The organism is Bartonella sp. AP20NXHL (assembly GCF_042196165.1).
In the GTDB taxonomy this organism is placed as follows: Bacteria; Pseudomonadota; Alphaproteobacteria; order Rhizobiales; family Rhizobiaceae; genus Bartonella.
This window is the reverse complement of record NZ_JBHIPV010000004.1, coordinates 1-57,671: the sequence shown is the minus strand read 5'-3', so window position 1 is coordinate 57,671 and position 57,671 is coordinate 1. Positions and strand designations below refer to the sequence as shown.

Here is a 57,671-nt window from a genome sequence, read left to right as displayed (position 1 = left end):
GGTTTCTTGTGGCTTATTTATAGCAAATTGTACTCAACAATATTTCTGTACTTGATTTTATTCCCTCTCAAAGAGGGGGCTGTCATTCAAAGTTTCTATAGATAAGTTTATTATCTGGATAAGAGTATTTTCTAACATCAGAAAATACAAAGCTAACGCCACAACCAAAGAGAAAATACTCAAAAATGAGCTATAATGAGAATGAAAAATGTAAGAAAATATCTCAACAAGATGATTGATATTTTAAAGGAGGCAATGGTAAAATCCGCTAAATATACCAACAATAAAATAGATCATCAAAATATCAAAATCGATCATAAGGGAATTCTTATGAGGACAGGCTATAAATTGTCCGACTGTTTAAATTAGCTCTAATGAGATAAAGTGTTACCAGCAAGTAACCAATGAAAATGGGGAAAACTGCTCCATCACCATTCCTTAATAAGCATATAATCCAGCACAATCATTTTCTTTATCAGCGTCCAATCTTATCAGCAACTCTTGGCGCAATATTCATGAGCAGCATTTTTATTTCCTTTTTAACGATTATTATGCCACGCCCACTTATAACGACAAGCGGATGACTTTGATTACTTCAACATACATAGATTTTAAATAAGAGTAACTGACACTATTCAGCTTTCTCATTCAACATGCAAAAACAACGATGTGCCTTAATAAATAAAAGCATTGCCCCACTATGAAACCCTATAAAACACGTATCGTAATAAGTTAATATTTTCACTGAACTTTTTTGAGAGTTCCTTCTAAAAAAAATACCGCCAACAAGTAAATCAATAAATAAATAGCAAAAATATAAACGAGTGAGAAAAAGCCAAATATATTGACCATATACGCACTCATGTAAAAAAATACCAATAAGCTAAATCTCCCAACGGTTGACAAGAAAGATTCATATGTAGCCCTGAAATGATCACTAATACTATCATGCAAAACAACTTCTACACGAAGATATGTATACTTAATGAGATAAAAAATCATACAGACTAAAATGACAGCCATTTCTTTTCTTGGTTCAAAGAAAGCAACGGTAAAAATCAGTGAAGCTGAAAGAAACAACAGTAAAATAAAATTCACTCTTTCACTTAGTTTTGTAAAGAGAAAACTAGCCAAGAGCTGAGAGAACAATATCAGTGAAAATGTCACACCAAGATCAAAATAAGTGACATTAATATTATGATCTTTAAATATCCACTGCCAATACTGCGAGAATATATTGAAAAAGATCAATGAAAAATAAAAGCATGAAGAGATATAAGGAACTTTAATAAAAATAGATAACATCTCCTTAGCTTCACAAATGAGAGAATTCGCTTTATTTGGTTTTTTCTCCCCCTTCAAGTCATCAAGAAAAAACAAACCAAATAGTGTTGTCATCAACATTAAAAACGCCGCGATATACCATATATATTGGCTAGAATAATCAGCAAAATATGCCCCGATTAAACTGAATATAAACATGCCGATGTAATTATATTGAGAGCTGGAACCAAGCACTTTTTTAGTGGATGTCACTTTTGCTTTTGCATATTGAACAAGTAAAGCATTATAAGCCCCAGCAATTAATGTTAGCGATAAGGCATTAAAAGTTTCTGCCAAAAGAAAACCATAAAAGCTTGTAGAAAATCCCATGAGAAAGAGCCATGTAGCAGCAAAAGCAGCTGCCAAAACGATCGATATTTTATAACTTTTTCGATCAGCAAAATATCCCAGAGGAATATCGGTAACCATCATAATAAAAGCCTGAAACGACTTAATGACACCTATATCAATAAGCGTTAAGCCTTTTTCAAGCATATAAAAGACAATAAAGGCGCCAGTTAAAATCCTTATACCATTAAATAAAAAGCCAAACGCTAATATACTTGTCATGCATTCCCCCAATAACGCCCAAAAAGGCACCCGTATACATCATTTTATATCAATATAAAAGCTTACATTTTACGACAAATAGGACTATAATCGCTATAAGGATTTCCAATCCTATCAATTTGATACCCCAAAAAATGCTGGGAAAATGCCTGAAAAATCAATAAACAATGTTCTTTCTATAATTTGATATTTGAAGAATCCGTTAAATATTTTACTGTCTCAAGAGCAGCCAAAAAACCAGCAACAACATTTACGGATCTATTAAAGTATTCATATCGTTTTGCTTAATAGTCTTAACACACTCAAACTCATTAATATCCTTCATAAGCTTCTGATTCTAAAACAGGCATATCATCTGGTTTTACCTAAAATAATAAGCAACCAACGACAGTATTGACCATAGCTAAAGCAGCATACAACAGCACCCTCTTCACATTGAAGACAGCTTGTTTTTAAAAAATGACACACCATTTTTACTTCAACCTTATGCGATTTTTACCTCAACCTTGCCCAAAGCGTGTATGAATATAATCACTCAAAAGCGCTTCAAATTCTTCAGCAATGTGATCACCCCGCAAAGTTTTTACCTTTTGTCCCTCAATGAAAACAGGTGCCGCAGGACTTTCCCCCACTCCAGGCAAAGAGATTCCAATATCCGCATGCTTTGACTCCCCCGGTCCATTGACGATACATCCCATCACAGCAACCTTCAAGCTTTCAACGCCAGGGTATTTTTCACGCCAAATAGGCATATTTTTGTATAAATCTGCTTCAATTTTTTGCGCCAATTGTTGAAAGACCGTTGAGGTTGTGCGCCCACAACCAGGACAAGCCGCAACAACAGGCAAAAATTGCCGAAACCCCATCACTTGCAAAAGTTCTTGCCCCACCTTTACTTCTCGTGTCCGATCACCACCAGGTTTTGGCGTTAAGGAAATTCGTATCGTATCGCCAATCCCTTGCTGTAATAAAATGCCCAAAGCCACCGAAGAAGCAACAACGCCCTTTGTTCCCATCCCAGCTTCCGTTAATCCCAAATGAAGAGCATAATCACAACGCGCCGCTAAGGTGGTATAAACAGCAATAAGATCTTGGACGTCACTCACTTTAGCAGAAAGAATAATTTTATCACGTCCCAACCCCATCTCTTCAGCGCAAAGAGCCGATTGCAGAGCAGACTGCACAACAGTTTCCCGCATCACTTCAGCAACCGATAAAGGATTTTCTTGCTGTGCATTTTCATCCATAAGCCGTGTTAACAATGCATTATCAAGAGAGCCCCAATTCACGCCAATGCGAATAGGTTTATGATACCGACAAGCAATCTCAATAATTTCTGCAAATTGACGATCTTTTTTTGCGCCAAAACCAACATTTCCAGGATTGATGCGATATTTTGCAAGCGCCTCAGCACACGCAGGATGCTCAGATAAAAGCTTATGACCAATATAATGAAAATCCCCAACCAATGGTACAAAAAATCCTAACCTCTCCAATCGCTCCCGTATTTTTGGTACAGCAGCCGCCGCTTCATCGCGATCAACAGTAATTCGAACCAATTGTGAACCAGCTTGCCAAAGAGCAGCCACTTGAGCAACAGTTGCATCAACATCAGCGGTATCTGTATTGGTCATTGACTGTACAACTATCGGGCTCTGCCCCCCAATGATCACATCACCAACAGCAACACCAACAGATCGACGACGCTCAAGTGGTTTAGATAAAAAATAGGTCGTATTCATCAAGTCCTCAAATTTTTAAAACCTGCGCTATCAATCATTACTTACATTGACTTCCTCCGCGCTTCAAAGGACGAAAATTACACCGCCCACCAATCTTAACAGATTGCTCTCAAAAGGTTCTACCTACTAACACTGATGCAATTCAACTCATAGGTGGATTCATTCTATAGACGCACCGGATAAGTTCTACTACTTCTGTTCAAGTTTATACTTCTACACTTGGTTGATTCAAAAAGAAACTGAAACCAAACAGAGACAATACTGTATTTTTAAGTTGCATGCCGATACCTTACATCAACGTCATCACAAAACAGTGTTTTACAACACAACAGATAACGCCTAACAAAACACCATTTTTAAAATGCATGAAAGACATCGCCAAATTAATCCAACATATTGATTTATAATAATCTATTTTTTACAAATTTGAATGCTAAACCCAAATATCGTAAGATTTCCTCATTTTAAATCTTCTTAATTGAATCAATCAATACCACTCCCTACAGCCACAAGAGAATATGTAGATAAAAACTCCTTATAAACTATTTCAAGTGCCAAAAGATATCCCAACACTTTAAACAAACAAAAAAATGAAGACATCGCCCACCATCTTTATGATGAATCTTACACCATCTTGTAAAAATTTTTACCTTACATCCTTAACAAAAACCATCATGAAAAGAACTCGGACACATTAAAAAATGCCTCATTAAACTCAAACTCTTAATTTTCATCTCACCCACGCGCGGCATTATCAATGCAACTTTTCAATTTTCAAGCCGTTATAGCAAAACCCCAAACACAATTCCAACTGTCACGCAACAATTTAACACATGAAGGAGTCAATAAATGTGTCTATTTTCACCCCATAGAAAAAATGCTAAAATTAAAAAACGTATAGCACAATTAAAAAGAGAGCTGGTCCCCGTAAATCATTGGAGTTTTCAAAATGATAGCTTTGAAAACATTTCTGAGCTGTTTAACACATGGAAACAAAAAGGCCGTCACGCACTTTATCACCTCAACGAACATGCTACAGAATTAAAGAAAAAAGCGAAAGAAAATCCTAAAAAAACCCTCGCATTAGCAGCAGGAATTGTTTTAGTAAGCTTCTTGCTAATCCGTAAACATTAATAACGCAATCAATAACCTTCCCTTTTAATGCCCGATTCAAAGCGGGCATTTTTATGGTTTACAAAATATAAACTTTACGTCTTTCTCCTAACTTTACGCCCTCTCCCAAAAGGATAAGTTTTCCAGCCATCCAGCCAGTCTATAATCCAGCTTTTGTCTATCGGAAACCTATCAACGCATGCGATTCACATCACCACCCCTCAAAGGAAAACATTTCTAAAGGCAACAAACAAGCCCTACAACGAATGTGCTCCCCACACAAACACTTAACGCATCAAAAAGATGCCTGATACCACACCTAAAATGAGGATATTCACGGGACAATAAGATAACAACTCAAATATTCAATCCAAAACTTCCCCCAATTTCCCAGCCTTCCCAAAACTTCATTGTGTATATAGACTAAAAATAAAGAATTAATACTGGAAAAGCTTACACTTTTACTCTATACGCCCCCGATTGTCATTTTAATTGGGGAAAGGGGAGGATATTTTGATATTGAAAACCCACACTCCTCTCACTACCAGGTATTTTTTATAAAAAATACCTTTAGACAAAAGAAATGTTTCTCAACAACAATCATTGCATTTTCCTTTGAATTTCACACGAGCGTATTTGCAATAATTCTTCTATTTTTTTCCAACTCATTTTGCCAAAATATAGAACAGATTAAACAAGAAAAACAACAGCTTGCACATTTTAAAAATCCACTCGATGAAATAAAAAAACGACATGGTTTCTTAAATAAAACATCCGCAGCTCTTCAAAGAACATTCAAAAAGCAAAAGAGTCATGGCCTCCATCGCTCTAATTTTAGTCACTTTCAAAAATTGACAGGTATCAGCAGCAGCAAAAATACTGAAAAGAGGAAAGAAAAATTCTTATACTAAAGAGCCATTAAAAAACGCAAAATCAAAAGCCGCAGTTGATATTTTTGATGAACAAAAAGCCAAAACACAACATAGAACAAGCTATTTACGAAAAAGCGCGTGAAAAACAAAAAAACCATAAAACAGCTTATTGATCAACTTAAAAGTCCTAAAGATACTGATCAAATTCAGCCCATTCAAACACTCTACGCAGCCCTACAGATTCACGAATACGAGTTCTACAAATGAAAGCCTCGGCAATAACCCAACAAAGAAAATTAGAAAACGACACAAAGATTATACCCAACCACTCTATAGTCATTAAACTAAAAAAAATTGTGAAAACGTACGAGTAGCTGATCATGAACTTGCCATAGAACGTCAGAAAAAAGCTGAAGAGGAAGCTAAACGAAAAGCCGAATATGAAAATGGGAAGCTGAAGCTGAAAAACGGAGAGCTGAAAGTGAAGTTAGAGGACGAGCTAAACTTTAAGAATTACAGTGAACATAACAAGAGAATATTCGTAAAATGTTTGGAACTGAAAAACAAAAAGAAAACGAAGGCATATTGACCTAGATAGATAACGATTTAGTCCCTTACAAAGACAAATAGACAACACCATTACACATCTTTCATCGGCTATATCTGCTCCGGTAACTACATTTTATACGCTCTATAGTGTGTCCCCATAAAGTACAATATTATGTATAAGCGTTTTTTAGCTAGATTATTGCGACAGTTTTCAAACTTAGCATCATTGTTATACACACAATACAGATTGATAATAACAACACATCTATCAGAGATAGATTTTTCAATGATCTGCCTCACATCATGCAAATATCACATAAAGAGTACACTCAGATAAAAAGAAGAGCCTCCTTTCCACACCTCAAAAGATGATGTTGCTAGAAACGACAGGCAAAGCTTCCAATACTCCATCCCCCCCTACTGAGTTATTTCAAAAGAAATGGAAGTGAGTAAAGATGCATGCGCTTTAATATTCTAAGGCACATTATTTTACATCATGAAATAGAATAATAAGAAGCTTAAGAGCTTTAAAAGATGTAGTATAGCAAACCAAACGAAATCTTCTAACGTGAATATCCATTTGCTATAAGTAAATGACGCAAAAATTAAACTGAAAAAACCCAAAATTTTATCCTCCAGAATCGACTCGCTGCGAAGTATCTACATAGGTAACCACGGACATGCCAGGAATGAGTTTTTCAATCCCTTCCTGTCCAGGATCTAAAGCAATCCGTACTGAAATACGTTGCGCAATTTTGATAAAATTACCAATTGTCGTATCCGTTTTTAACAATGAAAACTCTGAGCCTGTAGCAGGTGCAAAACGAACCACACGCCCTGTTAACTTTTTGTTGTTCAATGCATCAACAGAAAAAACAACCGGTTGTCCCACACGCATCTGAGAAAGTTGCGTTTCCTTATAATTAGCAATAATCCAAATATCATCAGAAATAACAGAGACCAATTGTGTCCCCGGCATAACATATTGCCCTACCCGCGCTCCAACTAATCCAATATAGCCTGTTCGAGGAGATAAAATCTTTGTATGATCGAGATTAAGTTTTGCCAACTCAACACTCACCTTCGCTCCAGAAATTTCTGACTGTAAACTTTGCCGTTCAAGATCCAATTGTTTTTGCAATTGGCGTTTTGTTTCGAGAGCTGTCAAGAGTTGTGAAAGAGGACGAGAAACAGAACTTGCCGCATCACCAAAACCTAACTTTTTACTATCTGGAACAACATTTGAAAATGCTCGTGAACGCGCCAACTCCACCTCTGCTGTATTAATCTCGCCCTGCAAAAGCTGTGCTTGTAATTCAATACTTGCCAGTTTTGCATTTTTTGAATCGAGAACAGCCTGTGCCCGTGCAAGCTGCTGGCGAAAAAGAGAATCATCGAGCTCAAAGAGCAGCATTCCCTTTTCAACGCGTTGATAATCTTGCACATAAATCCGTGCAATCACCCCAGAGATCTGTGAACTAACCAGAGTAACATTGCCCTTAATGGAAGCATTATCGGTTATTTGAATGTTACTCACAAAAGGAGGAAGTCTCCAAGCCCACAAAATCAGCAAAACACCCGTAATACCCGATAGGAATGCAACAATCGTAGCTTTTGACCGTAATTTTTTTATCATTTTTTTGCACCCCTCTTTCTATGACATTACTCTACTTTTCTAATGTGCGCAAAGAGCATGACTTAACAATCATTGTGACAAGAAAAATAACGAATACAACCATTGAAATATAAAAATAAAGCCGAAAAACGTCATCATAAGCAAAAATATTTGCTGTTAACTTAAACTTCTCTATCAACATAGAAGTACCTTGCTCACTTCTCAAGCCATTGGGAACAGAAATACCATAAGAAGGCGAAAATAAAGTATTCATCTCACCAGAAATAAGTGGATCAGTAATAATAATATTTTGTGTTAAGGACTCAAAGTTTTTATGGGCAAAATAAAACTGTAGGCTGCCAAAAAAAGCCGACCCCATCAATCCCCCTGTCACTTGCGTTAACAAAAAAACAGCAATAAAACTTAAAACGTAACGCGGTCCTCGCTCACCAGCGATCACAAACCCTTTGAAAAGAGCAGGAGGCAAAAAAAGTGCATAACTAAAACTCACCAACCCTTGGCTCAACATCATATCTTTCGGACGCGTTAAATAGTTTACATGACTGTCTAAATAAGCTCCCAACGCCAAACAACCTAAAGATAACAAATAAAAATAATCCTCACGCCCCGCCCGTAAAAAAAAGACACAAACAGCCCCCCCTAACAGAATCCCTAATGTCACCGCAAGATACATGGGCGCCATCTCACGATTGAGCAAACCAAAAAGATTAAAAAACCCTACGGGCAAATTTGACCGCTCCAATAAAAAAACATGAAAGATCAATAAAATAAAAACAGATTGGATCATTTCTTTACTGAAAATCCAACGTAAATCAATCAACGGTTTTTCTCTATTAAGCTCAATAATAATAGCAATAGCCAACGAGAAAATAGCAAGTGCGAGCCCCCAACCAATCCATGGTGCTTCATACCACCAATACAATATGCCAACAGACATGATCACAGCATTTAATCCAAGACCAAGAGCAATCAAACCATAGCTTATCCAATCTAATTTTTGAATAACCTTACTACGCACAACAGGAGTAAGAGGCAAAGTATAGATACAGACCAAGCTGATAAGAACCAACCCCATTTCCAGAGCGGAAAGACTGGAAAAACCACCATTTTCCAGCAAATCAGGAGAAATCAAACGTGATAAAGGTGCCGCTAAAGCCGCATTCATATAATTCAAACTAAGACCAATAGTAAACTTCTTTGCTGGAGCAAAAGCCTCCATCATATAAAGCAGCGCAAGCGAAGCCAAAGGAGCAGCAGCAATCCCAGCAAAAAAGCGAATAATCAATGCAGAACGCAAATCCGTAACAAAGAGCTGCAACACGCAAACCAAAACAAAGCCAAGAATTGATAATTCAGCAAAAGCGCGTAGCCCAAATTGATAGCGGATTTTGATCAACATAATCGCTACACTCACATTTGGCGCCATATAGGCCGCTACCAGCCATGTCGTCTCGGCCAAAGTTGCATGAAAATCACCCGTAAGATGGACAATATTAGACTGAACAATATTAGCCCCTAAACCATAAGCCCATTGCAAAATAAGAGAAGCCAAAATATAAACAAAGCACTTTGGCAAAGGTCCCGCAAAGACACGACCAGGACGAGGAAAGGGTTTTGCGCTCCTTTTAGCAGACACAACCGTACTCTTTTTTCCGCTCATGTCACCTTTTCCTGTATACTCTGCTACGCTTCTATCAATACAGCACCATCAGCTGACAACTGCTGGAAAAAAGACTCTATTTTATGATTGTCCTCATCACTTGTCCCTCCTTCTAACGTCGCTTGAATCTGCAAAATCTGCTGTTCTAATGCATCAAAAGAAAGATTCTCTACAGCCACAACGTGCTCTACCAATAAAGAGCAGCCCGAAAAGGTAATATTTGCAACGCCCCCGCATACAGCAAATAATTTTTCACCCAAAGAGGTGCGAACACGAACACTACCCAACACAATACTTGCCACCAATGGCGCATGATGCGCCATAACTGTCAAATAACCTGAGGCTGAAGGAAGAACAACAGACACTACCTGCTCTGAAAACACAATTTTTTCAGGCGATACAAGCTCAAATAAAAAATGCTCTTCTCTATTGTTTTCCACAAAAATCTCCACAATACCCGATATAAGGACTCTCTGTTTTCTTCAACGATGCGTCCTTTTTAACGAAAAATACCCATGACAGTTTTTTCTTGAATAAGAAGCTTCTTACTAAGAAGCCTCTGCCATGAGACGCTTTCCTTTTTCAAGTGCTTCATCAATCGAACCAACCATATAAAAAGCAGCTTCTGGCAAATCATCATAATCGCCAGCACAAAGACCTTTAAAGCCTTTGATTGTCTCTTCTAAAGGAACGAGTTTCCCCGGCGAACCAGTAAAGGCTTCCGCAACATGGAAAGGTTGTGAAAGGAAACGTTCAATTTTACGCGCCCGCCCCACCAGCAACTTGTCATCTTCAGAAAGTTCATCCATTCCAAGAATAGCAATAATATCCTGAAGCGCTCTATAACGTTGTAAAATGGTTTGTACTTGACAAGCAACTGTGTAATGCTCTTCCCCCACAATCAATGGATCCAACATACGTGAAAAAGAGTCAAGCGGATCAACCGCCGGATAAATTCCCTTTTCCGCAATAGAGCGCGAAAGCACAGTTGTTGCATCCAAATGAGCAAAAGACGCTGCAGGCGCCGGATCCGTCAAGTCATCTGCCGGAACATAAATTGCCTGAACGGAAGTAATAGAGCCTGTTTTTGTACTGGTAATACGTTCTTGCAACGCCCCCATATCCGTTGCCAAGGTAGGCTGATACCCAACAGCAGAAGGAATACGCCCTAAAAGAGCAGATACCTCAGCTCCTGCTTGCGTGAAACGGAAAATATTATCCACAAAGAAGAGAACATCTTGTCCTTCATCACGGAAACTTTCTGCAATTGTCAATCCTGAAAGAGCCACACGCGCACGTGCTCCTGGTGGTTCATTCATTTGCCCGTAAACAAGGGCACACTTTGACCCTTCCGTTGAACCATTATTCTCTTTTGGATTCACATTCACGCGGCTTTCGATCATTTCATAATAAAGATCATTTCCTTCACGTGTACGTTCTCCCACACCAGCAAATACAGAATAGCCACCATGTGCTTTTGCAATATTGTTTATAAGCTCCATAATGAGAACGGTTTTTCCAACACCAGCACCACCAAACAAGCCAATTTTACCCCCTTTAGAATAAGGGGCTAACAAATCCACGACTTTAATACCGGTGACGAGAATTTCCGAAACAGTCGATTGCTCAACATATTCAGGTGCCTCTTGGTGAATAGAACGTGTTTTGGTTGAAGCGATTGGTCCCACATTATCCACCGGCTCCCCAATCACATTCATAATACGTCCCAACGTTGCTTCTCCTACAGGAACGCTAATTTGTGTGCCTGTATCCACAACCTTTTGGCCCCGCATCAAACCATCAGTCGTATCCATAGCAATCGTACGCACGGTATTTTCACCCAAATGCTGCGCAACTTCTAATACCAAGCGATTACCTAAATTCTCTGTTTCCAAAGCGTTGAGAATATTTGGCAATTCACCTTCAAATTGCACATCAACGACAGCACCAATAATCTGCTTGATTTCACCAACAGCGCCTTTTGCACGCTCTTCTTTTTTTGCGGATGTATCTTTTTTTACAGGTGTATCTTTAGCTGCATCACGCGCAGGTACAGAGGAAGCCTTTACATCCACTTGAGATTTCGAAGCGGCTTTTTTCACGCTAGAACGAGCAGCTGGTTTCTTTTTTTCACCTTTTTCTGTTCCTTTGCTTGAGGTTACTGCTTTTACCATCAATCCTTACCTTCTCCATTTAAAGCGCTTCAGCGCCCGCAATAATTTCGATCAATTCTGTCGTAATCTGTGCTTGACGTTGACGATTATAAGCCACCGTCAATTTACTAATCATTTCACCCGCATTGCGCGATGCATTATCCATAGCTGTCATCTTGGCGCCCATCTCACCAGCAACATTTTCCAGCAAAGCCCGAAAGATTTGCACCGAAAGATTACGTGGTACAAGGGCCTCTAAAAGAGACGCAGCATCAGGCTCATATTCATAAACAATCGATTGTGAACCTGTGTTATGATCGGTTTGCTCCACAACATCTATTGCCCCAACAGCTGCTTTTGGAGCAACCATTGGAATCAAATCCAAAGCTGTTGGACGCTGATTAATTACGGAAACAAATTCAGAATAAAACAGCGTACAGACATCGAAAGCGCCTTCATTGAATAAATCAACAATCCGTTGACTAATCATCACTGCCTCTGCAAAACCAATTCGCTTTACAGCATGCAAATCGATATGGTCAATTATCAAGCCTTTGTAATCACGCGATAAAATATCCGCGCCCTTTTTACCCACAGTGATAATTTTTACTATTTTATCAGCCGCCAACAATGCCTTAATCTGTTCACGTGCACGACGAGCAATTTGCACATTAAAAGCACCACACAAACCGCGCTCAGCAGTACACACCACCAAAAGATGCACATCATCGCGCCCCGTACCACGCATAAGAGCAGGCGCATCAACACCATCTACATCAGCAGCAACACTGGTCAAAATATCAGCCATTTTCTTCGCATAAGGGCGTGCAGACTGCGCTGCCTCTTGAGCACGATGCAACCTTGCCGCTGCAACCATTTGCATAGCTTTGGTAATCTTTTGTGTTGCTTTAACCGAAGCGATACGGTCTCTAAGATCTTTTAGTGAAGCCATTCAAGCATTCCATCAATTCATCACGAGAAATTTTTCGCATAAGTATCAAGAACAGTTATCAACTTATCTTTCAGCTCATCTGTTATTTGCTTTTGCTCAGCAATTGCCTTTAAGAGATCTTGATAATCACTACGCAAAAGCACCAAAAGTCCCTGCTCAAACCGAGCAACATCAGAAACCGCCAAAGCATCAAGATAGCCATTCACACCCGCGAAAATAACCACCACCTGTTCTTCTGTTTTGAGTGGAGAAAATTGTGGCTGCTTCAACAACTCTGTCAAGCGCGCACCCCGATTTAACAAACGCTGGGTTGACGCATCCAAATCAGAGCCAAACTGCGCAAAAGCTGCCATTTCACGATATTGCGCCAATTCACCTTTAATCGAGCCAGCAACTTGCTTCATCGCCTTAATTTGTGCGGCAGAACCAACACGCGATACAGAAAGACCAACATTTACAGCAGGACGAATTCCTTGATAAAACAAATTAGTCTCTAGAAAAATTTGCCCATCAGTAATCGAAATCACATTTGTAGGAATATAGGCAGAAACATCATTTGCTTGCGTTTCAATAACTGGCAAAGCTGTCAACGACCCAGATCCATTTTCCGCATTCAACTTTGCAGCCCGCTCTAAAAGACGCGAATGCAGATAGAAAACATCTCCCGGATAAGCTTCACGACCTGGAGGACGACGCAATAAAAGAGACATTTGACGATACGCTACCGCCTGTTTTGACAAGTCATCATAACCGATCAAAGCATGTTGCCCATTATCACGGAAATACTCACCCATAGCACATCCAGCAAGAGGTGCAATAAATTGCAATGGTGCTGGATCAGAAGCGGTCGCTGCAACAATAATAGAATATTCCAGCGCTCCACGTTCTTCTAAAACTTTAACGAATTGTGCCACAGTCGAACGTTTTTGACCGATAGCCACATAAATACAATAAACTTTATCTTGCTCTCGTCCAGCCCCTTTTTCATGAAAAGGTTTTTGGTTTAAAAATGTATCGAGCAAAATTGCTGTTTTTCCTGTTTGGCGATCACCAATCACCAATTCACGCTGCCCCCGTCCAATAGGGATGAGTGCGTCAATCGCTTTCAATCCGGTCGACATCGGTTCATGGACAGACTGACGCGGAATAATTCCAGGAGCCTTAACATCGACACGACGACGCTCTGTTGCTTTAATGGGCCCCTTACCATCTATAGGGTTTCCCAACGCATCAACCACACGCCCAAGCAAAGCGGGGCCCACAGGAACATCGACGATAGCGCCTAACCGCTTTACACAATCACCTTCACGAATATCACGATCTGAGCCAAAAATGACCACACCAACATTATCAACTTCCAAATTGAGTGCCATACCGCGCACACCGTTTGGAAAGGCGACCATTTCCCCTGCTTGGACATTATCCAAACCATAAACGCGAGCAATACCATCTCCCACAGAGAGAACCCAACCAATTTCTGAAACCTCAGCCTTTTGGTCAAAGTTTTTGATTTGCTCTTTTAGAATTTTTGAAATTTCAGATGGTCTAATATCCATCAGCTGACCTCTTTTTTCAATGCAAGCTTAAGCGAAGACAATTTTGTGAGAAGAGACGTATCAATTTGAGACGACCCCACACGAACGATTAATCCACCAAGAATTGTTGGATCCACAATGATGTGCAGCAAGACTTTTCCTCCAACAACACCTTCCAAAGCCTCACACAACTCTTGTCTTTGTTGAGAACTTAAGGGGCGCGCAGAAACAATTTGCGCAGTAACCTGCCTACGAGCGCGTGCAACACAACGCTGGAAAGCATGTAAAATACCAAATACGGCACTAAGCCTACGGTTTATTACAATAACGCGTAAAAAATTACCAATGACCTGCCCTGCGTTTTTATCAGCAAATTTGATGTTTGCACAAACAGATTGCATCACCTTAATTTGCTCTTTAACTGAAAAGAATGGACTGAGCACAAAGAATTTTAAATCCTTATTCTCCAAAACAAGCAAAAGATCCTCTACTGCCTTTTCAACCTTTTCGACATTTCCGGCTTCTTGAACGCAATCAAAAAGCGCTTGCGCATAGCGTTGATCTACCAACGGCAGCGGTATGAGAGAAAATGAATCCGACACGAAATACCGCCTCTTTCCCTTGAGCGACTCTCTGATAGTTATCAGATGAAATGAAACAGACATTCTCAATCTTAAGAATCTTCTTCTTAAAACCTAGAACAAAAATCACTTGGTTTCTAGCATAGACATAGCCGACTCGCAACACCACAAATCGCTGCTTTTCAAAAATTTTAATAAAATATTCAAAATATTTTTGAAAAGCATTTTTTTAGATATACAGGATGGCATCACAGTTTTTTTATGCCTCTTTTTGACATTCTCTGAGCGATTTTTTCACTCTCTTTGATTTTTCTTCAAACGCTCTTGTCACCAAACGCTCTTGTCACCATAACAAAACATTCCCTTTATCACTACAAAACCTTTAACGAAAGACGACGGCGACTGAAAAAGTCTATTATTTCAAACTGATAAGAAAGAAAAAACAATGAATATCCTCCTAAAAATTAAAGAAAAAATTGATCTTTTTTCTTCAAACACCCACTCCTTTTAAAAAATTTTACCAAGTAATATTTTCTTGTAAGCACACTCTTTTAATATACAAAACATTGATTTATAATGATAATATATCATTTTTCATACCGGATGAGCTTCAAATATCGAAAGATTCTCTCTTTTCAAATTTTTTTATCAAAATCACTCCCTTGCTTCATCACAAACAAAAAAGGAAATGATTAAAGAAAACAACACCTCTTATAAACGCTCTCAAGTACCAAGAGTTTTCGTAATACTCAAAGCTAAATAATAAATGGCGCCATTTTATACCTTTATGAAATAAAGATGGGGAGCCTTAACGTGGTTTTTTCATTCATGAAAGCTTTGATATTCTACACTCGAAAAACATCGTAAAATGAATTCGAGTATGCTGAGAAACATTTGCTTAAACAAGCATATGAATGTAGTAATACAATAGATGTTCTGTAATATTCCGCTTTGGGCGTTCTGCTTTACATGAAAAATGTGCCCCCATTAGAGAACGAAAGTAATAAAAGCATGAAACAATGGATAATCTCCATTTCACGACAACGCCTATGAATGCTATAATGGTAACCCCATTGAGCAGCCCCATCTTTACACTTATGAAAGAACAAGCCGGCACCATCACACACTTTGCCATCTCCCAATTTTACGACAGCCCTTAATTCTTGAGATGATTAGGTATTTTGGTCCTCTCTTGTATAGTTTTACGCGACACATGCTCCCCCATCTGTAACATGCAAACGAATGGTTTTGATTGATCAATATAAATAGATTTTAAATAAGAGAATCCTACGATAGTTGAGGCTATAATATGAATAACGGCATATTATCACTATAAATCAATATTTATTATTTATAAAAATTATTATTATGGATGCTTTTGAAAATTCTAGAGCCGAATGAATAAGGATGACAACGATGAATGCTCATTTTGACCTTCACGCTCCAAAATGAGTCCGTGTTCTCGTCAAAGATAAATAAAATAGATATATGCAATATTCTCGCCCTAATCTAGCATATAAACGCAGGTACGACTCGTACAGCGCTGATACATCTTATGAACGCTGCTTCATAAGGCTTTAAGGTCAAATAATATCAAAAACACGTCCCTCATTAAGCCCACATAGCGTCACTTTATATGGCACTATATTGCACTGATTTAGAAAAAGCATAGATCAATATCAATTTGAACGCGAACGGAACTGGGCATTTTGGGTGTACAGCTAAGCATTTTAAGCCCTTATAAAAAGAATCCGCCTATCAAAAGAATACTGTCCCTCATACAAAAAAGGAGTAAAAGCCGAAATGATAGTGCCCTCGAAGAAGAGAGGCGCTTCTGCTGGTTCTATAACAAAGATATTTTTTCCCGTAGCTCTACTTAATACAATGTACATGTATCATATTTTGCTGCTTGGATGCTTATTCTGAATAATATAAGAGTTCAAGTAAAGCACCTTAAGCAAAGAGACCTTCACTTTATGCGATACTGGTTTTAGAAAAAACTTTGCGGATCAATATCAATTTGAACCCGAACGGAACTGGGCATTTTGGGTGTACCGCTAAGCATTGCACGTATAAACCCTTGTATATCAAAAGAACGCTGTCCTTGCAGCAAAAGCCGAAAACGATAACGCCCCCGAACCAAAGCCAAAGGCGCTTCTGCTGGTCCCATAACCGAGATATTTTTTTCCCGTGGCGCTGCTTGACGCAATGCGCGCGCATAATGTTCTGCTGCTTGGCGCTGTTGTGCAGACACGATCAAAGAGGCAAGCCGCCCATAGGGAGGCAAATGATAATGCTGACGCGCTGCAATCTCACGTGTGTAAAAATCTTCTGGCTGGCATGCAAGTAAGGCTTTGATAACCGGATGATCTGGTTGATAAGTTTGCAATAATCCTAAACTTTTCAATCCCACACGCCCTGCTCTTCCGGTAACTTGAGAAAGCAGCTGATAGGTACGTTCACTTGCACGTAAATCGCCATTGGCAAGACCAAGATCAGCATCAATAACACCAACCAGAGAGAGCTTGGGAAAATGATGTCCTTTAGCGACTAACTGTGTTCCAATAATAATGTCCACATCGCCATTTGCAATGGCTTGTAATTCGCTTCGCAACTTCCCAATCCCTCCTTTGAGATCTGTTGAAAGGATCAATGATCGCGCTTGAGGAAAAAGCATTTGTGTTTCTTCGGCAATTCTTTCCACACCCGGTCCACAAGCCACGAGATGATCTAATGTCCCGCATTCAGGACAGGCTTGAGGAAGTGGTTCATGATATCCACAATGATGACATTTCAGTTGCCCGTGCGCACGATGTTCGACCAACCAACTTGAACAATCGGTACAATGAAAACGATGTCCGCAAATTCGGCATAAAGTTAAAGGTGCATAACCACGACGATTAAGAAAAAGAAGAGCTTGTTCGCCCTTATCAAGCGTTTGCTTTAAAGCCCTTTCAAGAGCAAAGGAAATAAAGCGCCCCTTTTGCACCCCTCCTTGGCGCATATCAACCACCCGCAACTGTGGAAGTGCAGCTTCTTTAAAACGGGAAGGTAAATGCACCTTTTGATAACGCCCTTTTAAAACATTGGCTTGGCTTTCAATCGACGGTGTGGCTGAAGATAAAATAACAGGAAAATGCTCAAAAGAGCCCCGTGCAACAGCCATATCACGCGCATGATAAAAAATGCGCTCTTCTTGTTTATAAGCGCTATCGTGCTCTTCATCGACAACAATCAAGCCAAGCTCATGAAAGGGAAGAAAAAGCGCCGAACGAGCCCCCGCAACGACACGCACCCGCCCTTCTGCAACTTGTCGCCAGACGCGTTCTCTACGACGTGGCGTCAAATCAGAATGCCATTCTGCTGCCGCAGCGCCAAAACGTGCATAAAAACGATCTAAAAACTGCTGTGTTAAAGCAATTTCCGGCAATAAAATTAAAACCTGCTTGCCCTCTTTAAAGGCTTGAGAAACCGCTTCAAAATAAACCTCTGTCTTTCCTGAACCCGTAACACCATCAAGCAAAAAAACTTGAAACTGAGAAGATAAAACACCTTCCCGCAATAATGTTGCTGCTTCACTTTGCGCTCCCTGCAACTGAGGGGGACAAAAATCAGGATCAGGCATTGCCACAAGATCAGGAGCAGGAACCTTAACATCTTCAAAAATTCCTAGCGCTTTTAAACCTTCAACAACAGAAACCGAAGTTCCAGCTGCATGTGCCAGACCAGAACGTGTCCATATCTTCTCATTACGCACCAATTCCAAAACCCGTGACCGCGCTGGTGTGAGACGTTCTACATTTCCACCACAATATCGCAAACCCAGCATCTGCGCTTCCGGCTCTAAAGCAGCCGGTACCGACAAAACCAATCGTGCGACAAGACCAAAAGGTGCCATTGTATAGCGACTAACAAAACGCAAAAATGTGATCATTTCTGCTTTTAATGGGGGGCAATCAAAAACATGAAGCAGAAAGCGTAATTTTTCACGCGCCACCGAAGCAGACTTGTGCCCATCGGCTGTCCGCTCTCCAACATCTACAACAAAACCGCAAAGCTCACGCCCCATCAACGGAACCCGAACAAAGGAACCAACGTTCACCTCCATAGAAGATGGAACTTTATAACTATAAGCGTGAGCAACAGGAAGAGGAACCAATACGGATACAATCTTTTCCTCTATCATGCTTGAATTCATCTTGTAAACCAATCTACGACCTATTGAGCATCAACAAGTCTACACCTTATCTTTAAACACTCTTATAAAATTCATTGCAGGATTCAATCCCCCCGATCACAACACTTTTCTAACAAAAATTCTTTTTAACACGCATTCCCTCACCAAAGTGCCAATATAAAGAACCAATCTCATCGTCTATAACAAAAAACTCTATAGCAAAAAAACAGCACTATTCTTCTGTGTAAATAAAACGCATCACTATTAAGCATTCAACATGCTATCGGTTAAGTGCATCCTTCAACAAGGCGATCCCATAGTGTGACCTCTTCCCAACGCACACGTTTATTTTTTTACCGCCTCATATCTCAATTTATCTTCAACAAACTGATTTATAAAGATATAATCATTATTTTACCTATTGTAATAAAAACCCTCAATACGATGATTTTTTTTCATTTCAAACCCATCGAGGAACATTTGTAAATCCTTATTGATAAAAAAGTATCCCATGATTTTAATTATAAGGAGAATAATATTGCAAATGGAGCCGTTACAATATTCACCTTGGCTTTGTGCCAAAAAGTGAAAACACGTGTATACATCTTTCAGCTTGATTGAAAATCAAGCAACAATACAAGCAGCACAAAAGCGTATTTTTGAAGAATGGGGAAAACAGAATAAATCAATGTAATTGACCATAAAAAAACCCTTCATGCGTAAAATTTTACAGGCGTTCTTCAACAGTGTTTTACGACAAAATAAATCCATCCGCTTTCATCAAAAACAAAGTTAAACATACCCCCTAAAAAAGGAAGGTATCTTATGATGCACTCTCAAATATCAAGAGCAATCGCAAATAGGAAATGAGCAAAGTGTTTGATAATGCTAGCTTATTTCCATAAATATAAAAACACCGCTACGCAAAGATGCCAATACGCAAAAATGTTGGTACGCAATGAATTCTATGCCTTATCACGAGCAACACTATGAAATGGGTGTGGAAACGATAAATCATATTTCTTTACCGAAAACGGATACATGATTAACACCATAGCATTCTTGTTCTTTACACAGATATTAATTCTTTCTCTTGCTTTTGCAGTCAACAATAGCGCATAACAAAAAATAGGATAAAGCTAAAAAAAGAGGTTAGAGATGAAATTTTTTGTGGATAGCGCCAATATTGAAGAAATTCAAGAGTTACAGAATTTAAGCCTTGTTGATGGTGTTACCACCAATCCCTCTCTTATCCTAAAATCAGGACGCAATATTCTTGATGTTACAAAAGAAATTTGTGCTCTCGTTAGCGGACCTGTTTCTGCTGAAGTTGCAGCAACGGAATTTGAAAGCATCATGAAAGAAGCAGCTGTTTTAGCAAAGGTTGCCGACAATATTTGTATCAAGCTTCCTTTAACACTCGATGGATTAAAAGCCTGTAAAGCCCTCACAGCAGCAGGACTAAAAACAAATCTCACACTTTGTTTTTCTGCCAATCAAGCCTTATTAGCCGCCAAAGCAGGCGCAACATTCGTTTCACCTTTTATTGGTAGACTTGATGATTGTGGAAATGATGGAAGTGAACTGCTTCATGAAATTCGCACAATTTATGATAACTATAACTTTGAAACACAAATCTTGGCCGCTTCAATCCGCACCGTTAATCATGTCAAAGAAGCAGCACTAAGCGGTGCTGACGTTGCAACAGTTCCACCAGCAATCTTAAAAGCACTAGTCAAACATCCTCTCACCGACAAAGGGTTGCAAATATTCCTCGACGACTGGAAAAAAACAGGACAAAATATTGCTTAATGTCTAGAAATTTTATTGAACAGATCTTTTGAAAGTAACAAAAAGATCTGTTCAGCCAACTCTTCCGCAACACGTTTTTTTGCATCTTCTTCTGCTTGCAGCGTTGCATATTCTTGACGAAGTTGCTCAAAAGATGCATTCATCATTGCTGTTCCTTTTGCAACAAGAGTATTTTTCATATCCTGCAAAGTATAAGAAGCTCTGCTCATAACAGTTCCAACAGAAGGTCGTCCCTTTCTCTTTTTCTCGAAATCAACCTCTATCTGCATAGATTCTCTTGTAAAGACGGATATCTGCAATGCCAATTTATAAGCAGGTAGAGAAGGTTTAGCACCATTTCCATACAAAAGAAAAAGCAGATGATTGCGCACCATTTGACCAAAACGATCCGAAGGTTCTTCCACAACAATAGAAGCAAGCTTTTGCGCTAACCCCAAAGAAGCTTGTCCAGAAGGGTATCCAGAAGCAGGATTCCCATAAGAAGCAGAATCCATTGTCATTGCACTCTGCAACTCTTGACGGTAAAGCGGTTCAACTTTGCATCCACACAACAGTGTGAATACACCAGCTAAAATGACAAGAATAGAACTTCTAAAAAACGACATTCACAATCCTTTGTGGAACAACAATGATTTTTTTCACAGGCTTTTCAACCAGTTGCGCCTTTACAAAATCTAACGCCAAAACCGCTTCTTTAATCATCACCTCATCAGCAGTTGCTGCAACGCTCACCTCACCGCGTTTTTTACCATTAATTTGTACTGGCAAAGTATAGCATTCCGCAACGGTTAACGCACGATCATAAACAGGCCAAGCAAGCGCAGACATTAAAGTTTTTCCTCCTAAAGCAGCATGACATTCTTCTGCTAAATGGGGCATCATGGGTGCAATCATGGCAAGAAAAAAATCCATAGCTTGACGTAAAGAAGCTTTCATTTCATCGTCAACACTTGCTATCCTATTTAACAACGGTGCCATAATATTCAAGAATTCATAAAGGCGTGCAATAGCCCGATTAAAAGCGAAATTTTCCAAATCATCTTCTACAGCGCAAAGCGTGCGATGTGCGACCTTTGAGAGTTCCAAAGCCGCCCCCTGATGCCCTGCACAAGGCGCCACATCCTTTAAAATAGAAGCACTCACAGCCACATGGCGCCAAACACGCTGTACAAAGCGATGTGCACCTTCAACACCAGATTCTGTCCAAATGACATCCCGCTCGGGAGGAGAATCTGACAACACAAACCAACGCACAGTATCAGCGCCATAAGATGCAATAATATCATCAGGATCAACAACATTCTTTTTTGATTTAGACATTTTTTCAATCAAACCAATCGTCACTTCACTTTGATCGGTTAATTTATAAGCACACCGCTTTCCATCTTTTTCAACAATCGAAATTTCTGCTGGAGAAACCCACCCTTGATCATCCCGATAGGTTTCATGCACCACCATCCCTTGGGTAAAAAGCCCCTTAAAAGGCTCATCTACCGTCACATGACCGACCAATTTCATAGCACGCATAAAAAAGCGCGCATAAAGAAGATGCAAAATGGCATGCTCAATTCCACCAATATATTGTTGCACAGGCAACCATTCAGCTGTTGCTTGTTTGTCAACAGGTCCCTGCGCAAAAGGAGCCGTAAAGCGTGCATAATACCAAGAAGAGTCAACAAATGTGTCCATGGTATCGGTTTCGCGTTTGGCAGGTTGACCACAGGAAGGACAAGTAACATTCTGCCACCTTTCATGTCGTGCAAGAGGATTTCCTGGTTGATCAAAAGTAACATCATCAGGCAACACAACCGGTAAATTGGCACGTGGAACAGGAACAACCCCACAAGTTGTACAATGGATCATCGGAATGGGACACCCCCAATAACGTTGACGTGAAATCCCCCAATCACGCAAACGAAATTGCACTGTTTTCTTCCCTTGCGGTTGCCCATTGAGCATTTGTTTTTCAAGCTTTTTAGCAGCTTCTTCAAAAGCTTGTTGGGGTGTTAAACCATCCAAAAAACTGGAATTGATCATCACCCCATCACCCGTATAAGCTGTTTCAGTAATAACAAAATCTTCTGCTTGCTCTCCTTTTGGTAAAACCACCGGTTTTATTGGAAGATCATATTTACGCGCAAAATCGAAATCTCTCTGATCATGAGCCGGACAACCAAAAACAACCCCTGTTCCATAGTCCATAAGCACAAAATTCGCGATATAAACGGGAATATGTACTGTTGAATCGAAAGGATGAACAGCCAAAAGGGGCGTGAGAAACCCTTGTTTTTCAGCTGTTTCAAGTGCTGCTGTTGTCGTTCCACCACACCGACAATTTTCAATAAAAGCACTCAACGCTTTGTCTTTTTTTGCCAAAGCTTGTGCAATAGGATGATCAACAGACAGAGCCAAAAAGGAAGCGCCAAACAGTGTATCAGGACGCGTTGAATAACAAACAACCTCATCAAATTTATCACAAACATCATCAGCATCACCCGCCGACTTTAAAGCCCAACGAATCAGCAAACCTTGTGATTTTCCAATCCAGTTTTTTTGCATGGTGCGAACTTTTTCCGGCCATTGGTTCAGCTCTTCAAGCCCTGCCAAGAGATCTTCACTAAAGTCGCTAATTTTGAAAAACCACTGCGTCAATTCACGCTGTTCTACCAACGCACCAGAACGCCATCCCCGCCCATCAACAACCTGTTCATTGGCCAAAACAGTATGATCAACAGGGTCCCAATTCACCTTAGCCACTTTACGTGCTACCAACCCCTTTTGATAGAAATCAAGGAACAACATTTGTTGGCGGTGGTAATATTCCACATCACAAGTTGCAAATTCACGCGCCCAATCGAGTGAGAGTCCTAATTGTTTTAATTGCCCGCGCATGACCGCAATATTTTGATAGGTCCAAGTTTTAGGATGCACTTTACTTTGCAGAGCAGCATTTTCAGCTGGCATACCAAAAGCATCCCACCCCATGGGATGAAGTACATTAAAACCCTTTGCCCTTTTATAGCGTGCCACCACATCCCCCATGGCATAATTGCGCACATGCCCCATGTGAATACGGCCAGAAGGATAAGGAAACATTTCTAAAACATAATATTTTTCACGAGCATCTTCTTGAAGAGTCTGAAAAATTTTCTTTTCATCCCAAATTTCTTGCCATTTTTTTTCTCTCGCACGTGGATTATAGCGTTCGCCTATATTATAATGTCCAATTGTCATTCCCATTATACTCTTTTAATAAAACAGAACCAAAAACTTGTTTTATTATGCTTGACCATGGATTAACCTCATCGTCAACATTTTCGTGAAATATTTCCCTAAGTATTTTATAAAACTTTAAAAAAAACGACCAACTCTTGAACAAAAAAGGTAAAGCACAAAAATATGAATACACAAACGCCCCTCGATGCCCCTTCCGTTGAAGCATGGCAAAACCTTCAAAAAGACATTGCAGCAATATGCCAAGAGCTACAACGCCCCGTAGAAGAAATTGAACTTATCGCTGTTTCAAAAACTGTTTCTGCTATTGATATACGACCCCTTTTGCAAGCAGGCCAATCTTTGTTTGCAGAAAACCGCGTACAAGAAGCAGCACAAAAATGGCCTGCTTTACGTCAACAATTTGAAAATATTAAACTTCATCTCATCGGTCCCCTACAATCAAATAAAACAGCAGAGGCGGTAAAAATTTTTGATGTTATTCAAACGGTTGACCGTGAAAAAATAGCCAAAAGCTTAGCTGAAGAAATGGAAAAACAAAAAAGGCATCTTCCTTGCTATGTTCAGGTTAACATTGGCTTAGAACCGCAAAAAAGTGGTATCGCACCACAAGAAGCTACATCTTTTGTCAACCAATGCAAAAACAACTATGGACTTGATATCATCGGACTTATGGGCATTCCCCCTGTCGATGAAAACCCCGGCCCCTATTTCGCACTGTTAGCAAAATTAGCAAAACAAGCAGGTCTTCCAAAGCTTTCCATGGGCATGTCCAGTGACTTCAAAACCGCTCTACAGTTTGGCTCTAACGTCCTTCGCATTGGCTCTGCTTTATTTGGAAAACGCCCTGTGTAAAGCAATTCCCCCTTCATATAAATTCATTCCCCCTTCATATAATCTCCCTTGAAAATTCTACGAACAAGCCAAAAACAGCAGAAATGAGAAAAAATATTTCCTTCAATATCAATAAAAGAGCAATTCTAGCAAAAAAGATTCCAGTCCCTCTTTCATCCTGTTAGCAAAAAAGCTGGTCTTCTCAAATTTCTCATCGGCACATCCACAACACGTACAATAGCTTCAAGATAGCATTGCAATTTGGCTCTCATATTCTCGCACATTAGCTCTACTTTACTCCCCTCTGACCGCCTCTCCAGCAAAAGCAACGTAAAAAATAAATCCTTATATAAAGGCAAAATGATAAGAGAGGCGTTGCGCATGAATGAAAAAACTGTCGCGAAATAAATAATTACAAAAGAATATTGAATAAGATCATCGCAATGATTTCCATTGAAAATCATGAATTCTCTTAACTTCTCCAACACGCGTAAACAATTTCCCCACATGCCAATGGCATAAAGCAGACAAAAAGAGGCTTATGGTTACATAATACAGTAACAAAACTCTTTCATGTAAGTCACTTGAGCAAAATAAACATCTCAAATACCCAATAGAGCGCCAAGAACCGCGCTAAACAACATGAATAGCAATCTATAAGGTCAACGATAGTATAGAGGCTTTCCATGCTCTACAAAGCGTAAAATACAGTCAATATTCGCCTGAAAAATAAAAGAACAAATCCCGTGCATATGCGCACAATACATACCCGCAAAACAATGGAAATGAGAACGATTTCAATAACGATATTCCTTTATATTTCTCGTAAACAAAGAGAAAAACTTCAACTTTTCATATGCCTAATTTTTCTAATTTTAAACTTTAATTAAGGAAAAACAGGGGATATTTCTTATATTCTAAAATATTGCAAATAATATTATTATCTTCTTAAGAAGAAGATTTCATGTATACATAGTATAGATATTATTTATACAGTATTTTTATTGTTATTTTTAAAATTTATCTTTGACATTTTTCTAAAAATACATGATAGACATTTGAAATGTATCATTATGATACTACTTTTAATGTAGATAATTAAGGAGAATTAATATTTTTGGTTCATGCAGCACATTCGGTCATATAGCGACAAAGATATCTCTCTGAAGTTAAATAATTTTGTAAGTATATTTGTAAGAATATACCAAATTAAATATCTACATCTGTGGATAAAATAATTTTCAGAGATATCTATTGTGGATCACATCTTATAATCAGAATTTTTTTATAATGAATATTTGTTATGAAATCGTAAGAATGTTTTGTATTCTCATTGTCTTTATCCCTATATATGCTATTGGTTTTTAAAAATGGTAGTTACATTTGGAAAGTAACTATAAAATAAACTTTATATACAGTAATTCTTTTCATTATTTTTGATATTTTGGTTTAATTAATTATTAATGAACTTATTCTTATTTGAATAAGGGAATACAAAATAAAAAACATTTAAAGCGATAATCAATAAAGCACCTTCATCTCCCTTTTTATATGATATTTTTTAATGCCTTTGTGCGTTTATAAAAGGCTCTATACCGCAATAGACTTTGCCACATTTAAATATCCTAAAAGCATAAAATACCTTTTTAAGAAAAACGTATCAGATTTAAAAATTGACTATTCTAATCTTTGTCATTTAGTCTAACCTCACAATGAAAAGCTTTTGGGAAAACTCTGCCACAAATATAACCATACAAAAATACAGAGGCAGATTTTCAAAACAATAAAAAGAGGGAAACATGACTGAAAAAATCTATCCAGTATCAGAAGAGATCAAAAAAAATACTTTACTCGATGAGGAAACTTATCAACAGTGGTATCGAGAAAGCATCGATGATCCAGAAAGCTTCTGGGCAAAACATGGTCAACGCATTGAATGGTTTAAACCTTTTACAAAAGTAAAAAACACTTCTTTTAACGGAGATGTCTCCATTCAATGGTACGAAGATGGGATAACAAATGTTGCCTATAATTGCATTGATCGCCACCTGAAAACCCATGGAGACAAAATCGCACTCATTTGGGAAGGAGATAATCCTTACCATGATAAAAAAATAACCTATAACGAGCTTTATGAACATGTTTGTCGTTTTGCTAATCTTTTGAAAAGTCGTGGCATTAAGAAAGGCGATAAAGTAACCATTTATCTCCCCATGGTACCCGAAGCAGCCTATGCTATGCTCGCCTGCGCCCGCATTGGTGCTATTCATTCGGTTATTTTTGCTGGCTTTTCTGCTGAGGCAATAGCAGGACGCCTTGTCGATTGTGAATCAACCTTCATTATTACCGCTGATCAAGGCTTGCGTGGCAGCAAACGGATCAACTTAAAAGACAATGTTGATCATGCTATTGAGATAGCCGCGCGCCAAAACGTGCATGTGGACCAAGTCATGGTTATACGGCGAACTTGTGGACCCATTCAATGGGTAGAGGGGCGTGATTTTTGGTACCACGAAGAGATAGCTCATGCCAAAACAGCTTGTCCACCAGAACCAATGAATGCTGAAGATCCACTTTTTATTCTTTATACTTCAGGCTCAACAGGCAAACCTAAAGGTGTTTTGCATACCACAGCGGGCTATCTTATTTTTGCCTCGATGACTCACCAATATGTTTTTGATTACCACCCCAATGAAGTTTACTGGTGCACGGCTGACATTGGGTGGATAACCGGTCATTCTTACTTGGTTTATGGACCTTTATGCAATGGTGCGACCACTTTAATGTTTGAAGGCACACCAACCTTTCCTGACAAAGGCAGATTCTGGGAAATTGTCGACAAACACCAAGTCAATACGCTCTATACAGCACCAACAGCTATCCGCGCCTTAATGGGAGCAGGAAATTCGTTTGTTGAACACTCAAACAGAACATCGTTGCGTCTCTTAGGCACGGTAGGAGAACCGATTAATCCAGAAGCATGGGAATGGTTTTATCATATAATTGGAAATGACCGTTGTCCGATTCTCGATACATGGTGGCAAACGGAAACAGGAGGGCATATGATCACGCCCTTGCCCGGTGCAACACCCCTCAAAGCAGGATCGGCCACACGTCCTTTTTTTGGTGTTCAACCCCAAATTGTTGATGCCCAAGGCAATGTTTTAGAAGGTGAAGCAGAAGGCAATCTTTGTATCAGTGATTCATGGCCCGGACAAATGCGCACACTTTATAAGGATCATGAACGCTTTATTCAAACTTATTTTTCCTCCTATAAAGGAAAATATTTTTCAGGCGATAGCTGTAGGCGCGATAGCGACGGTTATTATTGGATCACAGGACGAGTTGATGACATTCTCAATGTCTCGGGGCACAGGTTAGGAACTGCTGAAATTGAATCAGCTCTTGTTTCTCATCCCGCTGTATCAGAAGCAGCTATTGTGGGTTACCCGCATCCCATTAAAGGACAAGGAATTTATAGTTTTGTGACTCTCATGGAAGGAACAGAGCCAAGTGAAGAATTGCAAAAAGACCTTATCAAGCATGTGAGACAAGAAATAGGCTCTATTGCCATATTGGATAAAATTCAGTTTGCTCCGCAGCTTCCCAAAACACGATCAGGGAAAATTATGAGACGTATTTTACGAAAAATCGCTGAAAACGATTTTGATACTCTCGGAGATATTTCAACCCTTGCCGAACCACAAGTTGTTGAAGATCTGATTGCCAACCGACAAAACTAAAAAACACGACGCAATACAACATACGGTGGTTTTTGTTTTTTTGCTAAAATTATCTCAGCATTATTACGAAAACCACCAAGGAGAATAAAAAACAAAACAATGCATGAGAAGCTCAATCATTCTAACAACAAACGCTTTTTTTCATAACAGGTAAGAAATAATTTAAGCAAAAACCTCAAGATTGGGATGCGAACAAGAATAAGAAAGTAAGATAAAAAGAGCAACATAGCTTTTTAAAATCACCCAATGTCCACTCAATGCAAAAAAAGCCTCTGAGTAAGAAGGAAAAATAGTTCTGATGTTTATGCTAGAATCCCTTTGAAATTCCTGCTAAAATCATAAATAAAGCTAAAAAAAGAAAGTATAAGTGATAATATTCTTGAGCAAAAATATTTATCTATAACGAGGGTGTATAAAAAATATTGAAAACCATGAAATCTAAAATAAACAAGCTTACAACAAAAATCTAAAGCAATGAAAGTAAGAGTTTTTAGAATAAATGATGCAATATAAAATCAGGAGTAATAATAAAAAGTGATTCATTTTGAAAATGTCGGCCTACGCTATGGAATGGGCCCTGAGGTCCTTCGTGATATTAGCTTTCATATTCCTCCTGGATCATTTCAATTTCTCACAGGTGCCTCTGGAGCAGGGAAAACGTCGCTGATGCGTCTTATGTTTTTGGCACTCAAACCCACCCGCGGTCATATTGATCTCTTTGGAACAGACACAGCATTACTCAAACGACAAGAGCTCCCTGCGCTGCGACAACGTATCGGTGTGGTTTTTCAAGATTTTCGTTTACTCGACCACATGACCACTTATGAAAATGTCTCCTTACCTTTACGCATTAAAGGACAAGAAGAAGCAACCTATCGCAGTGAAGTGGAAGATCTTCTCTGTTGGGTAGGTCTTGGAGATCATATTCATGTTTTACCACCTGTTCTTTCCGGTGGGGAAAAACAAAGGGTAGCCATTGCACGCGCACTCATTGATCAACCTGAAATTCTACTTGCCGATGAACCGACTGGAAATGTCGATCCGCCCTTGGCAAAACGCCTCCTCCGTTTGTTTATTGAATTAAACCGTTTTGGAACGGCTGTTATCATTGCCACCCATGATATTGCCTTAATGGAACAAGTTGCAGCACGGCGTATGCTTCTCCATAACGGACGGATGACGATTCATGAATAAGTCTTTCCCCATTTTTACAAGCAATAAAAAAAATACAACAGCGATTATTCCCAGTGGTAATATTTCTGGAAAAGCATTGGTTGCCGTAATTGCTATTATGACATTTCTTTCAAGCCTCACCTTAATCGGTGTTGATTTAGTCCAACATGCTGCCCAAAATTGGAGTAATCAGATTAGCTATGAAGCAACAATACAAATACGTCCCATTGACAATGTTGATATCAACAAAGCACTCCGTGATGCCGTACAATTGGTTAAAACATTTTCTGGTGTACAAGATGCAAAAATTGTTGACCAAAAAGCTACAGAAAAGTTACTGGAGCCATGGCTTGGAACAGGCTTCAATGTCAATGAACTACCCCTTCCCCGCCTCATCATTGTGACCCTGAATGGGGATGAAAAAATCAATTTTGCAGCCATTAATCACGCCATTAAAACCCAAATTCCAGGAGGTCAATTTGATGATCACCGTGTTTGGGTTCATCGTTTTGCGACCATGGCACACACCACTGTTTTCATTGGTTTTTCAATTTTAGCATTGGTTCTAGGTTCTCTTATCCTCACCATCATTTTTGCCACCCGCAATGCATTGGCAGAAAATACACATATTATCAATGTCTTATATTTCCTTGGTACTGAAACTCTTTTCATTGCCCGCCAATTTGACTGGCATTTTTTTAAAACCGCGCTGCGTGGTGCTTTATATGGTGGTCTTACAAGCATATTTCTGTTTTCAGCCTTTTGTCTCTGGACGAATTATAACTTGGGAAGAGTGGAAGCTAGCCAAATAACAGCTTTGTTTGGACATCTTTCCATAAGTTCCATCCCCTACGGAAAAATCATTTTTCTTATTATTTTCGTTTCTTTTCTTACCACCCTTACAAACCGCATGACTATTTTAACACAACTGAAAAAAATCGATCAATGTGAAAACGGTTTATTTTAATTTTATGACTCACAACACTTCCAACTCATTGACGCAAAACAATTTAGAACGTCCTCTTCCAAAACGGCTCCACTATAGTTGGTCTCCCCGCTTTTTATTTCGCTATTTTCCACCGACAACCCTTACTCTTTCAATCATTGTTTTCATTTTCTGGAGCGGTTTTATTATTTTTTCTGAAAAAACTGAACGACTTTCTCCCCCACAGCCTCTCCCCAAAGCTGATGCCATCATTGTGCTGACAGGCGGAGAAAACCGAATAGAGACAGGACTTAATCTCTTACAAAGGGGGCTTGGTTCACGTCTCCTCATCAGTGGTGTAAATACCACAACCAACCTGAAAAGTCTCATGCATAACATGCATATTACCCGACGGCTTATCTCCTGTTGTATTGACATCGGGCATCAAGCGATTAACACCAGAGGAAATGCTAAAGAAAGCGCCGATTGGATCAAAAAACACCACTATAAAACCCTTTATATCGTCACCCATGATTACCATGTGTGGCGCTCGATGCGAGAACTTAAATATTTAATGCCTGATATCCATTTCATTGCCTATCCTGTTAAAAAGAACAATGCTGAAAGCGCAATACAACAGATCAATCAAATCCGCATTCTCATATTCCAATATATTAAAACGCTCCAAGTCTATATCAGAACCGCATTCTAATCTTTATCCTTCTGACTTTTTAAAAATCTTGCCATCTTCTGACCTCTTCATACCTTTCTCTCATACTCTTCCACAAGAGGTTGCTTCTATAAAAGCTCGACAGAGCTACCTTCATACAACACAGAACACCCCACAATACATGTATCACTGTATTGCACATTCACCCAAAACATCTCTTACATCCCAAACATATCTCACAGCACGGGATCTGTACATGCCATCTCAATATATAAGCTCTTGTAAATAGAGCCCCCAGACAACTATAAGATCTTCAGACTTGTTATAGAGATCTATTTATACCACCGTCTTTACGCTTCATAAAAATGCAAACCACCCCACCCTATATTTTGCCGCCCCCAAGTATTACGATAGCTCAAGCCTCTTGGGATGATTGGTAAGAGGCATGCATTACGCCTTTCTTAAACACAAACATACCAACCTCGTATGACATGCAAAGAAATAATTTTAATAGATTTAAAATGAGAAAATTTATAATACTTAGATTTCTCATTCAACAGAGAGAATGTTAAACTATCATTATAAGTCAATATATTAGTAAATATTTCTTCATTCTAAAAAGCATCTTCTTAAGAGCATTTTAGATCACAGATAGGAATAAGCTCAAAACGCACACCGCTACAAATACCCCACGTTTTTTATCGCAATCTTTTTTGAAATCATTTCGCTCTCTAAGATCACTTTTTGTCTGGTTTCCTCCCAGAAAAAGAACGAAAATTTTTAAACTCTATTGATCTGTAAACAATAATAACTCAGCTTCTTGTCTAACGCGTTCCACCTGCTCACTTCAATATCAGAACACCTCAAAAGACAGATTTCATAAGAATTGTGATTTCCTCTCAACATCTCAAAGGACGATGATTCCTATCAGCAACGATTTGTAAACAGTTCACTTTCTCTGGACAGGTTCCTCTCAGCTTCCCCATTTATATGGTTTACTCACATAAAGCTCGACAAGAAAACCCCTCTGCCTGAGAATATTCATCACTGCCGCTAAAGCTCATGCGTCATAATTTTAGTGACCTCACTGCCTAAGGTGCTTTATTACATACAACATATTGATTTATAATGAAATTTTATTACGCTACAACTTGAATGAGAGCTCTCAATATCATCAGATTCTCTCATTTCAAATCTGTTCTCTATTGAATCAATCAAAACCACCCGCTTGCACATCACAAGCGGGATGAGTGTGTGGATAAAAACTGTACAAGAAATGACTAAAAATGGCTCTTATGAACCGTCTTAATGCAAGGTCTATCGCAACACCCACGAGCTGGCAAATATAATGATGGTGCCGGCTTGTTACTTCATAAGCGTAAAGATGGAGGTGCTCAATGGATTTACCGTTGTACCATTCACGAGCGCCGTCGTGAAATGGGATTGGGTGCCTTAAGAGATGTCTCTTTAAAACAAGCCCGTGAATGTGCAAACCAATGGCGCTCTGTATCGGACTTGTAGCAGGAGGGAGAATAACCACCATACCAACTAGACATACCATTGCTCATCACTAGCGCCATTATGTTCTTTAGCAGCATAACTGCAGCTTGGTATTACGATGTTCTCTTACTTCATCTCACACCTGCTGAATATGAGCTTATTCTTTTTCAATAAATGAAAGCCCTTTTCATTGATACATCATTCAAAATAAGAAGCTATCCGCCTCTCAAACTTTTTGTCTTCCTCACCAAAACCATTAAATCAAACCCGCATTTCACGGTATTAGTTCTTAAGATCACGCCCCCCTACCGAGTATCTGACGGCATCCTTACCCTAGAAACTCAAATGGCTTGTTTATCCTTCAGCTCCAAAATCATGAGATAAGGCAGAAAAAAGCGATGCCTTAAACAAAATATTCTAAAGAAAGCTAAGTTACTCGCATAAAGGAACAGAAAATGGCTGTGTCTTAGGTCACATTTTAAAACTTGAGCACAATCATAATTTATTTGCATAAACCTAAACACCTATAATTTGCACCACCCTCTGCAAAACCAAAAGTGAGAAATACTCATAACCTCTTTTCCGAAAATCTTAAAAATACTAAACGAAACCTCTTAAACTTCTCAGCTATCTCGATACCAGTTCATTTTTTTGGAAGAATGGAGGTTTAAGCTGTTTTTGGCATCAACCTTCTTTTTTGTTCTTTTGTTTGTTAGCAGATACACTATTCACTTCCCCGCCTCTTTTTAAATTAAATCTTAAGAACCGTCGCGCAATCTATTTCATTTGTTCTCCTCTTCATATCTCAGAAGACGAAGATTTTTAACAAAATTCAGTCTGCAAGCAATCTCATTCTAACGGGTTCCATTTAACTTCTCCTTAATAGGATTTACTTCCATAAGACTCGACAAGAAAGATTTAAAAATATTCATTATGCATTCTCAAAACATTCAATGCCTCAAGAAGGCTTATATGCCTATCATATCTCACATGATGTGGTGTGCTATAAGAAACGTTCACCTCTAGTGGTATGCTCCACTTAATAAACAAAGCGTTTTCTAAAATAGAGCAGCAAATAATGCCAAACTTTTCCCATTCATGTTTCGCTTCATAAACGCTTCATCCAAGTGGAAAGCATCACGAACAAACATGACCCAATTGATAAAGCTTAATCGCGTGAAAGAGCGACAACAGGGTCAAGCCGTGAAGCTTGCCGCGCTGGAGAAAAGCCAAAACATATTCCAATGAGTGTTGAAAAAGTAAGAGACATAATGATCGATTCAATAGTATAAACCAAATGGATAGGCGCCTTAAACAGAAGAAATAAGCCACCGATAGAAAGCCCAAGCAAGATCCCCAAACCACCACCAATCACACAAACCAAAATCGCTTCAATGAGAAATTGCTGTAAAATATCACTTTGCCGTGCACCAACTGCCATACGCACGCCGATTTCATTGATCCGCTCAGAAACAGTGACCAACATAATATTCATCACCCCAATACCCCCCACAATCAGGGAAATAGCTGCAATTGAAGAAATTAAAAGTGTTAAAATATTTGTACTCTCCATAACACGTTCACGGAAGAATTCAGAATTTCTAATGAAAAAGTCCTCCCCACCATGCCGCATAATGAGAAAACGTTTTATCATGGTCTCCGCTAAATGTGAATCAATATCATCAGCAATTCTAACAGTAATTGCACGAACTTCTGTTGTGCCAAGAAAACGTGTCTGCACTGTTGTATAGGGCAAATAAAGCTGTAACGTATTTGATGTATCTCCACTTGCATTATTTTGCGAATCAACAACACCAATAATACGCGCTGGAACATTCCCCACATGCACCACCTTTCCAAGGGGGCTTTCATAGCTATGGGGGAAAAGAACAGACAATGCTTCTTTCTCGATCACGAGATCAACCGCCCGATCATGGACACTTTTTTGATCAAAAAACTGTCCTTTGAAAACTTTGAGCCCCTGTGTCTGAAAAAATTGTTCTCCCACCCCCGCAATGACGGCATTGACTTCAACTGCACCAAAACGCACTTTCGAGCTTGCTGAAATCTGTGGTGTTACACCAGAAACATAAGGTAATCCAGACAAGGCTTCTGCATCAGCTTCAACCAAACTGGTTATTTTTTCTGCTTGTGGATCAGAAAAACTTTTACCAGGAAAAATGGTTAATGTATTAGTACCCAAACTTTTAAAATTTTCCAGAATTTTCTCTCGTGTACCATTCCCTAAAGCCACCATAGCAATAATCGCCCCAATACCGATAATCACCCCAAGCATTGTTAGAAAAGTCCGCATACGATGTGCATTCATTGCCAACAGAGCCATCACAAACGCCTCACGGAATCGCTCAAAAAAAGAACGAAAAAAGCCCAGTTTTTGTTGGCCTTTTAGATTTTGTTGTTCCTGAAGAGATTTTCTACCAACTTTTGTTTTTGCAACCCTTGACCGCTTATCAGCAATAATTTCCCCATCACTGATTTCGATAATACGCTCTGCTCTTTCAGCCACCTGCATATCATGGGTTACAATGATAATAGTACGCCCTTCTTGATGAAGTTCATCCAAAATATGCAATACTTCTTGCCCACTCTTTTTGTCCAATGCACCAGTTGGTTCATCTGCAAGAATGACCTCCGCATTATTCATGAGCGCCCGAGCAATAGAAACACGTTGTTGCTGACCACCGGAAAGCTGATTTGGACGATGATTTATCCGATCACCCATGCCCAAACGCGTTAAAAGATCCTGTGCACGCTTTTTTCTTGCTTCCACGGCACATCCCGCATAAATAGCCGGAATTTCAACATTACCAAGAGCTGTCAATTCATTCAACAAATGGTAGCGCTGAAAAATAAAACCAAAATGATTACGTCGTAAAGCCGACAATTCATCCGCAGAAAGAGAAGCTGTTTCTTTACCAGAGATCCAATAACGGCCAGAAGTTGGACGATCAAGACAGCCTAAAATATTCATCAAGGTAGATTTACCTGAACCGGAAGCACCTACAATTGCCACCATTTCACCACGTTTAATGGTAAGATTGATGTTTTTCAAAACGGTAACAAACGTTTCGCCCGCAGGAAATTTGCGCACAATATTTTCCAAGACGAAGACAGCATCTGCTTGATTTGTGCTCATGCTTTAACTCTCGTCTTCGCTATGCATGTTAGAAGACTCTGGCATCACTCCATCAGACGAACTGGTGATGACGACATCACCCTCGTTAAGTCCTGAAATAATCTCTGCCATAACCTTATTATTCAACCCAACACTCACCTGTTTAGTAACCACCTTATTTTCCCCCACCAAAACAGAAACCCATGCTTTACGCTCTCTTGTCTCATCGCGTAAAGCATCACTTGGAACCAACAAGACATTCTGCGCGCGCCCTAAGATAATATGAACTTGAGCAGTCATATAGGTTCGCAAAAAATTGTCCGCATTATCAACATGTAGAATTCCATTGTAATAGATAGCCGATGATATTAAAGCACTAGAACCACTCACCATACCAGGATTAATACTCACATCAGCACGAATTGCTTCAGGAGCCGGCTCTACTTTTTCTAAAACGCCTTCATAACGACGCTGTGAATTACCTAAAACTGTAAAATAAAGTGGTTGTCCAGCTCGGACTTTAAGAATATCTGCTTCTGAGATTTGCGCCTTGATCGTCATCTTTGATAAATCACCCAAAATAACAATTGTTGGCGCCGACTGAACCGCATTCACATTCTGCCCTTCTTCCACAACTGTTGCCAAAACCGTTCCCGCTGAAGGGGCAGTGATGCGTGTATAACCTAAATTAACCTCTGCACTCTCCACATCAATTTGTGCTTGCACAATCTGCTGACGAAGTTGTTCAATTTGCGCCTCGCGTATTTTCACCTGTGTCGCAGCCTCATCGAGGTTCGCCCGTGAAATCGCACGTGTTTCGATCATTTTTTTCTGACGCTCTAAATTTTTCTGTGCAAGAGAAAGATAGGCTTCTTGTTCTACCAAATTCGCATAATAATGCGATAATGCCGCTTTTTTTCTTTTTAAATCATTTTCCTGATCTGTAGGATCAATTTCTGCCAAGAGATCGCCTTCTTTCACAACACTCCCAGGGGAAACACGCATTGACACCACACGCCCTGTTGCACGCGCACCAACAGCCACCAACCGGTAAGGACGTACAAGACCAGAAGCTAAAACACTTTCCTCAATATCCCCACGCTTCACCACCGCTGTTATATAAGTTGGAGTAGATGTTCCAAAAAAAACAGAACGTAACCATAACAACAAGAGAATGAGAAATATAGCAGTTAAAAAGAAGGAAAGTTTTTTATGTTTTGTAATGAAATTTTTGAGTAAGTTTTTTTTCATTTCCCTACCTTTGCACGCGAACGAGGTGCATTATCAACGACTTCTGGACGCGATACATCAACAACGCCATCCCAGCCTCCCCCCAATGCTTTCATCAACGTGATATATTGCGTAACCAAAGAAACACGGCTATCTTTAAGCGCCATTTGTGCAGAATAATAAGAGCGATCAGCATTTAACAATTCAAGAAAACTAGTATTTCCATTCTCAAAAAGGCTCCGTGAAAGTTTTAAGGAATGAAGAGAAGCTTTATTCGCAACGATTAGCTTTTCTAAGCGTTGATGTTCCTTCGTTAATCTTACAAGCGCATTTTCTACATCTTCTAAAGCTTCCAACACAGCAGCTCGATAAGTAATAAAAGCTTGATCACGCTGCGCGCGCGCTACCGCAATAGAAGCCTCGACCTGACCTCCATTAAAAAGAGGAAAACGAAGACCAGGTCCAAAAGACCAGCCAATCGTTGAATTTTTCCATAATTGATCAATTGCCGTTGCTGCTGTTGAAATATTACCTGTTAAAGTAAGTGATGGATAACGATCTGCTTCACGTTGACCAATCCGTGCTGTCGCTTGCGCATATTGACGCTCTGCCCGTCGTAAATCCGGACGTGTTAACAAAATATCAGCTGGAATTCCTGCTGGTATCGGCCAGCGTGGTTGTGGAATCTTTGCATGCTTAGCATTTTTTTGTAAAAGATCCTTCAATGCCGTAGGCACACGACCAGTTAAGACAGAGAGGCGATGAACGCTCATTGCTACATTCGCTTCCATCTGTGATATATCTGCCTCTGTATTTGCCATTTGCGCTTGCGCATTTGAAACATCAAGCTCAGAGACATCACCAGCTGTTAATCTAGCGCGCATCAGTTCATAAGTTTTACGTTGTGAGACAGCAATTTGCCGCACAATAAACAACTTTTGTTGCCAACCACGCATTTGCACATAATTTGTTGCCACATCTCCTAGTAATGTCACCATGGTAGCACGCATATCTTCCACAGCCGCATCAAGGCCATAACGCGCTGCTTCAACCGCACGTTTATGCCCACCAAAAAAATCCAGCTCCCAGCTTGCATCAAAACCACTACTATACTGGTTTAACAATGCATCAGACTGTCCAGAACGACTACGGGTTCCTGAAATTGAATTGGACACATTTGGCAAAAGAGTTCCCACAACCTGCCCTAAACCTGCACGCGCCTCACGTACCCGAGCTTTGGCAACAGCAACATTATTATTTCCAGAAATAGCATAATCCATTAACGCATCTAGAACAGGGTCATTCAAATGCCGCCACCATCCGGCAAGCGCAACGGACTGCCCTGCAGTCTGTGCAGATTTTTCTCCCCAAACTGCTGGAACACGAAAAGATGTTTTCTGGTAATTAGGACCAACCATACATCCTGACAAAAGCAAACACAACAAGACACTAGAAAATAATCCACGAGAAGCGCCCCATTTGAGATTTCTGATATACATCCAGTCTCCCGCATTCTTTCAGAATCATTATTTAATATTAATACTTTATTTACCTCTTATTTCAAACTTGACGTGAAAAATCAAATACAGTTTGCACAGGAATATGATCTGAAGGACGTTCCCATCCGCGCGCATCACGAAAAATAGAAAGATCTACAACAAAAGGTGCTAAATCTTGAGAAGACCAAACATGATCAAGCCGCCGCCCATAATCGGTAAATGCCCAATCGCGAGCACGATAACTCCACCATGTGTAAAGCTTGGTAGGAACAGGAATATGCAACCGCATCAGATCAACCCATCCACCTTGACAACACAAATCCTGTAAACGCTCGGTTTCAATAGGAGTATGGCTTACAACCTTCAACAATTGCTGATGAGACCAAACATCCTCTGCCAAAGGAGCAATATTTAAATCTCCCACCAAAAGAGAAGAAAGACCATCGCCGTGATCCGCACGAATGGAAGACATTTCTTCTAAAAAATCAAGCTTATGACGAAATTTTTCATTCACATCAGCATCAGGGATATCTCCCCCAGCAGGAACATAAAAATTATGAATCCGCAAGCTTCTCCCATGGGCTTCCACAATAACTGAGATATACCGGCAATCTTGGTTTTGACAAAAAAAACGTTTTTCTACCTTTTTAAAAGGCAAACGAGAAACAATAGCCACCCCGTTATAAGATTTTTGTCCACTCAATGCGATATGCTTATAACCCGCTGCTTCAAAAGCCTCCACTGGAAATAAAGCATCTGGACATTTTGTTTCCTGTAGACACAAAACATCTGCGGAAAAGAGTTCCAAATACTGAAAAACCTGTGCAAGACGCAAACGAATAGAATTAATATTCCAAGTCGCAATACGAAAGAACATTTGTTTTAATCCAAATAACGTAACACTCTTTCTTCATTTCTTCGAAGGAAGCGTGAACATCCCATTAGCGAACCGGACGTCTGTCCGCACATTCATAACCTGCACAGTAGTTTCCAAATTTTGTTGGTCAACAATTGTCCACTGCCGCAAAGCAGAGCCTTTAGAATCAAAAACCATCCTTATTTGCCCTGCCCCAATCGTTTTATCACGCAGAACAATCGTCACAGCCCCTGGATCTTCGCGAAATGCCAACAAGCGCCCAGAAGATACATCAATTTTATCATCCAACAAAAACTTCATTGGCGTTTGCGAAAGTTGTGAAAAGTTCCAAGTATTCAAAGCCCGATTGTTAATACCCACAAATTGGCCATCTGCAATAATTTGTAAAGGCATTTTTTTGTAAATGAAACGAATTTTCCCTGGACGCTCTAAATAAAATGTCCCCTGAGACATTTTTCCCTTTGGACTAAACTGAATAAAATCACCTGTCATTGTTTTGATTGCCGCAAAGTGATTCACAACATTTTGCGCCTTTATCACTTTATTAGATACTTGCGAAAAAACAGGAAAAGTTAAACACCAAAAGATAATAATTCCCACCAACCCAAAGATTCTTCTTTGCGGTAAAAAAGACGTTTTCATAAAAAATGCTCCCAAGCAATACTTAATTAACTTTATAATTCATAACTTAAGTGATCAACGACGAATAAATACCTATCTTTATAAGATAAAGATATTGTTTGAAAAAAATATCAAAAGATTTTCAAAAGTATTCTTCTTCGACAGTCTCCAAAACTTTTTGCTTACCCATATCATTTACTGGACTAATGATGCCTTCTTCTTCCATCCTTTCAATCAATGTTGTAGCACAGTTATAACCAATGCCTAAACGACATTGAATATAAGAAGTCGAAGCCTTACGATCACGAAGCACAATAGCAACAGCTTGACAATAGGAATCATCTGCTAAAGAAACATCCTTCCTTTATTTCTTGCGATCTCTTTCGGTATCGTTTCCAAATAACCAGTCTGCGTTTATGTTTCCGAAATCATCAAATTTTCCTGCTTTTCTGCTGATTTTCTAAACGCATAATATATTCTTTCCCACCCCTAATCTATGAAGCAACATAAATTATAGTCAATACATAATGGATTAAGGACTAAACATATTACTCGCGAACCTGAAAGCTCTTTTAAGTGTCAAAAATGCTTTTTTGACTTCCTTCCCACCCAAAAGAATAAAAATCTCCATCCGAACCACTCTGTAAACAGTTTGGAGTTTAGCAAATTTCACTTAGCTTCCCACCCCATATAATTCATTTATATTAAGACTCGACAGATCAGCCTTGCCCTAAATATTTAGAGCGCACTTAAAAAGACACTTAAATACCAAACCTTACATGCTTTTACCCCCCTCTACACTCGCAATGACATTATTTTATACCAAGATATTGATTTATAATAATTTATCTTTTTAACTTAAATCATAACGCCAAATACAATAAGATTCTCTCATCACATACTCTCTCATATTGAATCAATTCAAATCATTTGCTTGCACGTTACAAGCAAGGTTGGTGTATGGATAAAAGTTATATAAGATAAAGAATCCCCTTATAAGGAGTCTCAAGTACCAAGGAGCTATCGCAAATTGAGAGCTGGGATATGAAAATGCAGACTTTCTACGATACAATAGGATAAACACTTGTTTTACAAGGTATTATAAAAAACAACTATAAATATTTTTCAAAAGCGTTCTTCTTCAGCCGGCACTAAAATTTCTCGTTTCCCTGCGTGATTTGCTGGACTAATAATACCTTCTTCTTCCATCCTCTCAATCAATGTCGCAGCGCGGTTATAACCAATGCCTAAACGGCGTTGAATATAAGAGGTTGAAGCCTTACGATCACGAAGCACAATAGCAACAGCTTGACTATAGGGATCATCTTCTGAAGGAGAAGACAAAGAAACATCAGCACCATCCTCTTCAACTTCTTGCGTAATTGTTTCTAAATAATCAGGTCGTGCTTGCTCTTTGAGATGCGCAACAACCTGCTCCACTTCATCATCCGCAACAAAAGGCCCATGCACACGCTGAATACGTCCTCCTCCCATCATAAAGAGCATATCTCCTTGTCCCAATAATTGCTCGGCCCCCTGTTCGCCTAAAATTGTTCGGCTATCAATTTTGGAACTCACAGAAAAAGAAATGCGTGTAGGAAAATTGGCTTTGATCGTCCCGGTAATAACATCGACGGAAGGACGCTGTGTCGCCATAATTACATGGATACCGGCAGCACGTGCCATTTGTGCTAAACGTTGAACCGCTCCTTCAATATCTTTCCCAGCAACCATCATCAAATCAGCCATTTCATCAATAATGACAACAATATAGGGCATAGGACTAAAATCAAGTGTTTCCGTTTCATAAAGAGGCTCACCGGTCTCGCGATCAAATCCAACTTGAATTGTCCGCACCATTGTCTCTCCCTGACTTGCAGCTTCCCTAAGACGTGCATTAAACCCATCAATATTACGAACGCCTAGTTTTGACATTTTACTATAGCGCTCTTCCATTTCACGAACAGCCCACTTTAAAGCAATCACGGCTTTTTTAGGATCTGTCACCACGGGTGTTAATAAATGGGGAATGCCATCATAAACCGAAAGCTCAAGCATTTTCGGGTCCACCATAATGAGACGACATTGTTCAGGTGTCATACGATAAAGCAATGATAAAATCATTGTATTGATAGCAACAGACTTTCCTGATCCTGTTGTACCAGCAACCAAAAGATGGGGCATTTTTGCTAAATCTGCAACAACAGCTTCTCCTCCGATTGTCTTACCCAAAGCAAGTCCTAGCTTTGCTTTGCTGTCAATAAATTCTTGCGCCTGCAACATTTCTCGTAAATAAACCATCTCACGCTTTGCATTAGGCAATTCTATTCCAATAACATTACGTCCTGGAACCACCGCAACACGCGCCGAAATCGCACGCATCGAGCGTGCAATATCATCTGCCAAACCAATGATACGGGAAGACTTAATACCTGCAGCCGGTTCAAATTCATACAAAGTTACTACCGGTCCAGGACAAGCATCTATAATTTTTCCTTTGACCCCAAAATCTAACAAAACCCCTTCAAGTTCCTGAGAATTTGCTCTTAAAACAGCAGGAGAAAGTTTTGCATCCCTAACAGACGGTGGTGGAACCGAAAGATAATCTACAAGAGGAAGAACAAAACCACCATTTGAAGAAGCTGTTAAAGACTTTCGATTTTTAACAGGAGAAACATAGGCTTTATTTTGATTTTTCTCACACTTTACTTTTTCACCCAAAAAAGTTGGCTCAATCCGATCAAATGGCTTTCCTTGCCCTTTACTCTGAAAACGCCTTTTGAAACAGAATAAACGAAAAAAACGCGCTTGTAAAAAATAAAAAAGATGCAAAAGAGCGCCACAAGTTGTCGCAAAAAAACCATGATTTTCACGATCCTCCTCTGCGGCATATTCCGTATCTTCTTCCAACTCAAAGACTGGATTAACGATTTCGTCTTTTGGAATGCTTTTTTCTTTTCTTTTCTTTGTTCGACGCCGCCATATCACATTACCAGCAAAAGCAGCGGTGAAAAAACCTAAAAGAATAAAAACAACACTGAAAAACACCGTGTAAGGAGGAGAAAGAAAAAGAGGAAAGACTGAAGAAGCAACACTTAAAACTTTATCTCCTAAAACCCCTCCCAATCCCATTGGCAATGGCCAATAAGTAAAAGAAGCAACAGGTGACATAAGGGCAAAAGCAATTAAAAAACAAATCGTTGATAGCACCCATAAAAAAAAGCGCAAAGTCAAATTGTAGATATTCTTTTGCGCCAACAAGAGAAAAGACCAAAATAACGGTGGCAACAAAACAGAAAGACTTGCCAAGCCAAAAAACTGCATAATAAAATCTGAAAAAATTGCCCCCATCCACCCCATAAGGTTTGTAACCTCATTTGTACTTGCATGGGTTAAAGATGGATCCGCAACATTCCACGTCGCCAAAGCAAACACACAAAAAATAATAAAGCCCAAAAGCCCAAGCCCAATAAATACCCCTATCTGACGTAAAAACATCTCAATAAGACGCGAACCTTGAGAATTTCGCACTTCTAATGAATCATAAGGAGAAGAACTTCGGTGCATCTATCAATTCCAAATACAAAAATTTCATATTTTAAAGAGTTATAACTCCCTCTCTCTCTTAAAAAAGCATGAAGCTTAAACTCTGTGCCGATTTGTAAACAAATAGCCTGTAAACAATCCGACTTCTTATCTAGCGCGTTCTACCTTCTAACCACTTCATATCATTCATATACCACCACCCTAAGAGACAATCCTTCATAAGGCGCACAAAAAGCTCTCCCTGAATATTTATCAAACGATCAACCAAAAAACACCTCATGTGTAAAGTGTTACATGGGTGCTATAGGCACCTTCCTAAACAGATGATGTTTTTTACGCTACATCATGATAACGGCAAAATATGAATACTGTTTTAACCATCACGAATGACCACAATTTTTTATCTACCATACTAACGAAATGTCCCCCTTCAGGACAGGTATACTGAAGTAACTCACACAACTTAAAAAATACACGACATCTTTGTTTATTTTTAGTTTTCTTTTTTATCAACCAAGTGTAAAAAGAATTGAAGATGATATTCAAAAAAAAGCTTATCCGATAAATCTGTAAAATGAATCACATAAATGATTAAGCAGAAAAACTCTGAAAAATTAATCTACCATAAGATTGGCACTAAAAAGGAACCTCATTTTTATAAAAAGAGAGAGAGAAAAGTAAAAGTTAAGTTATTTTAGGCAATGTAAAAAGATATTCTTTTTAAAAGAAAGCAAACTGTAAACAATGGAAGAAGTATTGTGTGTTCTAATCGCAATAAAGACGTACAACCCAATAAAAAAATTAAATCTCATAAAACTAAACAATGTGATCTGCTCATTGCCGGAGGGGCAGCTGTCGGTTTAACCTTAGCGATAGCACTCAAGCAAACAGCCCCTAATCTGAAAATAAAAATCGTTGATGCTGCTCCACAAGGAGATCCCCCTGCTTCTAACATACGAACCATTGCCCTTGCTGCTGCTTCTATTCGTATGTTAAAACAATTACAATGTTGGGAACCTATAAAACCCTATGCGCAACCCATTCATTCAATGATCATCACAGATGCAAGCACTAGTGATCCTGTCAAACCCACCCTTTTAACCTTTGAAGGCGACATTACCCCCGGTGAGCCCTTTGCTGCTATGGTAGAGCATAGAGAACTCATCAACACTTTAAAAAAACGTGTCAAAGATCTCAATATCCCTGTTATTACAAACACGCGTGTCATTGATTTTCATCAAGAACACCAACATACAACCGTCACTTTAAATAATGAAGAGGTTTGGCAAACAAAATTGCTTATTGCAGCTGACGGAGCCCATTCGAAATTACGCCAAAAAGCTGGTCTGAAAAATTTTTCTCATCCCTATAAACAAACAGCAATCATCTGCACAGTTGAACATGAAAAACCCCATAATGGTCAAGCAATTCAACATTTTTTACCTGCCGGTCCTTTTGCTCTTCTCCCTCTCAAAGGCAACCGATCCGCCATTGTGTGGAATGAAGATCATAAAACTGCGCAATATTATCTCAAAGCTGATGCACTTATTTTTGAAACAGAACTCGAAAGACGCATTGGCCATCGGTTAGGCAAACTCTCTTGGGATGGCGAACGTCAAGCTTTTCCTTTGAGTCTTTCTTTAACACGTCAATGCGTTAAACCACGTTTTGCTCTCGTTGGCGATGCCGCCCATACCATCCACCCCATTGCAGGACAAGGACTCAATTTAGGATTACGCGATAGCGCTGCCCTCGCTGAAGTGATTATTGAAACAGCACGACTAGGTCTTGACATTGGCTCCCTCACGGCTTTAGAGCGCTATCAAAGCTGGAGACGTTTTGAAATTGTCCGTATGGCTTTAAGCAATGATTGGCTTAATAAACTCTTTTCTAATGATAGCCTTCTTTTACGGATGCTCCGCGATACCGGCCTTGGAATCATTAATCAAGCGCCAAAAATAAAAAAATACTTCATTCAAGAAGCTGCCGGACTCACTCCAAATGCCCCACGTCTTCTACACGGCTTCCCACTTTAAGAAAAAATTCATACTATTTTACAACCTTTGCCTTCCTCCTTCAAAGAACAAAAAATTCCTATCTCATCCAATCTGTTTACAAACCGGATTCCTGTCGAGTAATTTTTTCTTGACTTCCTCCTCCCATATTTCACTCAACATAAGACTCGACAAGCAAGCTACATTATGAGAATATTCACTACGCACTGAAAAAAACGTTTAATGTCTCAAAGAGGTTGTTGCTTTATATCACCACACTTTAAAAGAAGCCATTTCACGGCATAATAAAATAAACAAGACTTTTTAGCACACAACACTTTTATTTATAATAATAAGTTCATTGTTCTCATATTGAGTGAGAAATCTAAAGATCATAAAATACCCTTATTTCAAATCTCTCTACATGTTGAAGCAATCAAAATCATTCGCTTGCACATCACAAGCGAAAGTGTCGTATAAATAAAAACAATTAAACAAAGCGACAAAAGCCTCCCTCTCTCAAGAACTAAGGACTTTAGCAATATTGGAGGCGAGTAAAGTGTATAAGGACGCCGGCTTATACTTTTTATTGAAGTAAAAATGGTGGTGTACAATGAATTTTATATGATCATAAGGGCTTTTACGTTATACTATTCACGAGAAGCGCCATAAAATAAGCTTAGTTGTATTGAAAAATTTTTCTTTTAAAAAAGCGCGTAAATTGGAAACACAAATGCATTCCGTTTGGGGCATTCTGTTTCTCAGACAAACCCTTTAACTTATTGTGGAATACCACACAATTTTAGAAAAAATATTCCGACATATAACAAAGTATTCCGCACTCTATACCATCACACACAATTGTAAACCTGCATACCCCCCCTATTTCACACCATAAAAGAAGATAAACCGCAATAGAAATGATCCAATCCTTTTATTTTCAAATACACTCTTTATTCATTATTCATAAACGCTCAGAAATGAATTTTAATCACAAACGCTCAGAAATATGTCATAAATTCTATAAAACCCATAACAGCCATAGAAATTTTCCATTTTCTACACACTCACTCATCTCAACTAACGATAAATAAAGTAAATGCCTCATATATAATCTTACAGAAAAAAGCCCAAACAAAATCTATAACATCAGGCTTGTTCTACAGAACAGTATTTCAAAAATATAAGTATACTAATTTATTAACATATTAATTGATAAAATTATCATTTTACATATTGAGTTAAAATCCCTATGCAATAAATTATTCTCATTTCGACCATTTTTGTAAATAATCAATAAAACTCTTTATTTACATAGACTAAAAAGAGCAACGTTAATGAAACGATAAAAAGAAGTAAAATACCCCCCTCTCTCAAATGCCAAAAGCAATTACAATATTTCAACCTGGCATCATCATTATGCTTGCCAGATTATGACAACAAGACCTTTTGCATTTAAATAAATTGTTCACGCTCCCTATTGTTGTATTTGGTAACTCAATACTTTAATATATTTGTTCAGTATGTTTATACAATCAAATTACCCAAAAGAGCATACTTCTTGCATTTACATTCCTTAGTATTCCCTTATCTTGTAAATATCGCACACGTGTTACGTTACTTCGAGTTCATCAAGTGTATACCCATTCTCCAACCACTCTTTAATCCACTTAGGTCTACGTCCACGCCCATTCCATAATTCCCATTGGTTATTGGGATTTCTATAATGGCGCTCTTTGCTCACAAGATCAGCGATATCAATTCCATGGGCATTAGCAATTTCAAGAATTTTTCGTCGCGCATTTTGCTTTTCCTTTGCTTGCCGTTTTTTTAATTCCACATCGATTTGTGTACGCATCTCTTGTAGCTCATCAAAATTCATATTCTTGAGATCATTCACCTTAATTACTCCCCTTGCAAAAAAGAATTTCTTTTTGCCATATTTTAAACACAATTATAGACAATTTCTGTCCATTTATTATCGAAATTAAAATTACGATACATATATCACTTTGACGGAGATGTGCTTTGAGCCACAAAGAACTGTTTATTGGTATATCAACTACCACCACTGCATCTTTTTTCAGTTCAATTACTGGAACTACTAAATGCAGTGCTCAAACACCATCACACCTCTCTGACTCTCATGAATCAGTAGTCAAAAGTAAATATAAATCGTCACTCTATAAATTATGGCAATACGCAACAAAGAACAAGCCCTCTCTGTATAATGATAGTGTAGTTCATTATAACAGTAAAACCTCCCCTTACACACAACGGCTTTTTACTTCGTATAAATTTTTTTTGAAAAAATTTTTGCAACTAGAGAATTATATAAAACAAGCAGCTTCAATACAGTATCAAAGATTATTATTTTTTAAAAGCAGCGCCTTTTTTCGTGATTCCAATAATATTGGTTGGCGTAATGTGCTCTATTTTATTCAACACTTTTATCTTGTTGGTTGGATATTCGCATATATTAGAAATCTTCTTAGAAGAGAACAAAGCAATAATCACAAGGAATATTCTAAGCTAAACAATCTCATTCTGCAAATTTATAAAATCAAAAGACAACGAGAAAAAGCACCACAAAGAATTAGCATTTGTATTAATAAAATTCTTCGTAATAAGGTGTATTGCTAATGATTGTTCCAGATTTCACATTTTTTGCTGCTGCATACATATCCAATACGCCCCCCATAGCATTTTCAGTTATCGCCAAACAAGAAGCGCGGGACAATGTCTATGTAATAGATGATAAAGATAACTTGTTCTATCAATCATCTCAGCTTAAGGAAACAATCGCAACAGCTGAACAGAGTGAACATAATTTTAACATAATTTTAGGGCAAATTGGTGTTGGAAATGTGAAATTGTTTTCTCTTTTTGATGCATTTGATTTTTGCAGAAATCTTACAGCTGCACAAAGCGCTTTAACTTACTGCTATGAACAAACAACATCAAAGTGCGTCTTTGAAAAAGCGACTTTGCAGTCTGTGCTGAATTTTTACAATACAGAAAACTCAAGCCACACCCGTATGCAAAAAATTACTTCATATGTTGGAGTAAAAGCTGCTGTACGAGGAAATGAAGACTTGCAGGAGCCTGTAAAGCTTAAAAAAGAAGAACCAGAACAGACAACTAAAGTAGATTCTCTTTCTCTCTCTTCAAAAGGAGAAGAAGATGCATTTACACATAAAGAAAGTAGCGCCCGCGATGCTTTTTCAGCTGAAGATTTTTCTTCATCGAGAAGATCGCAGAGTGAGGACTGATATTTTCACGAAACTCCAGAAATTTGATAGGATATTATAATGAAGGGTAGATAAGAAAATGTTAAAGCTCTAATTAGTAAGATTGAACAAAATCTCTTCTAATTGAGGGCAAAGATAATGAAAATGATAGAACAAAACAGCGTTGATATAGCATTTAGTCAAAAAGCAGCACGTGAGATTACAGTCGTGATGCTTTCAGAAAGAGAATGGTATTTCACGTTTATTTCTGACGATCCAATCACCGGAAAGCCAAATAAATATACGTTACTTACACAAAGAGGAAAACTAAGAACTTGGGCTGATCCAAAATATCTTTTTAAGTTTCTTCATGAACGAGGGGTCATTTGTGGGAGTTTTAATCTTAATCAGGATAAAGGACATGAAACAATTAAATATTCTTCACACAACAGCTCGTAATAAAATTGCTGCATTTTCTGCAGCTTTAACCGTATTTTTTATGACCAATCCCGCATATACCCAAGCAGCAGGTTTAGATCCTGCAAAAAAAGCTTTGGAGCTGCTTCAAACAGATTTGAAAGCGATTATCCCTATCGCCGCTGCCGTGATACTTTTGTGCTTAGCAATTGCTTATGCAGGGCGCTATATCGGAAAAGATACATTCGTACGGTGGGCAATTGGTGTCGTTATCGCTGGTTCAGCAGCTGAACTTGCCGATTTATTATTTAAACCAAACTGATAAATATTTTAGACATAAAATGTTTCTTTCAGGAAATAAGAAGATTAGATTTCTGTGTTTTTATTTAGCACAATAAAAACTATATCAAAAAAGAGATTATTTATGTCAACTGTAATCTAAATTGGAATAAACAATATGAAACAATTAAAAACTCTTCAAACAATAATTTGGAATAAAGCTACTAAAACCTCTACAGCTTTAACTGTATTTTTTATGGCCAATCCTGTGTTAGCCCAAGCAGTAGTTTTACAGCCTGCAAACAAAGCTTTAACTGCACTCCAAACAGACTTGAAGACGATTATCCCTATCGCCGCTGCTGTTATACTTTTGTGCTTAGCAATTGGTTATGCAGGGCGCTACATCGGAAAAGACACATTTGTACGGTGGGCAATTGGTGTCGTTATCGCTGGTTCAGCAGCTGAACTTACTGGTTTATTATTTACAAAATGATAATCTTTTGAAACATGAAATGCTTCTTTCGTAAAAAAGAAATTTAGGTTTCAGTGCTTTTATTGCACATCAATAAAATTATTCCTTATTTCATGGAAAAACTACTTACGTCAAATACAATTTGATAAGGTTGAATAATATGAGAAAATTAATAAATTTTCAATTGAAAGATAATAATAAAATTACCGCAGCCTCCGCAGCTTTAACTGTATTTTTTATGAACAATCCCGTATGGGCTCAAGCAGCACAAGGTTTGAAAAACGCAGATACAGCTTTAAAAGCGCTCCAAAAAGACTTGAAAGATATTATCCCCATTGCTGCTGCCGTGATACTTTTGTGCTTAGCAATTGGTTATGCAGGGCGCTACATCGGAAAAGATACATTCGTACGGTGGGCAATTGGTGTTGTTATCGCTGGTTCAGCAGCTGAACTTGCAAATATGTTATTCATAAAAGTGTAATGAGCATGACTATTAAAGTCATGCTGTATAAAATATCTTTTTATTCTAAAGAAAAGTCTAAATTGAGATAAACAATATGAAACAATCAAATACCCTTCAAACAATAATTAGAAATAAAACTACTAAAATCTCTGCAGCTTTAACTGTATTTTTTATGAGCAATCCTGTGTGTGCTCAAGCAAAATTAACAAATGCAAAAACTGCTTTAGAGACACTCCAAAAAGACTTGAAAGTGATTATCCCTATTGCTGCTGCCGTTATCCTCTTGTGCTTAGCAATTGGTTATGCAGGGCGCTACATCGGAAAAGATACATTCGTACGGTGGGCAATTGGTGTTGTTATCGCTGGTTCAGCAACCCAACTTGCAAATATGTTATTCATAAACACGTAATGAGAATGACTATTAAAGTTATGCTGTATAAAATATCTTTTTATTCTAAAGAGAAATCTAAATTGAGATAAACAATATGAAACAATTAAAAATTCTTCAAACAATAATTCGGAATAAAGCTACTAAAACCTCTGCAGCTTTAACTGTGTTTTTTATGGCCAATCCTGTGTATGCTCAAGTAACATTAAAAAATGCAAAAACTGCTTTAGAGTCTTTACGGGACGACCTTATTAAAAACATTATCCCTATTGCTGCTGCCGTGATACTTTTGTGCTTAGCAATTGGTTATGCAGGGCGCTACATCGGAAAGGATACATTTGTACGCTGGGCAATTGGTGTTGTTATCGCTGGTTCAGCAACCCAACTTGCTACAATGCTATTTACAGGTAAACCATGAATACGTATAATACAAAATGTTTTTAATATAAAAGTTCATTCAGTAATTATTAACATGGCAAAATGCTATTCCATTTATAATAGTAAATACAAAGTATTCATAAGAACTTAATAAGGGTAAAATATGCAAAAACCAATTAATCTCCAATCAAAAAATAATAAAAAAATCACCACACTTTCTGCAGCTATGACCGCATTTTTTGTAACAAATCCTGCATATGCAGCGTTAAATAATGCTAAAACAGCTTTAGAAAGTCTCAAAACAGATCTTACTACCAATATTATTCCTATTGCTGCTGCTGTTATACTTTTGTGCTTAGCAATTGGTTATGCAGGACGCTATATCGGAAAAGACACATTTGTACGGTGGGCAATCGGTGTTGTTATCGCTGGCTCAGCAACCCAACTTGCTACAATGTTATTTAAACAATGAATAAATATAACATAAAATGTTTTTAAGATAAAAGTTCATCCAGTAATCATTAACATGGCAAAATGCTATTCCATTTATAATAGTAAATACAAAGCATTCATAAGAACTTAATGAGAGTAAAATATGCAAAAACTAATTAATCTCCAATCAGAAAATAATAAGAAAATCGCTACACTTTCTGCAGCTATAGCTGCATTTTTTATAACACATCCTGCATATGCAGAAATACAGAATGCTAAAAAAGCTTTAGAAGCTCTGAAAACAGATCTTATTGATAATATTATTCCTGTTGCTGCTGCTCTTATACTTTTGTGCTTAGCAATTGGTTATGCGGGACGCTACATTGAAAGAGATACATTTATACGGTGGGCAATCGGTGTTGTCATCGCTGGCTCAGCAAGCCAACTTGCTACAATGCTATTTACAGGTAAATAAATATAATACAAAATGTTTTTAAAATAAAAATTCATCTAATAATTATTAACATATCAAAATGTTATTCCGTTTATAATAGTAAATATAAAGCATTTATAAGAATTTAATAAGAGTGAAATATGCAAAAACTAATCAACCTTCAATCAAAAAATAACAACAGAGTCATTGCGATTTCTGCGACTATAGTTGCATTTTTTATAACGCATCCCGCATATGCAGAAATAAAGAATGCTAAAGACGCTTTAAATGCTCTGAAAAACGATCTTACTACCCATATTATCCCTATTGCTGCTGCCGTTATCCTCTTGTGCTTAGCAATTGGTTACGCAGGGCGCTACATTGAAAGGGATACATTTATACGATGGGCCGTCGGCGTTGTCATCGCTGGCTCAGCAACCCAACTTGCTACAATGCTATTTACAGGTCAAGCATAAATTAGTATAATACAAAATGTTTTTAAAATAAAAATTCATCTAATAATTATTGACATGGCAAAATGCTATTCCGTTTATGATAGAAATACAAAGCATTTATAAGAATTTAATAAGAGTGAAATATGCAAAAACTAATCAACCTTCAATCAAAAAATAACAACAGAGTCATTGCGATTTCTGCGACTATAGTTGCATTTTTTATAACGCATCCCGCATATGCAGAAATAAAGAATGCTAAAGACGCTTTAAATGCTCTGAAAAACGATCTTACTACCCATATTATCCCTATTGCTGCTGCCGTTATCCTCTTGTGCTTAGCAATTGGTTACGCAGGGCGCTACATTGAAAGGGATACATTTATACGATGGGCCGTCGGCGTTGTCATCGCTGGCTCAGCAACCCAACTTGCTACAATGCTATTTACAGGTAATCCATAAGTAATTATAATACAAAACGTTTTTAATGTAAAAACTCATCTAATAATAAGAGTAAAATATGCAAAAACTAATCAACCTTCAATCAAAAAATAACAACAGAGTCATTGCGATTTCTGCGACTATAACTGCGTTTTTTATAACGTATCCCGCATATGCAGCAATAGATAATGCTAAAAACGCTTTAGAAGCTCTGCAAAAAGATCTTATTGGTAATATTATTCCTGTTGCTGCTGCTCTTATACTTTTGTGCTTAGCAATTGGTTATGCGGGACGCTACATTGAAAGAGATACATTTATACGGTGGGCAATCGGTGTTGTCATCGCTGGCTCAGCAAGCCAACTTGCTAAAATGCTATTTACAGGTCAAGCATAAATTAGTATAATACGTAATGTTTTTAATGTTCGTCGATTATAGATTTGCACCAGTAATAATGTAGCTCATACTACGAAAAAAGGAATATTATTTATAGCAACTTTAATTAAAAGGGGATAAAAGATATGAAACAATTAAATACGCTTCAATCAAAAATATGTAAGATTAGTGCTATTTTTATCACTTCGATTATGTTATTAATAACTCAATCTGCATATGCTCAGACGGAAACAAAGAGTTTAGATGTTTTCATAGGGATGCAATATGGATTAAGTATAATTATTCCTATCGTTGCTGCTATCATTCTTTTATTACTTTTGCTTATTTATATATTTCGCATCATCGCAAGAGCTACATTTATGCGATGGGCATTCAGTGTCATTATTGCTGGTGCAGCTTTTTATATTAGCCACATATTATTTCACCTCCAGTGACGAGGACATTCCATGAAATCGCAAGAAAAAAAAGAATTCCCCCTATTCAAGGGAGCAACACGTGTTCCAACGATATGGGGTGTCCCCATGATGCCATTTATCGTTATGGTTATGGGGGTCGCTGTTATTGCCATGACAGTAAGTATCTTTTTATGGATTATAGCACCTCCATTATGGTTCATTATGGTGCAAATTACTAAAAACGATGATAAAGCGTTTCGTATTTGGTGGTTATGGATCGATACTAAGTTTCGCAATCGTAACAAAGGTTTTTGGGGCGCATCAAGTTATAGTCCCTCTGATTATAGTAAAAGGAGATAAACATGACAGCTGTTGAAAGCAGCAAACGCCTTGCATCAGAGACACCTGTAAGCCTGTTTCTGCCTTATTCACATCATATTACAGATACGATTATTTCTACTAAAAATGCGGAATATTTGTCAATTTGGAAAATTGATGGGCGTTCGCATCAAAGCGCTTCAGAAGAAGATATTTTTCAATGGATAAAAGAGCTTAACAATACTCTACGGGGTCTTGCATCAGCCAATTTATCATTTTGGACGCATATTGTGCGCCGTCGTGTTTATGAATATCCCGATTCAACATTTGATCAAATGTTTTGCTATCAACTTGATGAAAAATATCGACAAAGCTTTACTGGTTATAATTTGATGGTCAATGATTTATATCTGACTGTTATTTTTCAACCGATAGCGGATAAAATTATGTCGTTCTTTTCTAAACATGAACGTGAAACGCTTGATCAAAAAAAGATGCGACAAGACACATGTATCAAAGAACTCAATGACATCAACCGTACTTTAGGCCAATCTTTAAACCGTTACGGTGCAGAACTTCTTGGTGCTTATGAAAAAAATGGGCATGTTTATTCTTCTGCACTTGAATTCCTTGGAATGCTTGTCAATGGTGAATATCGCCCTATGCCAATTTGCCATGATCGTTTTTCCGACTATATGTCTATCAATCGACCTTTTTTCTCAAAATGGGGTGCTCTTGGTGAACTGCGAACAACCAGTGGAATGCGTCGATTTGGAATGCTGGAAATTAAAGAATATGATGCAACAACCAAACCAGGACAATTAAATGTTTTGTTGGAAAGTGACTTCGAGTTCGTATTGACGCAGAGCTTTTCAGTACTCTCTCGACATGCTGCTAAAGACTATTTACAACGGCATCAGCGTAATCTTATTGATGCACGAGATGTAGCAACGAGCCAAATTGAACAAATTGACGAAGCACTAAACCAGCTTATCAGTGGGCATTTTGTCATGGGAGAACATCACTGCACATTGACTATCTATGGTGATACAATTCAACAAGTACGCGACCATATGGCCAAAGCGAGTGCAGCATTACTAGACGTTGCGGTACTGCCCAAACCTGTAGACTTAGCGATAGAAGCTGGCTATTGGGCACAACTTCCTGGCAATTGGAAATGGAGACCACGTCCTGCTCCGATTACATCATTGAACTTTTTATCATTTTCATCTTTTCATAATTTTATGTCAGGAAAACCCACTGGCAACCCGTGGGGACCAGCTGTCACAATTCTTAAAACAACCAGTAAAACACCGCTTTATTTCAATTTTCATGCCTCCAAACTTGAAGAGGACTCGACAGATAAACGTTTACTTGGTAATACCGCACTTATCGGACAATCTGGTTCCGGTAAAACTGTGTTACTCGGCTTTTTGTTAGCACAAGCACAAAAATTTAAGCCGACAACTGTTGTTTTTGATAAAGATCGTGGCATGGAAATTGCCATTCGGGCGATGGGTGGAAAATATTTAACATTCAAGCCAGGCAGGAGAAGTGGTTTCAATCCTTTCCAACTCCCCCCCACACAAGAAAATCTTATTTTTCTGAAACAATTTGTTAAAAAATTGGCAGAAGCTGGTGGTGAGGTCACGCATCACGACGAGGAAGAAATTAACAAAGCGGTTATGTCTGTTATGAGCAGTAACATTGACCAATCACTCCGTCGTTTGTCCTTTCTGGTACAATTTTTACCAAATCCGCGTTTAAGTGATTATAATGCTCATCCTTCTGTTCATGCTCGCTTACTAAAATGGTGTGAAGGTGGTGATTATGGATGGTTATTTGATAATCCCCATGATGCTCTTGATCTCTCAACACATCAAATTTACGGCTTTGATATCACGGAATTTTTAGATAATTTTGAAACTCGCACTCCAGTGATGATGTATTTGCTTTACCGCACAGAAGGCATGATTAGCGGACAGCGATTTATGTATATCTTTGATGAGTTTTGGAAGCCTTTGCAAGATCCGTACTTTGAAGATTTAGCAAAAAATAAACAAAAGACTATCCGTAAACAAAATGGTATTTTTGTTTATGCAACACAAGAGCCTAGCGATGCCTTGGAAAGTAATATTGCCAAAACACTCATTCAACAGTGTGCAACTTACATTTTTCTAGCCAACCCCAAAGCAAACTATGAAGATTATACAAAAGGCTTTAAACTAACAGATACCGAATTTGAACTCGTTAAAGGACTTGGTGAGTTTAGTCGCCAATTCCTCATTAAGCAGGGTGATCAATCTGCGCTTGCAGAACTGAATCTTGGTAAATTCCATCTGACACGCGATGGAAGAACCATCGAACACGACTTTAGTGACGAGCTCTTGGTGTTATCAGGTACACCTGATAACGCAGAATTAGCCGAAAGCATTATCGCGGAAGTCGGTGATGATCCAGCAATATGGTTGCCAATTTTCTTACAGCACGCAAAAAATGACAGGAGGGAAACATGAAAAAAAAGGTCATTTCAATAGTAGTTGTAATAACTTTAGGGATTTCAAACCCAGCAATGGCCTGGGTTTTTGGCGCTGGAGCAGCGGATTTGTCTGCATCAATTCCAACGACGTGGCCCAATTTTTTTGGGAGTTCAAAAACATCAAAGAAAACACCTCCACAACAAAAGAAAGCGCCACCTGATGCCCAACTTCTCGATATGCTAAAAAAACAACTTGAGGAAACAAAAAAGATACACAAATCTATAACGGGAAACCAAAAGTTCGACACTAAAAAACTTAAAAGTGCACAAACAGATCACAGCAGTTTTTTTCTCAAAAATCCAGAAACGCTCTACAATAGAAATGAATCTTCAGCGCTATCTACATCACTTAAAAAGATTTTAAAAGAAGAAGAAATTCCTATTTCTATCCATGAATCTAGCAGTTTTATCAACGATCGTATTCAATATGCAGCCATCACTGATAAAGCCGTAAGTTTAAAGACTTTTGAAGAAGCAAACTATCGTTTTCAGCAAATTGAAGAACTATTAAATGAAATCAAGACAACAAAAGATCTAAAAAGTATTGCTGAGTTACAAGCATATATAATTGGAATGCTCGCTAAGCTACAAAATGAAACAGCAAAACTACAAATGGTCGCACATTTACGCAACGCTGAACATGCACTTATCAAACAGCAGAAGGACAAACATAACATAAAAATTTTAAATAGTAAAAACACGAAAATGCCTACCATAAGATTTATTAGATAAAGCTTTTTGTAACAATATTTCGTTGTATTATTTTTCTTGTATGCTCGAAAAAAGAAAAAGTTAATGTATAATATTCAGTCCTTTCTCATAAACTGAAAAGGTCTACGAAATTTAATTCCATCCTAAAAAAATCAACGAAAAATGCTTAAAAATCATATAAAAAGTTGAAAATTCATTAAAGAGGAATTCCATGAACTTTACAGTGTTCACGCAACTTTTCAATAAAATTGATCAGATAACAAAAACATATGT

44 protein-coding genes and 2 pseudogenes are annotated in these 57,671 nt (G+C 38.4%); 26 read left to right on the top strand and 20 right to left on the bottom strand.

The genetic code is table 11. The annotated features are described in order from the left end of the window. Positions 1-741: 741 nt before the first annotated feature. Together ACFILL_RS03425 and ispG are read right to left on the bottom strand one after the other, a co-directional pair. Positions 742-1,818, bottom strand: coding sequence for an MFS transporter (locus ACFILL_RS03425; RefSeq protein ID WP_375643314.1), 1,077 nt, complete (start codon positions 1,816-1,818; stop codon positions 742-744). Positions 1,819-2,393: 575 nt separating this feature from the next. Further along, a complete protein-coding gene (gene ispG / locus ACFILL_RS03420; protein WP_273790506.1) occupies positions 2,394-3,635 on the bottom strand; it encodes a flavodoxin-dependent (E)-4-hydroxy-3-methylbut-2-enyl-diphosphate synthase in 1,242 nt (413 codons plus the stop codon). Positions 3,636-4,484: 849 nt separating this feature from the next. Here ispG and ACFILL_RS03415 point away from each other — a divergent pair. Next, complete coding sequence (locus tag ACFILL_RS03415; protein ID WP_273790507.1) at positions 4,485-4,769, top strand: hypothetical protein; 285 nt, start codon at positions 4,485-4,487, stop codon at positions 4,767-4,769. Between the two features lie 2,028 nt (positions 4,770-6,797). Here the strand turns inward: ACFILL_RS03415 and ACFILL_RS03410 are convergent. The 8 genes from ACFILL_RS03410 to ACFILL_RS03375 all read right to left on the bottom strand — a co-directional run bounded on the left by ACFILL_RS03410 (position 6,798) and on the right by ACFILL_RS03375 (position 18,872). After that, a complete protein-coding gene (locus tag ACFILL_RS03410) occupies positions 6,798-7,805 on the bottom strand; it encodes an HlyD family secretion protein (protein ID WP_375630913.1) in 1,008 nt (335 codons plus the stop codon). 31 nt (positions 7,806-7,836) lie between these two features. Then, on the bottom strand, positions 7,837-9,465 hold the full coding sequence (locus ACFILL_RS03405) for an MFS transporter (RefSeq protein ID WP_375643247.1): 1,629 nt from the start codon (positions 9,463-9,465) through the stop codon (positions 7,837-7,839). 23 nt (positions 9,466-9,488) lie between these two features. After that, positions 9,489-9,905: an ATP synthase F1 subunit epsilon gene (gene atpC / locus ACFILL_RS03400; protein ID WP_273790510.1), complete on the bottom strand. Its 417-nt coding sequence runs from the start codon at positions 9,903-9,905 to the stop codon at positions 9,489-9,491. 108 nt (positions 9,906-10,013) lie between these two features. Then, positions 10,014-11,639, bottom strand: coding sequence for a F0F1 ATP synthase subunit beta (atpD, locus tag ACFILL_RS03395; protein ID WP_375611724.1), 1,626 nt, complete (start codon positions 11,637-11,639; stop codon positions 10,014-10,016). A 19-nt stretch (positions 11,640-11,658) separates the two neighbouring features. After that, positions 11,659-12,570: a F0F1 ATP synthase subunit gamma gene (locus ACFILL_RS03390; RefSeq protein ID WP_273790512.1), complete on the bottom strand. Its 912-nt coding sequence runs from the start codon at positions 12,568-12,570 to the stop codon at positions 11,659-11,661. Positions 12,571-12,590: 20 nt separating this feature from the next. Further along, complete coding sequence (atpA, locus tag ACFILL_RS03385; RefSeq protein ID WP_273790513.1) at positions 12,591-14,126, bottom strand: F0F1 ATP synthase subunit alpha; 1,536 nt, start codon at positions 14,124-14,126, stop codon at positions 12,591-12,593. Next, a complete protein-coding gene (gene atpH / locus ACFILL_RS03380; RefSeq protein WP_273790514.1) occupies positions 14,126-14,707 on the bottom strand; it encodes an ATP synthase F1 subunit delta in 582 nt (193 codons plus the stop codon). The genes atpA and atpH overlap by 1 nt, the downstream gene beginning before the upstream one ends. A gap of 1,969 nt (positions 14,708-16,676) precedes the next feature. Beyond that, positions 16,677-18,872: a primosomal protein N' gene (locus tag ACFILL_RS03375; RefSeq protein WP_375681082.1), complete on the bottom strand. Its 2,196-nt coding sequence runs from the start codon at positions 18,870-18,872 to the stop codon at positions 16,677-16,679. A gap of 1,149 nt (positions 18,873-20,021) precedes the next feature. On the opposite strand from ACFILL_RS03375, the gene fsa reads away from it, so the two are divergent. Then, positions 20,022-20,675, top strand: coding sequence for a fructose-6-phosphate aldolase (fsa, locus tag ACFILL_RS03370; protein ID WP_273790517.1), 654 nt, complete (start codon positions 20,022-20,024; stop codon positions 20,673-20,675). On the opposite strand, the gene lptE is transcribed toward fsa, so the two are convergent. Together lptE and leuS are read right to left on the bottom strand one after the other, a co-directional pair. Next, complete coding sequence (gene lptE / locus ACFILL_RS03365; RefSeq protein ID WP_375643244.1) at positions 20,672-21,280, bottom strand: LPS assembly lipoprotein LptE; 609 nt, start codon at positions 21,278-21,280, stop codon at positions 20,672-20,674. The two genes, fsa and lptE, sit on opposite strands and share 4 nt — an antisense overlap. Next, the gene (gene leuS / locus ACFILL_RS03360; RefSeq protein WP_375643313.1) at positions 21,267-23,909 is read right to left on the bottom strand and encodes a leucine--tRNA ligase; all 2,643 of its coding nucleotides are present in this window, start codon (positions 23,907-23,909) and stop codon (positions 21,267-21,269) included. Before leuS ends, lptE begins: the two co-directional genes overlap by 14 nt. A gap of 165 nt (positions 23,910-24,074) precedes the next feature. Here leuS and ACFILL_RS03355 point away from each other — a divergent pair, with 165 nt between their 5' ends. From ACFILL_RS03355 to ACFILL_RS03330, 6 genes and pseudogenes are all read left to right on the top strand, one after another. Beyond that, the gene (locus tag ACFILL_RS03355; protein WP_375643243.1) at positions 24,075-24,764 is read left to right on the top strand and encodes a YggS family pyridoxal phosphate-dependent enzyme; all 690 of its coding nucleotides are present in this window, start codon (positions 24,075-24,077) and stop codon (positions 24,762-24,764) included. 1,778 nt (positions 24,765-26,542) lie between these two features. Further along, positions 26,543-28,486: an acetate--CoA ligase gene (gene acs, locus ACFILL_RS03350; protein WP_375643241.1), complete on the top strand. Its 1,944-nt coding sequence runs from the start codon at positions 26,543-26,545 to the stop codon at positions 28,484-28,486. A 534-nt stretch (positions 28,487-29,020) separates the two neighbouring features. Beyond that, on the top strand, positions 29,021-29,680 hold the full coding sequence (ftsE, locus tag ACFILL_RS03345; RefSeq protein WP_273723097.1) for a cell division ATP-binding protein FtsE: 660 nt from the start codon (positions 29,021-29,023) through the stop codon (positions 29,678-29,680). Then, on the top strand, positions 29,673-30,626 hold the full coding sequence (locus ACFILL_RS03340) for a cell division protein FtsX (RefSeq protein WP_375630906.1): 954 nt from the start codon (positions 29,673-29,675) through the stop codon (positions 30,624-30,626). Before ftsE ends, ACFILL_RS03340 begins: the two co-directional genes overlap by 8 nt. Positions 30,627-30,630: 4 nt before the next feature. After that, the gene (locus ACFILL_RS03335; protein ID WP_375643240.1) at positions 30,631-31,296 is read left to right on the top strand and encodes a YdcF family protein; all 666 of its coding nucleotides are present in this window, start codon (positions 30,631-30,633) and stop codon (positions 31,294-31,296) included. A 1,244-nt stretch (positions 31,297-32,540) separates the two neighbouring features. Further along, positions 32,541-32,763 (top strand): annotated as a pseudogene (locus ACFILL_RS03330) (Arm DNA-binding domain-containing protein); the annotation flags it as partial. 1,159 nt (positions 32,764-33,922) lie between these two features. On the opposite strand, the gene ACFILL_RS03325 reads toward ACFILL_RS03330, so the two are convergent. The 7 genes and pseudogenes from ACFILL_RS03325 to ACFILL_RS03295 all read right to left on the bottom strand — a co-directional run bounded on the left by ACFILL_RS03325 (position 33,923) and on the right by ACFILL_RS03295 (position 43,684). Then, positions 33,923-35,911: a MacB family efflux pump subunit gene (locus ACFILL_RS03325; RefSeq protein ID WP_273790526.1), complete on the bottom strand. Its 1,989-nt coding sequence runs from the start codon at positions 35,909-35,911 to the stop codon at positions 33,923-33,925. A gap of 3 nt (positions 35,912-35,914) precedes the next feature. After that, positions 35,915-37,141 (bottom strand): efflux RND transporter periplasmic adaptor subunit, encoded by a 1,227-nt coding sequence (locus ACFILL_RS03320; protein ID WP_273790527.1) that lies wholly within the window; start codon positions 37,139-37,141, stop codon positions 35,915-35,917. Beyond that, positions 37,138-38,619, bottom strand: coding sequence for an efflux transporter outer membrane subunit (locus ACFILL_RS03315; RefSeq protein ID WP_273790528.1), 1,482 nt, complete (start codon positions 38,617-38,619; stop codon positions 37,138-37,140). The genes ACFILL_RS03320 and ACFILL_RS03315 overlap by 4 nt, the downstream gene beginning before the upstream one ends. A 61-nt stretch (positions 38,620-38,680) precedes the next feature. Further along, complete coding sequence (locus ACFILL_RS03310; RefSeq protein WP_273790529.1) at positions 38,681-39,496, bottom strand: exodeoxyribonuclease III; 816 nt, start codon at positions 39,494-39,496, stop codon at positions 38,681-38,683. 33 nt (positions 39,497-39,529) lie between these two features. After that, the gene (locus ACFILL_RS03305; protein WP_273790530.1) at positions 39,530-40,138 is read right to left on the bottom strand and encodes an outer-membrane lipoprotein carrier protein LolA; all 609 of its coding nucleotides are present in this window, start codon (positions 40,136-40,138) and stop codon (positions 39,530-39,532) included. 121 nt (positions 40,139-40,259) lie between these two features. After that, positions 40,260-40,519 (bottom strand): annotated as a pseudogene (locus ACFILL_RS03300) (DNA translocase FtsK); the annotation flags it as partial. 723 nt (positions 40,520-41,242) lie between these two features. Beyond that, a complete protein-coding gene (locus ACFILL_RS03295; protein ID WP_375643239.1) occupies positions 41,243-43,684 on the bottom strand; it encodes a DNA translocase FtsK 4TM domain-containing protein in 2,442 nt (813 codons plus the stop codon). A 737-nt stretch (positions 43,685-44,421) separates the two neighbouring features. On the opposite strand from ACFILL_RS03295, the gene ACFILL_RS03290 reads away from it, so the two are divergent. After that, complete coding sequence (locus ACFILL_RS03290) at positions 44,422-45,699, top strand: ubiquinone biosynthesis hydroxylase (protein ID WP_375630903.1); 1,278 nt, start codon at positions 44,422-44,424, stop codon at positions 45,697-45,699. 1,570 nt (positions 45,700-47,269) lie between these two features. Here the strand turns inward: ACFILL_RS03290 and ACFILL_RS03285 are convergent. Then, positions 47,270-47,557 (bottom strand): H-NS family nucleoid-associated regulatory protein, encoded by a 288-nt coding sequence (locus ACFILL_RS03285; protein ID WP_015857007.1) that lies wholly within the window; start codon positions 47,555-47,557, stop codon positions 47,270-47,272. Between the two features lie 128 nt (positions 47,558-47,685). On the opposite strand from ACFILL_RS03285, the gene ACFILL_RS03280 reads away from it, so the two are divergent. The 17 genes from ACFILL_RS03280 (at position 47,686) to ACFILL_RS03200 (ending at position 57,419) form a co-directional block, all read left to right on the top strand. Continuing rightward, on the top strand, positions 47,686-48,300 hold the full coding sequence (locus ACFILL_RS03280) for a hypothetical protein (RefSeq protein WP_375643237.1): 615 nt from the start codon (positions 47,686-47,688) through the stop codon (positions 48,298-48,300). Continuing rightward, the gene (locus tag ACFILL_RS03275) at positions 48,300-48,929 is read left to right on the top strand and encodes a TrwN protein (protein ID WP_375643236.1); all 630 of its coding nucleotides are present in this window, start codon (positions 48,300-48,302) and stop codon (positions 48,927-48,929) included. Before ACFILL_RS03280 ends, ACFILL_RS03275 begins: the two co-directional genes overlap by 1 nt. A 117-nt stretch (positions 48,930-49,046) precedes the next feature. Then, on the top strand, positions 49,047-49,346 hold the full coding sequence (korA, locus tag ACFILL_RS03270) for a KorA family transcriptional regulator (protein ID WP_375630977.1): 300 nt from the start codon (positions 49,047-49,049) through the stop codon (positions 49,344-49,346). Continuing rightward, positions 49,309-49,626: a VirB2 family type IV secretion system major pilin TrwL gene (gene trwL, locus ACFILL_RS03265; RefSeq protein ID WP_375643235.1), complete on the top strand. Its 318-nt coding sequence runs from the start codon at positions 49,309-49,311 to the stop codon at positions 49,624-49,626. The genes korA and trwL (ACFILL_RS03265) overlap by 38 nt, the downstream gene beginning before the upstream one ends. A 135-nt stretch (positions 49,627-49,761) precedes the next feature. Then, the gene (gene trwL, locus ACFILL_RS03260; protein WP_375643233.1) at positions 49,762-50,076 is read left to right on the top strand and encodes a VirB2 family type IV secretion system major pilin TrwL; all 315 of its coding nucleotides are present in this window, start codon (positions 49,762-49,764) and stop codon (positions 50,074-50,076) included. A 139-nt stretch (positions 50,077-50,215) separates the two neighbouring features. Further along, entirely contained in the window at positions 50,216-50,536 is a 321-nt protein-coding gene (gene trwL / locus ACFILL_RS03255; RefSeq protein WP_375643232.1) for a VirB2 family type IV secretion system major pilin TrwL, read from the top strand. A gap of 76 nt (positions 50,537-50,612) precedes the next feature. Next, on the top strand, positions 50,613-50,927 hold the full coding sequence (gene trwL, locus ACFILL_RS03250; protein ID WP_375667355.1) for a VirB2 family type IV secretion system major pilin TrwL: 315 nt from the start codon (positions 50,613-50,615) through the stop codon (positions 50,925-50,927). Positions 50,928-51,003: 76 nt separating this feature from the next. Continuing rightward, positions 51,004-51,324, top strand: coding sequence for a VirB2 family type IV secretion system major pilin TrwL (trwL, locus tag ACFILL_RS03245; protein ID WP_375643747.1), 321 nt, complete (start codon positions 51,004-51,006; stop codon positions 51,322-51,324). 123 nt (positions 51,325-51,447) lie between these two features. Continuing rightward, positions 51,448-51,756 (top strand): VirB2 family type IV secretion system major pilin TrwL, encoded by a 309-nt coding sequence (gene trwL, locus ACFILL_RS03240; RefSeq protein ID WP_375643745.1) that lies wholly within the window; start codon positions 51,448-51,450, stop codon positions 51,754-51,756. 123 nt (positions 51,757-51,879) lie between these two features. Beyond that, positions 51,880-52,191 carry a VirB2 family type IV secretion system major pilin TrwL gene (gene trwL, locus ACFILL_RS03235; RefSeq protein WP_375643743.1) on the top strand — a complete coding sequence of 104 codons (312 nt, stop codon included), beginning with the start codon at positions 51,880-51,882 and terminating at the stop codon, positions 52,189-52,191. A gap of 119 nt (positions 52,192-52,310) precedes the next feature. Then, entirely contained in the window at positions 52,311-52,625 is a 315-nt protein-coding gene (gene trwL, locus ACFILL_RS03230) for a VirB2 family type IV secretion system major pilin TrwL (protein WP_375667356.1), read from the top strand. Positions 52,626-52,747: 122 nt separating this feature from the next. Continuing rightward, complete coding sequence (gene trwL / locus ACFILL_RS03225; RefSeq protein ID WP_375643742.1) at positions 52,748-53,062, top strand: VirB2 family type IV secretion system major pilin TrwL; 315 nt, start codon at positions 52,748-52,750, stop codon at positions 53,060-53,062. Positions 53,063-53,120: 58 nt separating this feature from the next. Beyond that, the gene (gene trwL / locus ACFILL_RS03220; protein ID WP_375643741.1) at positions 53,121-53,435 is read left to right on the top strand and encodes a VirB2 family type IV secretion system major pilin TrwL; all 315 of its coding nucleotides are present in this window, start codon (positions 53,121-53,123) and stop codon (positions 53,433-53,435) included. A gap of 125 nt (positions 53,436-53,560) precedes the next feature. Next, the gene (locus tag ACFILL_RS03215) at positions 53,561-53,869 is read left to right on the top strand and encodes a conjugal transfer protein (RefSeq protein WP_375637541.1); all 309 of its coding nucleotides are present in this window, start codon (positions 53,561-53,563) and stop codon (positions 53,867-53,869) included. A 12-nt stretch (positions 53,870-53,881) separates the two neighbouring features. Further along, positions 53,882-54,190 carry a type IV secretion system protein VirB3 gene (locus ACFILL_RS03210; RefSeq protein ID WP_375613868.1) on the top strand — a complete coding sequence of 103 codons (309 nt, stop codon included), beginning with the start codon at positions 53,882-53,884 and terminating at the stop codon, positions 54,188-54,190. 2 nt (positions 54,191-54,192) lie between these two features. Next, the gene (locus ACFILL_RS03205) at positions 54,193-56,664 is read left to right on the top strand and encodes a VirB4 family type IV secretion/conjugal transfer ATPase (protein WP_375637540.1); all 2,472 of its coding nucleotides are present in this window, start codon (positions 54,193-54,195) and stop codon (positions 56,662-56,664) included. Continuing rightward, the gene (locus ACFILL_RS03200) at positions 56,661-57,419 is read left to right on the top strand and encodes a type IV secretion system protein (protein WP_375643740.1); all 759 of its coding nucleotides are present in this window, start codon (positions 56,661-56,663) and stop codon (positions 57,417-57,419) included. The genes ACFILL_RS03205 and ACFILL_RS03200 overlap by 4 nt, the downstream gene beginning before the upstream one ends. Positions 57,420-57,671: the final 252 nt, after the last annotated feature.

Bases quoted from the DNA above. Each gene is read 5' to 3' on its own strand.
- atpA (WP_273790513.1), bottom strand. From the start codon at position 14,126: ATGGATATTAGACCATCTGAAATTTCAAAAATTCTAAAAGAGCAAATC.
- trwL (WP_375643747.1), top strand. From the start codon at position 51,004: ATGAAACAATTAAAAATTCTTCAAACAATAATTCGGAATAAAGCTACT.
- ACFILL_RS03355 (WP_375643243.1), top strand. From the start codon at position 24,075: ATGAATACACAAACGCCCCTCGATGCCCCTTCCGTTGAAGCATGGCAA.
- atpD (WP_375611724.1), bottom strand. From the start codon at position 11,639: ATGGTAAAAGCAGTAACCTCAAGCAAAGGAACAGAAAAAGGTGAAAAA.
- ACFILL_RS03415 (WP_273790507.1), top strand. From the start codon at position 4,485: ATGTGTCTATTTTCACCCCATAGAAAAAATGCTAAAATTAAAAAACGT.
- trwL (WP_375667355.1), top strand. From the start codon at position 50,613: ATGAAACAATCAAATACCCTTCAAACAATAATTAGAAATAAAACTACT.
- ACFILL_RS03275 (WP_375643236.1), top strand. From the start codon at position 48,300: ATGATTGTTCCAGATTTCACATTTTTTGCTGCTGCATACATATCCAAT.
- ACFILL_RS03340 (WP_375630906.1), top strand. From the start codon at position 29,673: ATGAATAAGTCTTTCCCCATTTTTACAAGCAATAAAAAAAATACAACA.
- trwL (WP_375643745.1), top strand. From the start codon at position 51,448: ATGCAAAAACCAATTAATCTCCAATCAAAAAATAATAAAAAAATCACC.
- ACFILL_RS03320 (WP_273790527.1), bottom strand. From the start codon at position 37,141: ATGAAAAAAAACTTACTCAAAAATTTCATTACAAAACATAAAAAACTT.
- ACFILL_RS03310 (WP_273790529.1), bottom strand. From the start codon at position 39,496: ATGTTCTTTCGTATTGCGACTTGGAATATTAATTCTATTCGTTTGCGT.
- trwL (WP_375643742.1), top strand. From the start codon at position 52,748: ATGCAAAAACTAATCAACCTTCAATCAAAAAATAACAACAGAGTCATT.
- ACFILL_RS03205 (WP_375637540.1), top strand. From the start codon at position 54,193: ATGACAGCTGTTGAAAGCAGCAAACGCCTTGCATCAGAGACACCTGTA.
- ACFILL_RS03215 (WP_375637541.1), top strand. From the start codon at position 53,561: ATGAAACAATTAAATACGCTTCAATCAAAAATATGTAAGATTAGTGCT.
- ACFILL_RS03425 (WP_375643314.1), bottom strand. From the start codon at position 1,818: ATGCTTGAAAAAGGCTTAACGCTTATTGATATAGGTGTCATTAAGTCG.
- ACFILL_RS03200 (WP_375643740.1), top strand. From the start codon at position 56,661: ATGAAAAAAAAGGTCATTTCAATAGTAGTTGTAATAACTTTAGGGATT.
- ACFILL_RS03375 (WP_375681082.1), bottom strand. From the start codon at position 18,872: ATGATAGAGGAAAAGATTGTATCCGTATTGGTTCCTCTTCCTGTTGCT.
- ACFILL_RS03315 (WP_273790528.1), bottom strand. From the start codon at position 38,619: ATGTATATCAGAAATCTCAAATGGGGCGCTTCTCGTGGATTATTTTCT.
- trwL (WP_375643743.1), top strand. From the start codon at position 51,880: ATGCAAAAACTAATTAATCTCCAATCAGAAAATAATAAGAAAATCGCT.
- korA (WP_375630977.1), top strand. From the start codon at position 49,047: ATGAAAATGATAGAACAAAACAGCGTTGATATAGCATTTAGTCAAAAA.
- trwL (WP_375667356.1), top strand. From the start codon at position 52,311: ATGCAAAAACTAATCAACCTTCAATCAAAAAATAACAACAGAGTCATT.
- lptE (WP_375643244.1), bottom strand. From the start codon at position 21,280: ATGTCGTTTTTTAGAAGTTCTATTCTTGTCATTTTAGCTGGTGTATTC.
- ACFILL_RS03405 (WP_375643247.1), bottom strand. From the start codon at position 9,465: ATGAGCGGAAAAAAGAGTACGGTTGTGTCTGCTAAAAGGAGCGCAAAA.
- trwL (WP_375643232.1), top strand. From the start codon at position 50,216: ATGAGAAAATTAATAAATTTTCAATTGAAAGATAATAATAAAATTACC.
- ACFILL_RS03335 (WP_375643240.1), top strand. From the start codon at position 30,631: ATGACTCACAACACTTCCAACTCATTGACGCAAAACAATTTAGAACGT.
- trwL (WP_375643741.1), top strand. From the start codon at position 53,121: ATGCAAAAACTAATCAACCTTCAATCAAAAAATAACAACAGAGTCATT.
- trwL (WP_375643235.1), top strand. From the start codon at position 49,309: ATGAAACAATTAAATATTCTTCACACAACAGCTCGTAATAAAATTGCT.
- ACFILL_RS03210 (WP_375613868.1), top strand. From the start codon at position 53,882: ATGAAATCGCAAGAAAAAAAAGAATTCCCCCTATTCAAGGGAGCAACA.
- acs (WP_375643241.1), top strand. From the start codon at position 26,543: ATGACTGAAAAAATCTATCCAGTATCAGAAGAGATCAAAAAAAATACT.
- ACFILL_RS03295 (WP_375643239.1), bottom strand. From the start codon at position 43,684: ATGCACCGAAGTTCTTCTCCTTATGATTCATTAGAAGTGCGAAATTCT.
- leuS (WP_375643313.1), bottom strand. From the start codon at position 23,909: ATGACAATTGGACATTATAATATAGGCGAACGCTATAATCCACGTGCG.
- fsa (WP_273790517.1), top strand. From the start codon at position 20,022: ATGAAATTTTTTGTGGATAGCGCCAATATTGAAGAAATTCAAGAGTTA.
- trwL (WP_375643233.1), top strand. From the start codon at position 49,762: ATGAAACAATTAAAAACTCTTCAAACAATAATTTGGAATAAAGCTACT.
- ACFILL_RS03305 (WP_273790530.1), bottom strand. From the start codon at position 40,138: ATGAAAACGTCTTTTTTACCGCAAAGAAGAATCTTTGGGTTGGTGGGA.
- ACFILL_RS03410 (WP_375630913.1), bottom strand. From the start codon at position 7,805: ATGATAAAAAAATTACGGTCAAAAGCTACGATTGTTGCATTCCTATCG.
- ACFILL_RS03390 (WP_273790512.1), bottom strand. From the start codon at position 12,570: ATGGCTTCACTAAAAGATCTTAGAGACCGTATCGCTTCGGTTAAAGCA.
- ACFILL_RS03325 (WP_273790526.1), bottom strand. From the start codon at position 35,911: ATGAGCACAAATCAAGCAGATGCTGTCTTCGTCTTGGAAAATATTGTG.
- ispG (WP_273790506.1), bottom strand. From the start codon at position 3,635: ATGAATACGACCTATTTTTTATCTAAACCACTTGAGCGTCGTCGATCT.